Here is a 57671-nt window from a genome sequence, read left to right as displayed (position 1 = left end):
ACAGTCAAGCGTACCCACCGTATTGCATCCATCCGTGTCAACGACAACTTCCTTGGACGTGTAGTCAATCCTTTGGGCCAGCCTATTGACGGTCTTGGAGAGATCGATCTCACCGAGTCGTTTGAGATGCCGCTTGACCGCAAGGCTCCCGGTGTTATCTACCGCCAGCCTGTAAAGGAACCGCTTCAGACCGGACTCAAGGCTGTCGACTCGATGATACCTATCGGCCGTGGCCAGCGTGAGCTTATCATCGGCGACCGTCAGACTGGAAAGACCGCCATCGCTGTCGATACCATTATCAACCAGCGTAGCTTCTACGAGGCTGGCAAACCCGTCTATTGCATCTATGTAGCCATCGGTCAGAAGGCCTCTACAGTAGCCGCATTGGTGCAGAACCTCAAGGAACATGGCGCGTTGCCTTATACCATCATCGTCAGCGCTACCGCCGCCGACCCTGCCGCCATGCAGTACTATGCTCCCTTTGCCGGAGCCGCCATCGGCGAGTACTTCCGCGACCGTGGCCATTCGGCTTTGGTAGTCTATGACGACCTCTCCAAGCAGGCCGTTGCCTATCGTGAGGTATCACTCATCCTCCGCCGTCCTTCCGGCCGCGAGGCTTACCCTGGTGATGTGTTCTATCTGCACTCTCGACTGCTCGAGCGTGCAGCCCGCATCAACAACCAGCAGGAGGTTGCCGAGAAGATGAACGACCTGCCCGAGTGTATGAAGGGCCATGTGCGTGGTGGAGGTTCACTTACCGCCCTGCCTATCATCGAGACCCAGGCCGGCGACGTTTCGGCATATATTCCTACCAACGTGATTTCCATCACCGACGGACAGATATATCTCGAGACCGACCTCTTCAACCAGGGTTTCCGTCCTGCCATCAATGTGGGTATCTCTGTATCCCGTGTGGGTGGTTCGGCACAGATCAAGAGTATGAAGAAGGTAGCCGGTACGCTGAAGATAGATATGGCGCAGTATCGTGAGCTCGAGGCATTCTCCAAGTTCTCGAGCGATATGGACGCTGTGACTGCCATGACCATCGACCGTGGACGCAAGAACAACCAGTTGCTCATCCAGCCCCAGTATTCACCGATGCCCGTGGGCGAGCAGGTGGCTATGCTCTACTGTGGTGTGCATGGTCTGCTCCACGACGTACCCGTAGAGAGTGTCCGCCAGTGTCAGGACCAGTTCCTCGACCAGCTGCGCTCTCAGCATCAGGATATTATCGATACCCTTGCCGAAGGTAAGATTGACGATACCATCACCCACACCATTGAAGAAGTGATGGCAGGCGTCGCCTCGTTGTATAAAGCATAATAGCGTATGGCTTCACTGAAAGAGATAAAGACCCGCATAGCCAGTGTCAATAGCACCCGTAAGATTACGAGTGCCATGAAGATGGTTGCGTCGTCCAAACTTCACCATGCTCAGGTTGCCATCCAGAATATGCTTCCCTACGAAAACCTTCTGGAGCATATCCTCAAGTCGTTCCTCGTTTCCACCCCCGAGGCCACAAGCCTCTTCGAGCAGCGACACAACGAGGTGAAGCGCGTGGCCCTCGTGGTCTATTCGAGCAACAGCTCTCTCTGCGGTGGCTTCAATGCCAACGTGCTCAAGGTGATGGAGCAGATAGTTGCCGAGTATCACGACCAGGGCATCACCGATATCGTGGTCTATCCCATAGGCCGAAAGGTGGCTGAGCGCGTGCAGAAGAGAGGGTGGACCTCGGCAGGCGACTTCGTGGCTCTTGCCGACAAGCCCAACGCCCGCGACTGTGCCCTCATCTCGCAGGAGCTTACCCGCAAGTATGCTGCCCACGAGATTGACAAGGTCGAATTGGTCTATCACCATTTCAAGAGCGCCGGTTCGCAGATTCTTACACGCCGTACGTTCCTGCCCATCGACCTCTCTACCGAGAAGATTGGTGTGATGAACGACCGCGACCTTACCTCCAATGTGGCCACAGCCAAGGCGCAGGAGTATCTGCGTAAGCGCGACAAGCAGCGTCAGCATGTAGTGACCGAGGCAAAGCCCCTCAACGACAACTTCCTGGTCGAGCCCAATCTGGAGTATGTTCTCCAGGCGCTGGTTCCCAAGTTGCTCAATCTGATGGTCTATACCGCCTTGCTCGACAGTATCGCCTCCGAGCATGCCGCCCGCATGGTGGCCATGCAGACGGCTACCGACAATGCCGACGAGCTGCTCCGCCAGTTGCGCCTGCAGTACAACAAGAGCCGACAGGCTGCCATTACCAGCGAACTTCTTGATATCGTAGGTGGGTCGGTCAACAACTAACCATCCACCACCGATATTCTGCAAACAATAAAGCGTGAGACCTTCCACCACCGTGGATAGCGTCTCACGCTTTTGGTTGATATGCCCCGTTGTCAACGCAGAGATGCAGCAACTTGCATCAACCTCAGTTCTCATGCCGCATAAGGTGTGAGAGACCTCTTTCCCCATCATCTTTGCATGCCCCGGCCATCCCGTTAGCCTTTTTTTTCTGCACCAGGTAAAAATATACGGATGGCCGGGGCATTGTGTCTGATTTTTTTGCTAATTTTGTTGAGCCGTCCAGTGTTGCCATGAGGTTCGCAGCGCGCCTCACGCCTCCCGACGGCATCGCCACACCCCGTATGGTCACACCTTATTATATATAGTATGCAACAACTCATCTCCTTATACCGCCAGTGGCGCGGAGCCGAGCCCGCCCATGTAGAGCAGTTGGCTGGCGCCGGCAGCAATCGTGTCTACTATCGTTTTACCGATGCCGACGGGCTCACGGTGATAGGCGTTGTGGGCACCAGCCGCGACGAGAACCATGCCTTCATCAGCCTTACCCGTCATTTCTGCAACCGCCAGCTGCCCGTGCCTGCCATCCTGGCTGTGGCCGACGACGAGCTGCGCTATTTGCAGACCGACCTGGGCTCCACCTCCCTTTTTGACGCCCTTAGGGGCGGTCGCGAGGCTGGCGGACGCTACACCCAGGCCGAGCGCCAGCTCCTTGTGCGCACCATCCGCCAACTCCCCAACATCCAGTTGCGCGGTGCGCGCGGCCTCGATTGGTCGGTGTGCTATCCGCAGCCCGAGTTCAATGAAGAGAGTGTGCTCTTCGATCTCAATTACTTCAAGTACTGCTTCCTCAAAGCCACCGAGCTCGACTTTCATGAGCTCAAACTCGAAGCCTGCTTTCGTATGTTCGCCCGCGACCTTACCTCCGAGCCGTCCGAGAGTTTCCTCTACCGCGACTTTCAGGCACGCAACGTGATGCTCGATGACGATGGCAATCCCCATTTCATCGACTACCAGGGTGGCCGACGTGGTCCCTACTATTATGACCTCGCCTCCTTCCTCTGGCAGGCGTCGGCGCGCTATCCCGCCAAGCTCCGCCGCGAGCTGGTCTATGAGTATTACCAGTCGCTGAGCCAGTATACCGAGGTGCCGTCTGTGCGCCACTTTGCCGAGCGGCTCTCCCTCTTCGTGCTCTTCCGCACCCTCCAGGTGCTGGGAGCCTATGGCTTCCGCGGCTATTTTGAGCGCAAGCGCCACTTCATCGACAGCATCCCCCCAGCCATCGACAATCTGCGCGAGCTGCTGCGTGTGCGCCACCTCTTCCCCTATCCCTACATGATGGATATGCTCGAGCGGCTCACCCTCCTTCCTGCCTTCACGCGGATAGAGCAGGCGGCAGCCAACCGTGCCGACGGCTTCCGCACCGCCGACACCAATGTCTACGCAGCCCACCCGCAGGACGGCCCCGCCACCTTCTCCAAGTACGACGGCAAGGGCCCGCTCGTGGTGCGTGTCTTCAGCTTCTCCTATCGCAAGGGCATACCCGCCGACGATAGTGGCAATGGCGGAGGATATGTCTTCGACTGTCGCAGCACCCACAACCCCGGGCGTTATGAGCCTTACAAGAAACTTACAGGCCTCGACGAGCCCGTCATCCGTTTTCTCGAGGACGACGGCGAGATACTTACCTTCCTCGACAGCGTGTATCGGCTTGCCGATGCCCATGTAGAGCGCTATCTGCAGCGCGGCTTTACCGACCTCATGTTCAGTTTCGGATGCACCGGAGGCCAGCACCGCAGCGTCTACAGCGCCCAGCATCTGGCAGAGCATCTGCACGACAAGTTTGGCATCGAGGTGCGCATCTGCCACCGTGAGCAGGGCATCACCCAGACCCTCGTCCGCAAGTAGGCGACCCTCCCTCCTCCCTTGCCGATTATCCCCATACGCCTCGCTGCCACAGCGGGGCGTTTTTTGATTATGCCCTTTCTGCCCGCCTTCATCTACAACTTGAGTTCGGGGCGTGAATTATCCAGTTCGGGGTTTGCAACCCATAATGCAAGGCGTGAAATACTGAAATCACACCACGCAATATACATGGACGCCACCTCGGCAGACTTTCGCCCGATGCCCGACGGGATAGGGTAGACTGGGGCAGTGCCGACTATAGCCGGCAGCCCTCTCTGCCCTGCTGCGCCCTGCGCCGTGGTGGCGACTGCATGGCAGAAAAAAAACTGCCCCGCCTTTGCTTTATATCCCAATTTTGTATAACTTTGCATTCGGTTGGCAGGAGGCACACGCTTGTGCCTCTTCGCCATTTTAATAGGACTAAAAGTAGTAGAAATGGAATATATGTCACAAGAGGGCTACGACAAACTGGTAGCCGAACTGCGCGAACTCGAACTTGTCAAACTGCCAGAGGTGCGCGAGGCCATCGCCGAGGCGCGCGACAAGGGCGACCTGAGTGAAAACTTTGAGTATCATGCCGCCAAGCGCGAGCAGGGTCGTCTGCTCGGCCGCATCCGTTTCAAGCGTCGCGTCCTCGAGAATGCCCGCGTCATCGACCGGTCTGCCATCCGCCACACGGGTATCGGACTGCTCAGCGTGGTCACGCTTACCAATGTGGCCAACGGTGCCCACATGACCTACGCCATCGTTAGTCCCCACGAAGCCAACATGAGCGAAGGCAAAATTTCGCTCAAGTCGCCTATCGCCCAAGCCCTGCTCAACCACCAGGCCGGCGACACGGTCGATGTGAGCGTGCCTGCCGGCAAGATTACCTTGCGTATCGACGAGGTGACCCTGTAGCCGCCGCTGCTTGGTGCTGATAACCATGCAGCCTTCGGCGCTGCGCCGCTCCTGCCCGGCGGTCGGAAAAATGGTGGTGGCGGGGCAAATAATTCTATCTTTCTTCTTCTTTTCCCAGATTTTGGCGTAACTTTGCACTATGATGCAAGCAATGATTTTTGCCGCCGGACTGGGTACGCGCCTCAAACCATTGACCGACACCATGCCCAAGGCGCTGGTCGAGGTGGGAGGCGAGCCGCTCATCAAGCGTGTCATCCTGAGGCTCAAGGAGGCCGGGTTCACCCGCGTGGTCGTCAATGTGCACCATTTCGCCGACCAGATTGTAGACTATCTCGCCGCCCAGCAGGGCTTCGGTATCGACGTGCGCATCAGCGACGAGCGCAGCCAGCTGCTCGAAACCGGCGGTGGCATCAAGCATGCCGCATCTCTCTTCGACACCACTTCCCCCATTCTTATTCACAACGTAGACATACTGAGCAATGTCGACTTGCGCCGTTTCTACGACAGCGCCCAGGGCGATGCCACGCTGCTGGTAAGCCCCCGGCAGACCAAGCGCTATCTGCTCTTCGACGCTGCCCGCGATTGCCGGCTCATGGGGTGGACCAATATAGACACCCACGAGGTGCGCTCGCCCTATGCCGACCTGCAGGTCGATGCCTGCGAGCCCTACGCCTTCTCGGGCATCCATGTCTTCAGTCCGCATCTCTTCCCCCATTTCGACGAGATGCCCGACAGGTTTGGCATCATCGATTTCTATCTGCGCTATTGTGAGTGTTGCTCCATACACGGATACGTGAAGCGCGACCTCAGGCTGATGGATGTGGGCAAGATGGAAACCATAGCCCAGGCCGAAGAGTTTCTCAAGACACTATAAACCACAATAATATTCAGTATAATGCAACAGAAGATAGTAATTCTCGATTTCGGTTCACAGACCACGCAGCTTATCGGCCGCCGTGTGCGTGAGCTCGACACCTTCTGCGAGATACTGCCTTACAACAAGTTCCCCAAGGACGACCCCTCTGTCATCGGTGTCATCCTGAGCGGTTCGCCCTATTCGGTGCACGACCCCGAGGCTTTCCAGGTAGACCTGAGCCAGTTCATAGGTCGTCTGCCCGTGCTTGGCATCTGCTACGGAGCCCAGTTCATCTCCCATACTCTGGGTGGTAAGGTAGAGAAGGCCGACTCGCGTGAGTATGGCCGCGCCCATCTGCAGACAGTAGATACCCACAATGCCCTCTTCAAGGGCTTTGAGCAGAACTCACAGGTATGGATGAGCCATGGCGACACCATCACTGCCATCCCCGAAGGCTTCGAGGTGATAGCCTCGACCGCCGATGTGAAGTATGCTGCCTATGCCAGCACCAAGCAGCCTGTCTGGGCTGTGCAGTTCCATCCCGAGGTGTTCCACTCGGTACAGGGAACGCAGTTGCTGCGCAACTTCGTGGTAGACATCTGCGGCTCACGTCAGGACTGGAGCGCCGCCTCGTTTGTAGATACCACCGTGGCTGAGCTCAAGCGCCAGCTGGGCGAAGACCGCGTCATCCTGGGTCTCTCCGGCGGTGTCGACTCGTCGGTGGCAGCCATGCTGTTGCACCGCGCCATCGGTTACAACCTCACCTGTATCTTCGTAGACCACGGCATGCTGCGCAAGAACGAGTTCTCCGATGTGATGAATGACTACAAGTGTCTCGGTCTCAACGTGGTGGGCGTCGACGCCAGCGACAAGTTCTTTGCCGACCTTGCCGGCGTGACCGACCCCGAGCAGAAGCGTAAGATTATAGGCCGTGATTTCGTCGAGGTCTTCAATGCCGAGGCCAAGAAGATAGAAGGCGCCAAGTGGCTGGCTCAGGGAACCATCTATCCCGACCGTATCGAGAGTCTCAATATTACCGGCAAGGTCATCAAGAGCCACCACAATGTGGGTGGACTGCCCAAGGAGATGCATCTGCAGCTCTGCGAGCCTCTGCAGTGGCTGTTCAAGGACGAGGTGCGCCGTGTGGGCCGCCAGTTGGGTATGCCCGAGCATCTCATCACCCGTCATCCCTTCCCTGGACCGGGTCTGGCTGTGCGCATCCTTGGTGATATCACCCGCGAGAAGGTGCGCATCCTGCAGGACGCCGATGACATCTACATCCGCGGTCTGCGCGAGTACAAGGTTCGTCTCTCCGGCGAGGAGGCACGCAAGGTGCTGGCTGCCGGAGTGCCCGCCCAGATGACCGACGGTGAAATCGAGGTGTCGCTCTACGACCAGATTTGGCAGGCAGGCACCGTGCTGCTCTCTACCGTGCGCAGCGTGGGCGTGATGGGCGACGAGCGCACCTATGAGCACCCTGTGGCTCTGCGCGCTGTGACCTCTACCGACGCCATGACTGCCGACTGGGCTCATCTGCCTTACGACTTCATGGCTCGTGTGAGCAACGAGATTATCAACAAGGTGAGAGGTGTCAACCGCGTCTGCTATGACATCTCGTCCAAACCACCTTCGACCATCGAGTGGGAGTAAGCTCACCACTCACGTATCGCTATAGGGAAGCCCTACTGCTTATGGGCAGGGCTTCCTTTATCTACAAACCTTCAAAGACCTGTTGACAGACAAATGCAAAAGACCATTATCCTTACAGCGATACTGCTCCTGTTGCCCCTGATGGCGATGCGGGCGCAGAACCGTACGTTCATGCTCATGGAGCAGAACCCTGAGTATGGCCAGCAGTACTGGTTCTCCAGTGGTGTGGGCAATGAGTTGGACTGTGACAAGATTAAGCAGCACTGGAACAATGACCGCTATATCACCGCAGTGGCCTATACCGAGAACGGATGGTCGGTGGCCATGAGCAAGGACTCCAAATTCAGCAATCAGTCTTACAAGTATTCGGGCGATTTCCCCCGTGACTGGATCAAGGAAAAGTGGGACGCTGGCTACTATATTACTGCCATCACTTGTAATCAGAGTAAGTGGTTTGTGGTAATGTCTAAGTACCAGGGTTACACCGATCAGAGCTATAAGCATGCCACGCTGAGCGAACTCAAGACCTGGTATGACCAGAAGCGTAGCGCGGGCTACTTTCTTACCCAGGCCACTTACAGCTCGGGCAAATGGTGGTGGGTAGTAACCCGTGGCACCAATATAGAGACTCAGGGCTATACTTGGGCTACCGACGGCGATGTGGGCAGCGAGGTGAAGAAGATTTGGAACCAGGGTTACCGTCTGCATTTAGTCGAATATGGCGGTGGACAATATCTCCTGGCTTATGGCAAACTGAAAGGGCGTACTCCGCAGCAGGCATATAACATAGATTGTAACGGCGTGACGGCTTGGCTTAGCAAAAACTGGGATAATGGCATGAAGCTACACTATATAGGTGGTGGCAACCCGGAGAGCCAACCGTCTAACAATGTCGCTTCTAACCAGAGTAACAATGGATACTCTACCACCTATCAGCCTGGTAGCAACAGCTGGCGCGAGGAACTGCCTGGCGGTGGCTTTAGGCAGAACACCCGTCAGGCCGATGGCTCTATTATCTCTATTACATCTACTCCCTGTTTGTGGTGTCATGGCACCAAGGTATGTGGTATCTGTCATGGGCTCGGTGGAACTTACGGCCGTGCCTATGGTGGCATGTGGTATCCCTGTAAGAGTTGTGCCGGAAGCAAGGTGTGTCAGAATTGTCATGGTCAGGGGTATAGTACCTTTACCAGTACGGTCTATCCAGATGGCAGTGGGGTAGGGTACGACCAGAACGGGCGTGTCACCGTGACCGACGGGCGTGGTGGGGGCAGCGGAGGCAGTCGTTCGTCATCGCGCGACAACGGGCGCAGCAGCAACCGCCGTGGTACCTGTCCCAAGTGTGGTGGCACGGGCTACGACCCTGTTGCCCATCAGTACGCAGCTGGTTCGAGTATGGCCCCTTATCACAATTCGGGCGGCACTACCTGCTATATCTGCAGCCGAGCTACCGACCATTACCATTATCGCTGCCTGGAGTGTAAGCGACATTAAGGCGCCCTTCGATATTATAAGCGACAAGTGGATGGCGAACAGTCAGTGTCAATAGGCTGACTGTTCGCCATTTGTTTTTTGTGGATAGCTTCAACTGGATGGCGCGAGGGAGTGGGCTGCCCCATCATTTGAGGCGCGTGGTTATCTTTGTAGCGACAGGGGTTGTATCTCCAGATGCTTGTCGGGGCGTATGTAGATGTTGCGCACCAGCCATGTATGCTTCATCTCGGCGTCGTCCATCCATACGTAGGTGGTGGTGAGCGGGGCGGCTACCATCAACCGGTTGGTGGCGGGGTCGGCAAAGCGGTAGGGGATGTCGCTTACGTTCTTCAGCGCCACCTCTATCTTGCCCTTGCGCGTGCGTCCGGTCTTCTCGGCGGTCACCGATGCGCGCAGCAGTGGCTCGACATACTCCTTGCGGCCGGCGAGCGTATTGTCGGAGTAGGCCACTGAGCGGCGGGCGAAGAGTGCTTCGCGGATGGCAGCCACGCTGTTGTCGCGGGCAAAGATGAGCGTCATGGGACGATGGGCGCGCTTCAGGTCGAAACGCCAGGCGATGGGCCAATGGCAGTCGGTGGCGCCGATGGGCGTCAGATTGTAGTCGTAGACATAATCGATGGCGCGCGGGTAGAACTCGAAGTCGTTGAAGATTTCTACGCCATGTATGCGTCCCTTCTTGATTTGTCCGATGAGCCACTGCGAGAACTCGCTGTCCTTGTCGGGCCATCCCGGGTGGTTGGCGGTCACCCACACGCTGTCGGCTTGAGCCACAGCCAGCACACTGTCGGCCTGGTGTGCGGTCACGTCGTCGGTGCGGGGGAAGTAGCGGTTGTTGTCGGTGGTAAACAGGAGGTTGATGTGCCCCACGTCCTTGAAGTTGGCCCTCCACGCCATGCTCGTGAGCTCGGCGCCGCGTATCAGCGTGATGCCTCTGTCCTCGGCGTCCTTCACCGCCTGCAGATGGGAAATGTTGCCGTCTGGGTTCTTATTGTATCGCGGCATGGGCTGATGGTCTGTGAGCGCTATAGCGTCCAATCCCTCCTGATAGGCTTCCCAAACTCGGAAGTAGGGAGCCACTCCACCGTCGCTCTGATGCGTGTGCAGGTGCAGGTCGGCCTTGATGGTGCGGTAACCGAGGATGTCGGGAATGTGGATGGTACCTCGCTCATGCGGATTGAGGTATCCCTGGAACGTGCGGTACTGGATAGTGTCTGTCTGGGCTATGCCCGGCAGTGTGGCAGCCATCGCGGCAGCCAGCAAAATCATTTTTTTCATGAAATGTAAAAGGTTAAATGAATTATAGGTAAATGGCGGCTCCATCAGTACATGAGCCGTCTATGCCTGTTGGTGGATTAGTGTCTATTTTTTATCCTTGAGCAAGTCGCGGATTTCGGTAAGCAGTTTCTCTTCGGCAGAGGGTGCTGGCGGAGTGGCTGGCTTTGCCGGCTCTTCGGCCTTCTTGCGTGCCAGATGGTTGATGCCCTTGACCATCATGAATATACACAGTGCGATGATGACAAAGTCGAAGGTGGTCTGGATGAAGTTGCCATAGTTGATGGTGGCTGGCTCGAGCTGCTCTATGCCCAAGTCCATGGTGGGCAGCGTCACCTTGAGGTCGGAGAAGTTTACGCCGCCTATAAGCCAACCTATTGGAGGCATAATGATATCATCGACGAGCGAAGATACGATTTTGCCGAATGCGCCGCCGATGATAACACCGACAGCCATATCTACGGCATTTCCCTTGACGGCAAACTCCTTGAATTCGTTGATAAATTTACTCATAATGTTGCTCTTATTATTAATAATGTGTATGATAACACTTGAATTTTGCAAAGTCGAGTTGTCAGTATTGCCCTCCACGGTTCCCAGCCTTATGAAAATCTCGGGCAAGATGCTTTTTTTAATTTATTTAATACTCGTTTCGACTGCAAATATAGGAAATAATTTGTACCTTTGCGCCTGTAATAAAGAAAATTTGCATCAGAGCAATAAAATATTTACATAACCCTTTTAATTAAGTAAAAGTAAAATGACTAAAATTGGTATTAACGGATTTGGCCGTATCGGTCGTTTCGTATTCCGCGCAGCTCAGACTCGCGATGACATCCAGGTTGTAGGTATCAATGACCTCTGCCCCGTAGACTACTTGGCTTACATGCTCAAGTATGACACTATGCACGGTGCGTTCAAGGGCACAATCGAGGCTGATGTTGAGAACAGCCTTCTGATTGTAAACGGTCAGAAGATTCGTGTTACCGCTGAGCGCAACCCCGCTGACCTGAAGTGGAACGAGGTTGAGGCTGAGTACGTAGTTGAGTCAACTGGTCTCTTCTTGACTCAGGAGAAGGCTCAGGCTCACATCCAGGCTGGTGCTAAGTACGTTGTTATGTCAGCTCCTTCAAAGGACGCTACTCCAATGTTCGTATGCGGTGTAAACTTCGACAAGTACGTTAAGGGTACTCAGTTCGTATCTAACGCTTCTTGTACAACTAACTGTCTCGCTCCTATCGCTAAGGTTCTGAACGACAAGTTCGGCATCACCGATGGTCTGATGACAACTGTACACTCTACAACTGCTACACAGAAGACTGTTGACGGTCCTTCTATGAAGGATTGGCGCGGTGGTCGTGCTGCTTCTGGCAACATCATCCCCTCTTCTACAGGTGCTGCTAAGGCTGTAGGTAAGGTTATTCCTGAGCTCAACGGCAAGCTGACCGGTATGTCTATGCGTGTTCCTACTCTCGACGTATCAGTAGTTGACCTGACTGTAAACCTCGCTAAGCCCGCTACATACGCAGAGATTTGCGCTGCAATGAAGGAGGCTTCTGAGGGTGAACTGAAGGGTGTTCTGGGTTACACTGAGGACTCTGTAGTATCTTCTGACTTCCTCGGTGATACTCGTACTTCTATCTTCGACGCCAAGGCTGGTATCGCTCTTACCGATACATTCGTAAAGGTTGTATCTTGGTATGACAACGAGATCGGTTACTCTAACAAGGTGCTCGAGCTCATCGCTCACATGAAGAAGGTTAACGGTTAATTGATAATCGTAGACATAAGTACAGGCCGTCCAGCATTGCTGGACGGCTTTTTTTATACCCTTGTGTGAGCCCAGGGGCATCTCGGTGGTAAAAATCAGGGCGATTTATTTTGTATTTTTATTGGTTTGCATTACCTTTGTAGCAGATAGACAGCCCTTTGGCCTTGATGAGAGGTGTAGTGTAAGCAGGGCGAAGCTGTCGCAGAAAGAAGCAAATGCAGAAGATGATTACCATATTGGGTCCTACGGCGTCGGGCAAAACCAGTCTGGCTGCCGCCCTTGCCGCGCGTATCGATGCCGAGATTATCAGTGCCGACTCGCGTCAGGTGTATCGTGGCATGACCATCGGCACGGGCAAAGACCTCGACGACTACCGTCAGGGCGACCGCGTGATACCTTACCACCTGATAGATATTTGTGAACCCGGTACCAAGTATAACCTCTTCCAGTATCAGCAGGACTTCCACCTTATTTATAATAATATAGTGGCGCGCGGGGTGCGTCCTATTCTCTGCGGAGGTACGGGTCTCTATATTGAGAGTGTGCTCAAGGGTTACGCCCTGTCGCCCGTGCCACAAAACCAGGCATTGCGTGATGAGCTGGCAGACAAGTCGCTCGCCGAACTCACCGAAATGCTTGAAGACCTGAAGCATCGCAACCATTCGGTGATGCACAACCGGACTGATGTGGACACCGCGCAGCGCGCCATACGCGCCATAGAGATAGAGACCTATAATCTCGAGCACCCCACAGACAACCGCACGCTGCCACCCATAGACTCGGTCATCATCGGAGTGGACATCAATCGCGAGGAGCGTCGCCGCAAGATAACGCAGCGTCTCAAGCAGCGCCTCGAAGAGGGTATGGTCGACGAGATACGCCAGTTGCTCGACCGTGGAATCGCCCCCGAGAATCTTATCTACTATGGTCTGGAATACAAGTTCGTCACCGAGTATGTCATCGGCAAAACCAGTTACGAGGAGATGTTCCGCCAGCTTGAGATAGCCATCCACCAGTTTGCCAAGCGGCAGATGACATGGTTCAGAGGTATGGAGCGCCGCGGCTTTACCATCCACTGGATAGATGCCCTTGACCCCATGGACAGCAAGGTGGCACAGATTATGGACATAGCACATATACAGCCCTAATATAAATAATGTAGAGAAATGGCAGTCAACGAAAACAAATGGGGAGTCATCTATTGCCCCAAACACACTTTCCGCAACAAGTCGCGATGGGATGTCATCGAGCGAGTGTTGCGTGCCCATCGCATAGACTATGACTATGTGCACAGCGAGAGTGCAGGTAGCGTGGACAGATTGGTCAAGATGATGGTCAACAACGGTTACCGCACTATCATCATCGCCGGTGGCGACTCTGCCCTCAACGATGCCGTCAACAGCCTGATGCAGTTTGACGCCGAGGTGCGCCAGCGCGTCTCTCTCGGTGTTATCCCCAATGGTACGATGAATGACTTTGCCCATTACTGGGGTTTCCGTGAGGGCGAGGTTGAGCAGACTGTCGACTGGCTCTGTCAGCGCCGCGTGCGCCGGATTGACGTTGGCCGCATCAACTATCGCAACCGGCATGGCGAGGCTTGTCACCGCTACTTCCTCAACTGCGTCAACGTGGGACTTATTGCCGCCATCATGAATATGCGCAGTCAGACGCGCCAACTCTTGGGTTCGCGCACCCTGTCATTCATCTTCTCCTTTATCCTCATGATATTCCAGCGTCTGGAGTACAAGATGCGTCTGCGTATCAATGATGACAAGATAGAACGCAAGGTGATGACGGTGTGTGTGGGCAATGCCCTTGGCTACGGACAGACTCCCAACGCCGTGCCCTACAATGGCCTGCTCGATGTGTCGGTGGTCTATCATCCCGAGATTACCCAACTCTTTGAGGGATGGTATCTCTTCCTGCGCGGCAAGTTCCTCAACTCGCGCAGCGTTCATCCCTACCGCACGCGCGAGGTAACTTTCGACGAGATATCCCAGTCGCTGGTTAGCGTCGATGGCCGTCTGATGAACAGTCCCATGGCTCCCCTCAAGGTGAGGGTAGAGCAGGAGGTCATCAACTTTCTCATCCCCGAGTAGGCGATAACTCCCACACTCAGAATAACGCAAAGGCATGCCCTATATATAATAGGTGGCATGCCTTTGTTGGTATATTTCATCGGCGGAAATGACATCAACTCTCGGGCGGTTATCTATAATACTGCCGAATTTATTGTTTTTTTGCAAATAGTTTATGAAAAATTTGCTTATCTGCATGGAATGTAGTATTTTTGAATGAGCATAAGCGAGCGCTCGTCGCTTGCTTCTAAAAACGAACAACTATTAATTAAATCTTGACATAAGTTTATGAGTTATCTTAAGTTTGAGAAAACTCTTATGACTAACCTCGAAGAGTCGTTGCCAAAGGAGTTGCTACGCACCAACCGCTCGGGAGCCTACTCGTGTTCCACCGTGGTAGAGTGTAACACTCGCAAGTATCATGGACTGCTTGTCGTGCCCGTTCCCGAGCTCGACGACGAGAACCATGTACTGCTTTCGTCGCTCGACGTGACAGTGATACAGCATGGAGCCAAGTTCAACCTGGGTCTCCATAAGTATCAGGGCAACAACTTCAGTCCCAAGGGTCATAAGTATATTCGTGAGTTTGATTGTGACAAAGTGCCCACCACGCTGTATCGCGTCGGTGGCGTAATTCTGAAGCGCGAAGTGGTGTTCCAGCATTATGAGGACCGCATCCTTATCCGCTACACGCTGGTAGATGCCCACTCTGCCACCACGCTGCGTTTCCGTCCGTTCCTGGCTTTCCGCAGTGTGCGCCAGTTTACCCATGAGAATTCGGTGGCTTCGCGCGAGTATTTTCAGGTAGACAATGGCATCAAGACCTGTATGTATGCCGGCTACCCCGACCTCTATATGCAGTTCTCCAAGAAGAACGAGTTTCACTTCGTTCCCGACTGGTACCGCGGAGTCGAGTATCCCAAGGAGCAGGAACGTGGCTACGCTTCCAATGAGGACCTCTACGTGCCCGGATATTTCGAGATGAACATCAAGAAGGGCGAGAGCATCGTCTTTGCCGCTTCCACATCGCAGAGTAAAACCTCCGGTCTGAAGCGCTTGTTCGATGCCGAAGTCGAAGAGCGCACCCCGCGCGACAACTTCTTCCACTGTCTCGTCAATGCCGCCCACCAGTTCCATATCCATGAGAAGAACGACGACCGATATATCCTTGCCGGCTATCCTTGGTTCAAGAGCCGCGCCCGCGATACGTTCATCGCACTGCCCGGTCTCACTCTCTCCATCGAGGAAGACGAGTACTTCGATCTGGTGATGAAGACTGCCGAGGTGGCGCTGCGCGAGTTTATGGAAGGCAAGCCCATCACCAAGCATATCTATGAGATAGAGCAACCCGATGTGCCCCTCTGGGCTATCTGGGCCATCCAGCAGTACGCCAAGGAGTGTGGCCGCGAGAAGTGTGCCAAGAAGTATGGCGCCCTTGTCATCGATATTCTCAAGTATATCGAGAGCGACGGCCATCCTAACCTCAAGCTCCACGACAACGGCTTGCTCTATGCGCAGAGTTCGCATGGCGAGGCCATCACCTGGATGAACTCCGTGGCCAACGGTCGTCTCGTTGTTCCCCGTACAGGCTACATTGTCGAGTTCAACGCCCTGTGGTACAATGCGCTGCTCTTTGGAGCCTCTCTTCTTGATGAGGGCAATGCCGTGCGCGAACACCTCCAGGCTGTTGCCGCCAATGCCAAGCAGTCATTCCTCGATACATTCCTCAATGAGTATGGCTATCTCTACGACTATGTCGATGGCTATATGGTCGATTGGAGTGTGCGTCCTAACATGATTTTCCCCGTAGCTTTTGACTATTCGCCCCTCAATCAGGAGCAGAAGAAGAGCGTACTTGATATCTGTACCCGTGAACTGCTCACGCCCAAGGGTCTGCGTACGCTTTCGCCCAAGAGTGGTGGCTACAACCCCATGTATGTAGGTCCTCAGTCACAGCGCGACTATGCTTATCACCAGGGTACGGCATGGCCTTGGCTCGGCGGCTTCTATATGGAGGCTTGTCTGCGCCTCTACAGGCGCACCCGTCTGAGCTTCATCGAGCGCCAGATGGTGGGCTACGAAGACGAAATGTCCAACCATTGCATCGGAACTATCCCCGAGCTCTTCGATGGCAACCCGCCATTCCAGGGCAGAGGCGCTATCTCGTTTGCCATGAACGTGGCAGAGATTCTCAGGGCAATGGAGTTGCTGGAAAAGTATTCATATAAATAATAGGAGGACCGCAAATGAAAGTTTTAATGTTTGGTTGGGAGTATCCTCCTCATGTATATGGTGGACTGGCTACCGCCAACTATGGTATATCTCAAGGTCTGCACGCCCAGGGTGATATAGAGACGATACTCTGTCTGCCCAAACCATGGGGCGATGAAGACCGCAGCGCCGCCAATATCGTGGCGATGAACTGTGTGCCTATCGCCTGGCGCGATGTCGATTACGACTATGTGAAGAACAAGGTGGGTAACATTATGGACCCCGACCTCTACTTCCGCCTGCGCGACCACATCTATTCTGATTTCAATTATATGCACGTCAATGACCTCGGTGCGATGGAGTTTGCCGGTGGATACCCCTCCAATCTCCATCAGGAAATCAATAACTATTCGATTATCGCCGGAGTCGTTGCCCGCACGTTCGATTACGATATCATCCATGCCCACGACTGGCTTACCTATCCCGCCGGCATCCATGCCAAGAAGGTTTCGGGCAAGCCACTGTGCATCCATGTCCATGCCACCGACTTCGACCGTAGCCGTGGCAAGGTCAACCCTACAGTCTTCTCGATAGAGAAAGACGGTATGGACAACGCCGACTGCATCATGTGCGTATCTGAGCTTACCCGCCAGACCGTCATCAACCAGTATCATCAGGACCCCCGCAAGTGCTTCACCGTGCACAACGCTGTGTATCCCCTGCGTCAGGAGCTGGCCGATATTCCTCGTCCCGACCACACCGGAAAGGAGAAGGTAGTGACATTCCTTGGCCGCATCACCATGCAGAAGGGACCTGAGTATTTTGTTGAAGCCGCCAACCTCGTGCTCCACCGCACCCGCAACGTGCGTTTCTGCATGGCCGGTTCGGGCGATATGATGGACCAGATGATTTACCTCGCCGCCGAGCGCGGCATCGCCGACCGTTTCCACTTCCCTGGCTTCATGCGCGGCAAGCAGGTCTATGAGTGTCTCAAGGACTCTGATGTCTACGTGATGCCTTCAGTGAGCGAGCCTTTCGGTATCTCTCCGCTCGAGGCGATGCAGTGTGGCACTCCTTCTATCATCAGTAAGCAGAGCGGTTGTGCCGAGATACTCAACAACTGTATCAAGGTAGACTACTGGGACATCCACGCCATGGCCGACGCCATCTACTCCATCTGCCACAACGAGAGCCTCTTCCATTATCTGCAGACCGAAGGCAAGAACGAGGTCGACCAGATTACTTGGGAGAAGGTAGGCGCATGGATACGAGAACTATATGAGCGCACGCTCAATGGCAATAACTAACAACTAACAAACAACGATTATGAAGACAATTTGTTTATATTTCGAAATACATCAGATTACGCATCTTAAGAGATACCGCTTCTTTGATATCGGTACCGACCATTATTACTATGATGACTACGAGAACGAGCGCGATATCACCGATATCGCCGAGCGTAGCTACATGCCCGCCCTCAATGCCCTTGGCGAAATGATTAAGGAGCATGGCAAGGCCTTCAAGGTAGCCTTCTCGCTCTCGGGCGTAGGTATCGAGCAGCTGGAGATGCACGCGCCCCAGGTGCTTGCCAAGCTGCAGGAGCTCAATGACACCGGCTGCGTGGAGTTCCTCGCCGAGCCTTATTCTCATGGCCTCTCATCACTGGCCAATGAGGAGAGCTTCATCACCGATGTCAAGAAGCAGGTGGAGAAAATCAAGGAGTACTTCAACCAGTCTCCCAAGGTGCTGCGCAATTCCGGCCTCATCTATAGCGATGACATCGGTATGCAGGCAGCCAACATGGGCTTCAAGGGCATGCTCACCGAGGGTGCCAAGCATGTGTTGGGATGGAAATCTCCCCACTACATCTACCACTGTGCCCTCAACCCCAAGCTCAAGTTGCTCTTGCGCGACGTCAACCTTAGCGACGACATCTCTCTGCGTTTCAACAACAGCGACTGGGAGGGCTACCCACTCTTCGCCGACAACTATATCCGCAAGATAGCCGAGTGTCCCGAGGAAGAGCAGTTCTATGGCATCTTCATGAACCTCTCTGCCATCGGCGTGGCCCAGCCTCTGTCGAGCAACATCCTCGAGTTCTTCAAGGCATTGCCCGCCTGCGCCAAGGCACAGGGCATCACCTTCTCCACTCCTTCAGAGGTGTGCGCCAAGATGAAGTCTGTGGGCCAGCTCGATGTTCCTGATACTCTCTCTTGGATGGACGAGGAGCGCGATGTGTCTTGCTGGCTGGGTAACCCCATGCAGCGCGAGGCTTTCAACAAGCTCTACAGCGTAGCCGACCGCGTGCGCATCGCCAACGACCCACGTATCAACCAGGACTGGGACTATCTGCAGGCTACCAATAACTTCTACTTCATCTCCACCAAACCTTCGGGAGTGGCAGTGGATAGAGGTATCTATGCCAGCGCCTTCGATGCGTTCACCAACTATATGAACATCCTCGGCGACTTCATCAACCGTGTCAACAACCTTTATCCTGAGGACATCGACAATGAGGAACTCGAGTCGCTGCTTACCACTATTCGCAACCAGGGCGACGAGATAGAGCTCAAGGATAAGGAGATAGTACGTCTGCAGGCAAAGATTGAAAAGATTGAGGCTGCCAGCGAGAAGCTGCGTGAGCAGGTTGAGGCCAAGACCGCCAAGAAGGCTGCTCCCAAGGCCAAAGCTGCTGCCAAACCTAAGGCTGCCGCCAAGCCCAAGGCTGTGAAGGCCAAGGAAGAGAAGCCTAAGGCAGAAAAGTAAACCAAGCCAAGACCCTCGACCGCAGATAGCGGCAATAGAGGACCAACGGGTACCCTCATAAGTTAAGTGTGACGCACCTTGTGCGTCTGCCACAGAGCGCGAACCATCGTTCCCTCTATGCCAGACACATCAGGGTGCGTTTTTTGTATATCCCTTGCCACGCCTTGTTTCTTCGCTAATGCCGCGGGAGACTTGGTGGTGAAACTTGCCAGTAAAAAGGTAGGAACAGTCATCAATAGGGTAGAGGCAATGTAAAGCAGAATGGTAAAGGGTTGGAGTACTGTGAAGCCAACCAGTAAGCGGACGATATTGATGTAAAGCAAACCAGTAAAAGCCAAGTCTTGCCATTTTCATGTTATCGGCAGAGATTGTGATAATTACGTTTGTCCTTGATTTATACCATCTTTAGTCATGCCCTGATACACTCTGCTGGTTCGTATCGTATGTTACGAGCGTACGTACCTTATGTTACGAGCGCTCGTAACAATTGATACGAGTGTTCGTGCCTTTTGATACGTGCCGGCAGAGTTGCTGGCGGGTGTACTACAGATAGTCGCGCAAGTCGTATAGATGGTTTGCGACTAAATAACAAATAATTTGAAAGATTTCTGTTAAAACATTTGGGGAAGTCAAATATATATCCTATTTTTGCCATTATTATTTTGATTTCAACCATTTATTTTGAAATCACCCCGAGGTTGGTCGCATCCTGCACCAACCTCTTTTGCAATATCAGGGAAGCAAATCAGCACTTTTCTTACTTAAAATTTGTCATTTATAAAGAAAAATACTATCTTTGCAGCAATTATTAACAGTATTTACACAATAAATCGCAAGCCTATCGCCTACATTTACTCCAATAGTAAAGAAAGAAATAATGGATGTATATAGCAAGATGACCGATGAAGAGTTGGCCATAGCATACATAAAAGGTGATAATAATGCCTTCGATTTATTGCTCTCACGCAATCAGCAGAGGCTTTATTCCTACATATTGTTCGTTGTCCACGACAGCGAGATGGCAGAAGATGTGTTTCAAGACACGTTTGTCAAAGTCATTATGCGTCTCCAGTCGGGCCAGTATACCTCCTGCGGCAAGTTCTCCGCATGGATTATGCGCATAGCCCACAATGTCATCATGGACTATTATCGCGACCAGCGCATAGAGAGTGTGGTGAGCACGGTCGACAATGAGGACCTTTCTCAGATTGACGGGCGCCATGTGATAGTGCCCAATGTGGAGAGCCGCTATGTCAACGAGCAGGTTTATAGCGACGTTCGGCGCATGATGAACCTCCTGCCGCCATCGCAGCGAGAGGTTATCTTCATGCGGTTCTTTCAGGAAATGTCTTTCAAGGAAATCGCCGAGGCCACCAGCGTAAGCATCAATACCGCTCTTGGTCGTATGCGTTACGCCGTGCTCAACCTGCGGCGCATGGCCAAGTCCAACGGCATCACTCTACAGTTGGACTGACCGTCCAGCGGGCATTCAGTCTCTTGACTTCAGACTCAGTATGGTAGCCTCAGGGTCTTCTGCACCGAAGACATAGCTGCCACTTACCAATACATCGGCACCGGCTGCGACGAGCATCGGTGCCGTTTTTCCGTTTACGCCACCGTCTACCTCTATCAGCGGTCTGTGCTCCAGCCAGTCTATCATCTGTCTCAGTCTCCTTACCTTGTCGGTCGAGCTGGTGATAAACGACTGGCCCGAGAAGCCCGGGTTGACGCTCATAATCAGCACCAGGTCTACATCGGAGAGCACCTCCTCGACCATAGCCAGCGGCGTGGCGGGGTTGAGAGCCACTCCGGCTTTCATGCCGGCGCTGTGTATCTCCTGGATGGTGCGGTGCAGATGGGTGCAGGCCTCGGCGTGTACGGTCATCAGCGCTCCGCCGGCATCGGCGACCTGGCGTATATAGTTCTCGGGATGCACGGTCATCATGTGTACATCCAGCGGCTTCTGGCATACCGTGTGTACTGCCTTGATAACGGGCAGTCCAAATGAGATGTTGGGCACAAACACGCCGTCCATCACATCCATGTGCAGCCAGTCGGCTGCGCTGCGGTTTATCATCTCCGAATCTTCGCCCAGCTGTGTAAAGTCGGCCGACAGCAATGAGGGTGATATCAGTATCTCTTTGTTCATCTTATTCTATCATCAAGGTTTAATCAGTTCATACACACATTATATTTCCCATCTTTCATGTGGGCGCGCTGGCAGAGCCGGGCTATCTGTCTGATAAGTTGCAAAGTTTTTTCCGAGGGCTTCACCTCGTTAGGAGTAAAATAGTTCATAGGCATTTCTAATAGTCTTTATATTTGTATAACGCATCTTTTCGGTCTTTATTACATCCGCGTGACATTTTCTTTTGCTCAAAACTGTCACCTGTAGGGTCACGGTCGGTCTGGAGATGACCGCCACCGATACAGTCACGCGCGCGTATATTATAATAGGTATAAGAAATCGGCTGAGGGTCTCAGTAATAAAATTGCGGTAAATCACAAATTTTTCTTTCAAAAAGTTTGCAGGCTCGTAGATTATCGTTATATTTGCAGCGTAAACAGTAAAGACAATGAAGAATATGGTATCTATAGCATGGTGGTGGCGTAACTCAAGATTGATAAAGTCGTGAGTCGCTCAGCCGTATAGATATCCCGTAGATATAAGATAAAGGCCTGCCGTAACTTACGACAGGCCTTTTTTCGTAACCCCGACATTTTGAACCAACACTATAAAAGACAAGACTATGGAGATGAAAGATTATTTGACGCGTGTGCTCCGCCAGGAACGGCTCAGCCGCGAAGAGACCAAGGACATCCTGACAGGCATCACCCGCGACGCCTATCCCGCCGAGCAGATTACGGCCCTCCTTACCGCCATTCAGATGCGCGGAGTGACCGTCGACGAGCTGCTGGGTTTCCGCGACGGCATATTGGAGACCGGCGTGCAGGCCCCGTTGGACTGCGACCGCTATATCGACGTGGTGGGCACTGGCGGCGACCGCAAGAATACGTTCAACATCTCTACCACGGCATGCTTCGTTATCGCCGGCGCCGGCTACAAGGTCGCCAAGCATGGCAATTATGCCGCCACCAGTGTGAGCGGAGCCTCCAACGTGATAGCCCTTCACGGTGTGCGCTTTACCAGCGACCTCGACACCCTCAACCGTTCGCTCCACGAGGCAGGCATCGTCTATCTCCATGCCCAGCTCTTCGCCAAGGCCATGAAGCACGTGGCCCCAATCCGCAAGGCGCTCCAGTTTCCTACCGTCTTCAACCTGTTGGGGCCGCTGGTCAACCCCTCTCACCCCAAGGCCCAACTGCTGGGCGTAGCCAACCTCGACCAGATGCGCCTCTACGCCCAGGTCTATCAGCGCTTGGGCATCGACTATGGCATCATCAATAGCATCGACGGCTACGACGAAATCTCGCTCACCGGCGACTTCAAGGTGTCGACCAACCAGTATGAGCGTGTCTTCTCGCCTGCCGACCTGGGCATGCAGGTGGCTCTGCCCGAAGAGCTTCAGGCCGGAGCCACCGAGGAAGAGGCTGCCGCCATCTTCGACAGCGTGCTCAACAATACCTGTCTGCCCGCCCAGAAGAACATCGTGGTCGCCAACGCCGCCTTTGGCATCCAGGTCATGGAGCGCGGGCTGAAGTCTATCGACGAGTGTATCGAGATTGCCCGTGAGAGTATCGACAGCGGTGCTGCCCTCAATGCCTTCCGTCGTTTTGTAACCATCAATTCATAGTCGACATGAGAGATATACTGGAAGAGATAGTCGCCAACAAGCGCGAGGAGATAGCGCAGTTCCACCAGTTGTTGCCCATCACCACGCTGGCCACGCTGACCGAGAAGATGCTCCACATCACCGTGCCCTCGATGCGTCGGGCGCTCATGGAGTCGACTACCGGCATCATCGCCGAGTTCAAGCGCCGTTCGCCCTCGCGTGGCTGGATACACCGCGACGCCCGCGTGAGCGAGGTGGTGCCTGCCTATGAGCAGAGTGGTGCTTCGGCTGTCAGCATCCTTACCGACCGCAGCTACTTTGGCGGCTACGACGAGCATATCCAGCAGGCGCGCTTCATGGGCGTCAGCCTCCCCATACTCTACAAGAACTTCGTGGTCGACGAGTACCAACTCTTCCAGGCCCGCTACTGTGGCGCGTCGGCTGTGCTGCTCATAGCCTCGGTGCTGACCATCGACGAGTGCCGCCGCCTGATGTCGCTTGCCCACCAGCTGGGTCTGGAGGTGCTGCTCGAGATGCACGCCGAGAGCGAACTCGACTATGCTGCCCTCGAGCCCGACATGTATGGCATCAACAACCGCCACCTCGGCACCTTCACCACCGATGTCGACACCAGCTTCCATCTGGCAGAGCGTCTGCCCCATGATGCCTGCAAGGTGAGTGAGAGCGGCATCTCTTCGCCCGATGTCATTGCGCGTCTGCGCGAGTCGGGCTACCGCGGCTTCCTCATCGGCGAGACCTTTATGCGCGAGCCCAGTCCTGGCGACGCCCTCGCCCGTATGGTCGGCCAATTGAACAACCTCAGCAACAACAACCATTAAAACTATACAGACTATGATTATCAAAGTATGCGGCATGACCGATGCCGAGAATATCACAGCCGTCGAGCACTTGGGTGCCGACATGATAGGCATGGTGTTCTATCCCCAGTCTCCACGCTACGTGCAGATGGTGCGCTCTCGCGCCGGAAGCATGCCCGACTACAGCCGTGAGCGGCTCGACCAGCTGCAACGCCACCTCGACGATGGCGCGGCTCCCATGCAGAAGCCTGCCCACGTGCCCCGTGTGGGTGTATTCGTCGACGATATGCCCCAGAACATCGTGACCCGTGTCTACAACTACGGCCTCGACTATGTGCAGTTGCATGGCGACGAGTCGCGCATCACCTGTGACAATCTGAGGCGCACCATCGACCCCGACATCCGTCCGGGACTGCGCATCATCAAGGCCATCCCCGTGGCCGACGCCCGTGACATAGACCGCTGGCGCGAGTATGACGGCGCGGTTGACATGCTGCTCTTCGACACGCGCAGCGACAGCGTAGGAGGCAGCGGCAACCGCTTCGACTGGACGCTGCTCGACCGCTACGACGGCGACATCCCCTTCCTGCTCGGTGGCGGCATCGGGCCCGACGATGTAGACAGGGTACGCGCCTTCCACCATCCCCAGTTTGTCGGCATCGACCTCAACAGCAGGTTTGAAACCCAGCCCGGCATCAAGGACATCCACTTGCTCCGCAACTTTATCAACGCTATACGAAATGAATAAGATAAACAGATTGTTTCAGGATAACACAGACCGTAAACTCCACTCGCTCTACTTCTGCGCGGGTGCCCCTATGGTCGACATGGTGCCCCAGGTGCTGCTCACGCTGCAGCGCCGTGGCATCGATATGGTCGAGGTGGGCATCCCCTTCAGCGACCCGCTTGCCGACGGTCCCGTCATTCAGGTGGCAGGCACCGTGGCTCTGCGCAATGGCATTACGCTCGACAAGATATTCAGCCAGATAGACAGCATCAAGGACCAGGTTCGCATCCCTTTGGTACTGATGGGCTATCTCAACGTGGTGATGCACTATGGATATGAAGCCTTCTTCCAGCGCTGCGTGGCTACGGGCGTGTCGGGGTGCATAATTCCCGACCTGCCGTTTGATGATTATCTCAATGTGGTCAAACCCATCGCCGACCGTTACGATGTGCGCGTCATCATGATGATTACGCCCGAGACATCGGCCGAGCGCATACGCCTCATCGACCGCCACACCGACGGGTTCATCTATATGGTGTCGAGCGCAGGCATCACCGGCGCCCAACAGAGTTTTGGCGACGCCAAGGTCGACTACTTCCGCCGCATAGATGCCATGCAACTGCACAATCCGCGCATGATAGGATTTGGAATATCCAACCGGCAGACGCTGGAGAGTGCCCAAGCCTACGCCGCCGGAACCATTATCGGCAGCAAGTTTGTCACTCTGCTCAACGAGACACGCGATGCCGACAAGGCCATAGACAAACTTAATGAAGCATTAGCCCAATGAAATACACAGTAGACAAAAACGGATTTTTCGGTCGTTACGGCGGAGCCTATGTTCCCGAAATATTATACAAGTGTGTGCACGACCTGCAGGATGCTTATCTCGACATCCTCGGCAGCGATGAATTCAAGCGCGAGTACCATCAACTGCTGCGCGACTATGTGGGGCGTCCTTCTCCCCTCTATTATGCCGACCGTATGAGTCGCCGCTACGGTTGCCGCCTTTATCTCAAGCGCGAAGACCTCAACCATACCGGAGCCCACAAAATCAACAACACCATCGGCCAGATACTCCTTGCCCGCCACATGGGCAAGACGCGCATCATCGCCGAAACCGGTGCCGGCCAGCATGGCGTCGCCACAGCCACGGTGTGTGCGCTGATGGGTATGCAGTGTGAAATCTTCATGGGCAAGACCGATGTGGAGCGCCAGTATACCAACGTGGAGCGTATGCGTATGCTCGGTGCCACGGTGCATCCCGTCACCACCGGCAACATGACCCTCAGTGACGCCTGCAGCGAGGCCATCCGCGACTGGTGCAGCCATCCGCGCGACACCTATTACCTCGTCGGGTCGACAATGGGACCTCATCCTTATCCCGATATCGTCGCCAAGATGCAGAGCGTCATCTCCGAAGAAATCAAGTGGCAGCTCCAGGAGAAGACGGGGCGTGACTATCCCGACTTCCTCATTGCCTGTGTGGGTGGAGGCAGCAACGCCGCCGGCACCATCTATCACTACATCGACGACGAGCGTGTGAGCATTGTCCTCGCCGAAGCCGGTGGTCATGGGGTAGACACCGATTACACCGCCGCCACCATCCAGGCTGGTACCGAGGGTATTATCCACGGTGCCCGTACGCTCGTGATGCAGACCGACGACGGCCAGATTAAGGAGGCGTTCACCATCAGCGCCGGACTCGACTATCCTGGCATCGGACCCATGCACGCCGACCTTGCCGAGCGTGGCCGCGAGCAGGTGATAGCCATCAACGACGACGAAGCTATCCGCGCCGGCTACGAACTTACCCGTACCGAGGGCATCATCCCTGCCATCGAGAGCGCCCATGCCGTGGCTGCGCTCAGTCATCTCCGCTTTCGTCCCGAGGATGTGGTCGTTCTCACCGTCTCGGGTCGTGGCGACAAAGATGTAGAAACATATCTCGCCCATAAGGATATGGCAGGCGAGTACGGAGATTTCTAACCCATTATCCGAACAGTCATTATGAGTCATACTTATAATTACCAGACCGTGTCGAGCACCATTCTTGCCGACCTCTATACTCCCGTGGGTGTTTACCTGAGTCTGCGCGGACTCTATCCACAGTCTGCACTCATGGAGAGCAGCGATTACCACAGCCACGATACAGCCCGCTCGTTTATAGCTATCCATCCTATGGCATCGTTTGCAGTGTCCCATGGCGTCGCCATCACCTCCTTGCCCGACGGTACCGTTCTCCGCCAGCCCCTCGACCTCGACCGCAAGGGCGTAGCCAAAGAGCAGGTGGCCCAGGCGCTGGGTGATTTCCTCGCAGCCTTCCATGTCGAAGGCGAGGGTAGGGAGTATTGCGGCGTCTATGGCTTCACCTCTTTCAATGCCGTGCGCTACTTTGAGAATATCGATGTGGTCGACGACACACAGCCCGCCAACGACGCCCCCGATATGCTCTATGTCATGTATCGCGACCTGATAGTCTTTGACCATTATTCCAACCGCATCCGACTGGTTACCCTCGTTCACGAAGGCGACTCTGTGGCTGCTGGCGGTAAGGTGCTCACCGACATAGAGCAGCAGTTGCGCCGCCCTGGCCAGTGCTACGATTTCCACACCGAAGGACCCGTCTTCAGTACTCTCTCCGACGAAGCCCATCGTGCCAATATCCGTCGCTGTGTAGCCCACTGTCTGCGTGGCGATGTCTTCCAGATTGTGGTCTCTCGTCGTTTCTGCCAGCGTTATAGCGGCGACGACTTCCGCCTTTACCGTGCACTGCGCAGCATCAATCCCTCGCCCTATCTCTTCTATTTCGACTTCGGCGGTTACCGCATTTTCGGTTCCAGTCCTGAGACCCACTGCCGCATTGATGGCGATCACGCCTATATCGACCCCATTGCCGGCACCACCCGTCGTACCGGCGACCCTGCAGAGGACCGTCGGCATGCCGAGTTCTTGCGTAACGATGCCAAGGAGAATGCCGAGCACGTGATGCTGGTCGACCTGGCGCGCAACGACCTAAGCCGCAACTGTCAGGATGTCAAGGTCGATTTCTTCAAGGATATGCAGTTCTACAGCCATGTCATCCACCTGGTGAGCCGGGTTAGCGGCAGACTTCTGCAGCCCCACTCCCCGAGCGCCAAGATACGTGCCTTCTTCGACACCTTCCCTGCCGGTACGCTGTCGGGGGCTCCCAAGGTGAGAGCGATGCAGATTATCAGCGAGCTCGAGCCCCACAATCGTGGCGCCTATGGTGGCTGCATCGGCTTCATCGGTCTCGACGGCGACCTCAATCAAGCCATCGTCATCCGCACCTTCGTCAGTCGCAATGGAGAGCTCTGGTTCCAGGCTGGCAGTGGCGTCGTGGCAAAGAGCAATGATGAATACGAGCTCCAGGAATGTAATAACAAACTCGGTGCGCTCACGCGTGCCATCAAAGAGGCTGAATCATGATGAAACAGACAGACAATAGCCACACCCCGCAGGTGTCGGTGGCTGTGATAGACAATTACGACTCCTTCACCTATAATCTCGTTCACCTCGTGCGTAGTCTTGGCGCACAGGTCACCGTCTTCCGCAACGACCAGTTTGACTTGCCCGACCTTGCCGACTATGACAAGCTCTTGCTTTCGCCCGGTCCAGGCATCCCGTCAGAGGCTGGGCTGCTGCTCGATGTCATCCGCACCTACGCCGCCACCAAACCTATCCTCGGCGTGTGCCTTGGCCATCAGGCCATCGGCGAGGTCTTTGGCGCCCGGCTTACCAATCTTGCCGAGGTCTTTCACGGCGTGGCGACCGAGGGTACCAATCTGCAGCGCGACTACATCTTCCGCGACCTTCCTCCGCGCATTACCATGGGCCGTTACCACTCTTGGGTGGTCGAGAGGTCGTCTCTGCCTGCCTGTCTGGAGGTCACTGCCGAGAGCGATGAGGGCTTTGTCATGGCACTACGCCATCGCGACTACGACGTCCATGGCATCCAGTTCCATCCAGAGAGTGTGCTCACGCCCCAAGGCGCCACTATCGTCAGCAACTGGCTGAAAGGCTAAGCCCGTGACAGTCATCCGACCGATGGCGACCCCTTCGGCATAACAAAAAATCCGCATAGACTCACTATGCGGATTTTCTGTTATCTTGGGGATGCTGTTTACAACTTCACCTTGCGCTTGGCGCCCTTGCTTTCATTGCCTACGCGGTCGAGGGCAGTCACCACATATTTATATTTCTTTGTACCGCCGTCGTAGGGCAGCCGGTAGTAGGTGTCATAGGTTATCTCTACGATTTTGGAAGCGTCTGCCAGGTTTACTTTCTCGCCCTTGGCGAAGCGGTAAATGACATAGCGGCGCGCCTCGTCGCCCCATTTCTTCGCTTTGGGAGCCGACCAGTAGAGCATCAGTCCGTCTTCTGTCCACGCGTCACCCACCTTGGCAGGCTTCTTGGGTGCCTTGCTGTCCAGGAAAGGCATGTATGGAGGCAGAGCCTTTGACTTCCAGTATACGTTGCGTAGCATGGTGCCGTAGCTGCCCATGTCTTCGGCAGCCACCTTGGCATACCAGAGCACGGTGCCACTCACGTTGCGCAGCTGGCGGTGCAGCCTGAACTTGGCAGCCATCTGATGGGTGTTGGGGTTGGCAGGGTCGCTGTTCTGCACGGTGTTCTCGATGCTCTCGCCGATGTAGAGCGGACGGTTGGCCATGTGTTTAGCCCACCATTTGATGAGCTTTTCATAGTCTGCCAATGGATGACCGATGTGCCAATAGAGCTGTGGCACGCAGTAGTCTATCCATCCGTTGTTGACCCACAGCAGCACGTCGGCATAGAGTTGGTCGTAGTTCTGCAGACCGTTGGTGTCGCTACCTATGGGCGAACTTTTCTTGTTTCGGTAGATACCAAAGGGCGACACGCCAAACTTGACCCAAGGCTTGAGCTTGTGCACGTGCTCGCCCATCTCCTTGACAAAGAGATTGACATTGTAGCGGCGCCAGTCGCCACGGTCGGCTATACCATTATTATATAAGGCGTATTCACGGTCATCGGGGATGGGGCGTCCGCCTTCGGGGTAGGGGTAGAAGTAGTCGTCGATGTGTATGCCGTCGATGTCATAGCGGCTCACGATGTCGTCGACCACCGAGAGGATATAGTCGCGGTTCTCCTTGAGTCCGGGGTTGAGTACATAGAGACCGCCATACTCGAACGCACGCTCAGGGTGAGTCTTGAGGATGTGGTTGTCGGCCAGACGGGTAGGGCTCTTCATGCGGGCGCGATAGGGGTTTATCCACGCATGAAACTCCATTCCGCGGCGGTGACACTGCTGTATCATCCATGCCATTGGGTCCCAGTAGGGAGATGGTGCCTTGCCCTGCACTCCGGTGAGGTAACGGCTCCACGGCTCAATCTTGCTCTCATAGAGGGCATCACATTCGCCGCGCACCTGGAAGATGATGGCGTTGGCGCCATCCTTTTCCAGCTCATCGAGCTGATGGGTGAGCATCTGCTGTATTTCTGCTGTCGATTTACCCAGATACATGCCGTTGACAAACTGCATCCAAGCGCCTCTGAACTCACGTTTGCCCCCGTCGGCATACATGCTGGTAGGAGCGAGCAGCCATAGGGCTGCCACCATTACAATCAGTAGTTTTTTCATTATTTGGTTTTGTTCCTCTGTTTTCTACTACAAAAATACGATGATTGTCGAGGATATCAAAATAATCAAGGAACAAATTGTAAAAAAGCCTTTATCTTCCTTCACTTTTCCCTCTTCAGCACCATACTGTGGCGCTATGGGCGTGTCGATTGCGTCTCTGTCGGGCACAAACGACAAATCCGCCATGACAGAGACAGATGCCCTTGTCGTGGCGGATTGGCTGGTTATCGTGACCTACAGCTTAGAAGCGGTAGCTCAGCGTTGCCATCACCTGGTTGCGGTCGTGGCTCACCTTGGTGGCTCTTACGATGCAGTTGTTGTCGGGGTTGGTGTCACCGTAGTAGCTCATGAAGGGGTAGAAGTCGCCATTGGTATGGCTGTATTGGTAAGCCAGGTCGAGGTTGATGTTCTTGCTGGCTTGGAATCCCAGACCCAGAGTGAAGCGGTTGGTGGCTTTCCAGTTGGTGTAGTCGGTAGAGGTAGCGTAGCCCGAACCGGGAGACTCGAGCGAACCGTCGCGGAAGCCGTTCTCGTCGAAGACGGCAGAAACCCAGTTGTAGCCTGCGCGCAGAGCCAGTGTAGGCAGTGGCTTGAACTCGGCACCCAACTTGAGGGTATGCACACCCTTGAGCGTGCGCTCGGTATGGGCGTTCATCACGTCGTCGCTGCTGCTGGTGTCATAGGCGTCGCCGTACCATGGGTCGTAGTATGTGCCGTCTATCACGCGGTTGTCTATGCTGCCATAGTCAGAATACTCATAGGTGGCGCCCAAGGCGAGGTAGCTGCCCACGGTGTGGCCCAGACTCACGCCAAACTTCCACGGAGTATATATCTTGTACTCGTAGTTGCAGTAGTTGCGGATGTAAGCGCTGCTGTTGTTATCCGACAGGTTTCCACTGTACTGTACAAAGCCGCTGCCGGCGTCGGCCCTCAGTTTCAGGTCATAGAAGACAGGGCTGTTGATGTACAGACCCACGCGGAAAGGCGAGCCGTCAACGGGCAGGAAGATGGCACCCACCTTGACATCGACACCAGTACCATCTATCTTCAGCCGTTCGGCAGAGGCACCGTTGGTGTTCTGCTCCAACTGCTCAAAGTAGCTGCTGCTGGAGCGATAGTTCACATCGTGTAAGCCCGCGGTGACTCCGAGGTAGAAGCTGTTGCTCACAGCGCCACTGATGTTGAAGTCGTAGACGCCGATGTAACCATGCTGGTACTGGCCGAAGTCAAAAGCCTGGCCGTTGTAGTAGTCCATGTATTTATTGCCCTGGTCGTCGGTCTTCTCGAGTATCTTCTTGTAGTTGGCATCGATGGCGTTCCAGCCCCATTCGCCCACCTTGTCGTACTTGATGGCCGAGAGCTTGTTCTGTGAAGCCATGGAGAGCGCACCGCTGGCAGTAAGTATCTGGTCGAAGTTGCGGCTCTTGTGGTAGTTGAAGCCCACATTGATGCAGGGCTTGCCGTTAATCTTGAGCGGCGCCACGATACCTATCTGGTCAAAGCTGGCATTGGTCTTGTGACCGCCGCTCACGCTGTGGCTCTCCACGCCGTTCTGCCATACCAGTCCGCCGGTGACACTCACCTGGGTACGGCTGAAGAAGCCCGTACCGGCAGGGTTGCTGGTCATCGTCGAGATGTCGGCACCCAGCGCCTCCATAGCGCCACCCATACCTACGTAGCGGGCGGTACCGTTGAGGTCGTTGCCGATGAGCTTGGTATCTTGATATGTCTCCTGGGCGGTGGCTGTCAGGGCAGTCATCGAAGCCAACAGGGCAAAAAACAAATTTTTGGTATTCATAATCTTATCTGTTTGTTATAGTTTTCAACTGTGTGTTGGGGTTTGTGTTATCGGTGTCCGCCACCAAAGCGTCCGCCACCACCACCACCGGTGTGTCCGCCGCCGAATCCGCCACCGCGTGAACCTCCAAATCCGCCGCCAAACGAGCCAGAGGGCATCGAGGGCGTGCTGGGACGCCCGCCGAAATTATAGTTGTCCTGGCGGGTAGGGTTGTTGCGGTTGCCGAAGGTGCGGTTGTCGTAGGTACGACTGTTGCGACCGCCAAACGAGCGCGTGCCGTTCTGTCCGTAAGCCATGCTGCGGCCCGAACCCTGACGCTGCGTCCCCCCCCAAGAGCGGTAGCCGGCATAACCGCCACGGCTGCCACTGTGGGTGACATAGACGCCGCCCCAGTAGCCCGGCCATCCCCAGCCATGGTAGTAGCCTGGCCATCCCCAACCTGCATAGTAGTAGGGATTGTACCAGCCATAGTAGCCATAATATCTGGGATACCAGGGGTCGTAGAACGGGTCGCCATACCATGGGTCATACCACGCCCAACGCCAATAGTAGGGCGAATATCCATAACTATAGCGGTAGCTGTAGAGCCATGGGTCGTAGTAGCCGTCCCATCGGCTCATGCGGCGGCTGTAGGCAAAGTCGTCGTCGACAGCGTTGTTGCGGTATTTGGCCACAAAGGTAGTGTCTACATACGCCGAGTCGGGATAGACACCATTGCCCTGCTGAAACTGGATGATGTCGTTGCCCAGACTGTCATTGCCCAACTTCTGATAATGGCTCCAGTATTTGCCACGACGGTTATATTCATCCACATCACGGTTGCTGCCCACATAGTATGCGGGCTCGGTGTCGGCCGAAGCCTGCGCCTTCTTCTTCGGGGTGAAATAGAGGTCATCCTGTGCCATCGCCGAGAGCGGTAGAGCACAGAGAAGCACTGCAAGAATATACAATTGTTTCATATCTCTTATTACTTTTAATAGCTATTCAGTATCTTACACTGCAAAATTAGTACCATTGTCACTGCAAAATTAAGGAAAAACCCTAAAGGATGGTAGGTTTTTCCCTATTAATTTATAAATTTGTAACGCAATTATAAAAGTTTAATCAATAGGAGTATATATATGAAGTATTTGGCAGCCCATTTCGAGATTGCTTGCATGGACGACATGATGCAGATTGCCCGCGACCTGCTTATGGATGTGGCCGGCGAAGCGGGTTTTGAATCCTTTGAAGACACCGAGCGTGGCGTTGACGGTTATGTGCAGGAACAGCTCTTCGACCGCCAGTTGCTTGACGATGGCATAGCTTCCTTTCCGCTCGACGGAGTAAGCATTGTATATAATATTAATAAGGTGGAGGACCAGGACTGGAACGCTGTGTGGGAAGAGCAGGGCTTTGAGCCTATCGACATCGACCATCGCGTGGTGGTCTATGACGCCAAGGGCGAGGTGCCCCAGCACGATGCTGGCGCCGTGATGATAGGCATCGATGCGCGTCAGGCTTTTGGCACAGGTACCCACGAGACCACGCAGATGATAATCGCCTCGCTGCTCGATATGCAGCTCGAGGGCAAGAGTGTGCTCGACTGCGGCTGTGGCACCGGCATCCTCTCGATAGCCGCCGCCAAGTGTGGCGCCACGCACTGCGTGGGCTACGACATCGACGAATGGAGTGTGGACAACAGCCGCCACAATGCGCAGCTCAATGGTGTGGATATGCAGGTGCAGCTGGGCGACGCGTCGGTCACAGCCACGCTCAACGAGAAGTTCGATGTGGTTCTGGCCAACATCAATCGCAACATACTCCTGGCAGACATGCCCGCCTTTGTCGGCGTGATGAAGGAGGGTGGGGCGCTCATATTGAGCGGATTTTATCCCTCCGATGCCGCCATGCTCTGCGACAAGGCTGCCACCTTGGGTCTCACGCTCACCGCGCAGAAGAGCAATGGCGACTGGGCGTGCCTCATGTTCAGCAAGTAGACTAAGATGCTCCGCACCGGATGTTCCGGCAGCAGAGTGACCGATAATACGACCGCCGCACGGATGACCACTGGTCTCTGTGCGGCGGTCGTCGGTATATGTGCCACCACTGTCAGCCCGTGGCAGCATCGCCAAAAGTCTGCCGTGATGCTTTCTAAACACAATGCGTGGTGGGAAACGTGTAATTTAAGTCTTGCAACCATCATTTCATACTTGGAATTTCTAAATTCCAACTTTGAAATCATCGTGAAGATGGTCGCGGCAGAGTTGGCTTTATCCTCCTATGTGCTGAAGGTGCCCTCTACGCTGATGGGGATACCCTCGACGCCGCTGGTGATGGTCACGGCGCCGACATAGTGGCATGCGGCCATGACGGTCACGGACGACAGAGATGTAGATGATAAAGATGTGGGGATGGCGCTGCGGTGTGGTGTGCCGGAAGCGGATAGGGGATGGCGCCCATCAATAGGTATCTTCGTGACTGCCTATTGTGAGTTTCTTGAGGTCATAGTAAGAACCATTGTAGACATTGAAGTCTACGGGACCCTTGATGCCAGGCAGACGGCCTGCATCGGTGTGTTGCCAGAATTTCCATGCACCCTTGTATTCTATCTTGGGCACATAGTAGTGGGCTATCCAGTAAGGATAGTCGTCAAAGACAGGAGCGCTGAGATACTTCTCCTTGAACTTGTAATAGGTGTAGAGGATGGGCTTGACATGATAACGGTCTTCCACGATATGCAGCCACGTGAGTATGTCGCGCTGGAACTCCTCTATCGACTTGTCCTTGGGCGCGTGCTCTATATCCAGCACGGGTGGAAGGTCTCCCTCTTCGAGCTTAACCTTCTCAAGAAAGTAATAAGCCTGCTGGCGGGCCGACGATTTGTTGCTCCAGAAGTGGTAGGCACCACGAATAAAACCATATTCGAGTGCATTGTGAAAGTTACTCTTGAAGTTTTCGTCCATGCGGCTGGCTCCCTCGGTCGACTTGATGATGACAAATCTCAGCGGGCAGCCTGAAATCATGCCTCCTTGCAGTTTGTCCCAATCTATGTTGCCCTGGTAGTGGGATATGTCGATGCCGTGTATCTCGAAACCCTTAGGATATCTGGACTCGCCATAGAGGGCACGCCATCTGAAGCCAGTAGGACCGACGAAGAAGTAGTAGAAAGCCCAACAATAGAGAACGGTTACCACGAGACCACCAACCCAGAATGTCCAACGCGGCATGCGGTGATGCCATCGATGGGCACCACGCCGAGTTGCACCACGCTTGGTCTTGCTGTGATGTGACTTGGGGGGAGTGATGTTGCGGGTAGTCTTTCTCTTATCCATGTAAAAAATGCACCGGATATCCCTGGTTCAGCGCAGTGGCTGCTTCAGGACAATCCGGTGCATGAATATCATTCTAATTATTTACCAAGCTGTTCGAGCGACAGTGTGCGTGTGGTGCGGTCGCAAACTGAAGCGGGACCCCAGTACTGGATAGGACCGGGATAGACATAGCAGGTCTCCTTGGCCCACTCGTCGCGCTTCTCGGCGAACTTCTTGAAGGGCGCACCGTCGAGCTCTACGAGAGCCTTGCGGATTACGGGCTTCATCTCGCCGTTGCGGCGCTCCATGTTCATCATCATGGTGATTGGCACACCTCCTGCCTTCCACTCATCGGTGGGAGCGGTAGTGTTCTTGACGATGGCCATATAGCCAGTCTTGCCGTTGGCAATGAGCTGAACGGCGCTTACGCCGAGTGCATAGCAATAGTCTGCGTCGAAGTTTGATGGAGCAGCGCAGCGTCCTTCATAACCAAAGAAGTGGTGGATAGCTGCAAACTTGCCAACAAACTTACCCTCGTTCTTCCACTCAGCCAACTTGTCGGCTACCATGTCAGAGATGAGCTTCTCGGTCTCGATGAGCGATACCTGTACGTTTCCGTGGGGGTCGCGGTCGAGTGAGAGCTGGCGTGCTACGTCGCCGGGCAGTGTCTTGAAGGTCTCGGCATTCTCGGCAGAGAGATGGGCGAGGATATACTTCTTCTGCTCATCGGCCTCGAGGTTCTTGTACTCTTCACCGTGGGCAGCGAGCAGGTCGTTGAGCTCGTCGATGAGACGGCCGATAGAGGGGATAAACTCGATGAGGCCCTCGGGGATGAGGACAACACCGAAGTTGTTGCCGGCAGCGGCACGGTCGGCTACAGACTGGGCGATGCCTTCTACAATCTGGTTGAGGGTCATGTCCTTCTGCTCTATTTCCTCTGAGATGAGGCAGATATTGGGCTGTGTCTGCAGTGCGCACTCGAGTGCGATGTGTGAAGCCGAGCGTCCCATCAGCTTGATGAAGTGCCAGTACTTACGGGCAGAGTTGGCATCACGCTCAATGTTGCCGATAACCTCTGAGTAAGTCTTGGTAGCGGTATCGAAACCGAAAGAAGTCTCAATCTGGTCGTTCTTCAAGTCGCCGTCGATGGTCTTGGGCGCACCGATAACCTGTACACCGTAGTTCTTGGCGGCATAGTATTCGGCCAGAACGCAGGCGTTGGTGTTGGAGTCGTCACCACCGATGATTACGATGGCGTTGATGCCGAGCTCGCGGATGATCTCGAGACCCTTCTCAAACTGGTCTACCTTCTCCAGCTTGGTACGGCCCGAACCGATCATGTCGAAGCCACCGGTATTGCGGTAGTCGTCGATGATTTCGGCTGTCAGCTCCTTGTAGTTGTGGTCAACGAGACCGCCGGGACCCATGAGGAAGCCGTAGAGCTTGTTCTCGGGGTTGAGCTTCTTGACAGCGTCGAAGATACCGCTGATGACATTGTGGCCGCCAGGAGCCTGGCCGCCTGAAAGGATTACACCTACATTGATTTTCTGGCTCATTGCCTCATCGCCGGGAACAAACTCCACGAGGGGCATGCCATAAGTGTTGGGGAACAGTTTCTTGATTTCTTCCTGATCGCCTACGCTCTGGGTAGGCTCGCCTTCCTGTACCTTAACGGCACCCTGAAGACCTTTTGGCAGTTTAGGCTGGTAAGCAGCGCGTTCTCTCTGCAAAAGACTTTTTTTCATTTTACGTTTATTTGTTAGAATAGTTACCTTATTCAATTTCTGTGAGGCGCCCGGTTGTCCTTATGATAATGCCAAAAAGAATGGCGTCCTCAAAAATCGTTGCAAAGTTACTCATTTTCCATTAGATATTAAAGCAAAAGAGCAAGAAAATGACCTCGGGCTGTCTTTTTCTTAATCTGGCTCAACGACGGCAATGGTGGCGATAAAGACAGAAAAATGAAAAAAAGTGACCGAATATTTTGTTTTCTTTGCGATTTGCATTATCTTTGGCTCAAATATTACAACAACAATGAGTAGCAAACGAGACTTAAAGCGTGCGATACACAATGTATGCACAGCTCTTTTCGCCGAAGGAGTAGCAGCTTCTCTTTACGGCCCTGAGAAAAACAAGGAAGTGATTGACCCTATCTTCGCGTCTATTCTGGAGATACATTCTGACTTCACTCGTCGTGTGTCTTTCCCTGAACCGGGCATCAAACCGAAGAAGTACTACAAGTTTATCATTGATGAGTTCAACAAGCAAGTGGCTGAGATAGTCGACCAGCTCAACGCGCTACAATAAGGAGACAATGTTACAGCAATTAGCACGCTGGATACTGTATAAAAGGATGGGATGGAAGACAATAATTACTGTCGAACATCCCTCCAAATATATTATATGTCTGGCTCCCCACACCAGTAACTGGGATTTTGTCATCGGTCAGCTCTTCGGTCTGGCAGAGCGTCGTACGACCAACTTTCTGATGAAGAAAGAGTGGTTCTTCTGGCCTCTGGGTCCGCTGTTCAGACGCTTGGGCGGCATACCCGTATATCGCGACCGCAATACGAGCATGACCGATACGCTGGCGCAGGCTGCGAAGGGGCGCAAAGACTTCTGCCTCTGCATCACTCCCGAAGGTACGCGCTCGCTCAACCCCGACTGGAAGAAGGGCTTCTACTATATTGCCCTCAAGGCAGGTATTCCCATACTGCTATATGCGCTCGATTTCGAGCATAAAGAGATACGCTGTACGCGCAGCATCATGCCCTCGGGAGATATAGACGCTGATATGCGTGAGATAAAGCTATATTTCAAGGATGTAAAAGGCAAGAAACCAGAACAGTTTAGTATAGGAGAGATAGATTGACAGTTAACTTTCACAGATGGTTGGTCATGGTGGCGCTGGCGTTATGCTGCGCCGTCAGTGTATATGCACAGGACAATTTGCTGGACGCTGCCACCGAGCGTCGGTTGAAGGACTATTTCCTCAACTATAAGTTCGATGCTGCCACAGGATATGCCCAGGCGCGCATGAAGAGCTACAGGATAGACAACCGCCAGCGCATAGTGACCATCACCGCCAACGATGCCTTTGCGGCACAGGATTTTACGGCCAAGATGGTCTCCAAAATCTATCGTAAGGTGAGCCGTATTCTTCCCTCACCTTACGATACATATAAGATACGTATAGCCGTCAATGGCGTTACCATCGACCTGATGGTGGATGGTGATATGGCAGACCCCAACTCTATTGTCAGAGCGTGGGGCAATATCGATTATAAGGGCAATGCCTGGGTGCGCAATGTGTCGCGTCCCTTTGACATCAGCCGCGGTCTGGGCAACCGTCATCTCACGGTCTATGCCAGCCATGGCCGTTTCTACGACCAGAAGATGGGGCGGTGGCGCTGGCAGAGACCCAGTCTCTTTGCTACGACCGAAGACCTGTTTACTCCCACCATCGTGGTGCCCTATCTCATACCAATGCTTGAGAATGCGGGCGCCAACGTGTTTACTCCCCGAGAGCGCGACTGGCAGCCCAATGAGGTAATCGTCGACAACAACCGCTCGTCGCTGGGAGCCAAATATGAAGAGGTGGGCACGGGCAGCCGTCAGTGGAAGGACACGGAGAAACCGGGGTTCAGTTTCCATGACGGCCTCTACTCCGACCACGAAAATCCCTTCATCCAGGGTACAGCCCGACAGGTGAAAACCACGAAGAGCAAGTCTAAGATAAGCATCATATCCTATACGCCCGACATCCCCGAGGCGGGAAGATATGCAGTCTATGTGAGCTACCAGACGGTAGAGAAGAGCGTGGACGATGCCGAGTATATCGTCTGTCATAAGGGGCAGGAGACACGTTTCCGCGTCAACCAGCAGATGGGTGGCGGCACATGGGTCTATCTGGGTACCTTCGATTTTGACAAAGGCTGTAACGAGTACAACCGTGTGGTCGTGACCAACCATGCTTTGCGCAAGGGTGTGGTCACTGCCGATGCCGTGCGCTTTGGCGGCGGTATGGGTAACATCGAACGCAACGGCACCACGAGCGGCATGCCTCGCGCTATGGAGGCTGCCCGCTATTGTGCCCAGTGGTCGGGAGTGCCCTATGCCATCTATAGCACCAAGGACGGTGCCGACGACTATGCCGACGACATCAACGTGCGTCCGCTTACCACCAACTGGCTGGCTGGAGGCTCGGTGTATATGCCCTACAAGGTGGGCAAGAATGTGCCGATAGAACTGTCGCTCGCCGTGCACAGTGATGCCGGCTACAGCTACAACGGCAAAGACCTCGTGGGGTCGCTGGCTATCTGCACCACAGGCAACAACGAGGGAGTGCTCAATGCCGGTATACCCCGCAGTGTGTCGAATACCTTTGCCAAAAATCTGCTTGACGGTATCTCTGCCGACCTCAAAGCCAAATACGGACGCTGGGTGGTGCGCTATCTCTGGGACCGCAACTACTCTGAAACCCGCAATCCCGAGATACCCTCGGCCATACTCGAGACGCTCTCCCACCAGAACTTCCCTGATATGGCTTACGCCCAGGACCCCAATTTCAAGTTTACCCTTGCCCGCTCGATATACAAGGCCATACTGAAATATACTGCCGCCCAGCACGGCACACGCTATACCGTACAGCCTCTGGCGCCAAGGAGCCTGCGCACATCGATAGACCGGCAGGGAAAAATCACGCTGACATGGGAGGCGCAGACAGACCCACGGGAGAGCACGGCGATGCCCTCTGCCTATGTGGTATATACCCGCAGCGGTGGGGGAGGGTTTGACAATGGCACGGTGGTAAGCAGCACCACCTACACCATGACGCCCCAACCTGGTACCCAATACGACTTCAAGGTGACAGCTATCAACGACGGCGGTGAGAGCTTTGCTTCGCCCATCGTGTCGGCCCTCTACAAGTCGGCAGAAGCCAAGACAGTGCTCGTAGTCAACGGCTTTGACCGCCTGTCGGCACCCCAGGTCGTCGACGACGGCCGCAGACAGGGCTTTGATCTCGATGCCGACCCTGGTGTCTCTTATGGACTCACGGCGTGGAACGGACGGCAGACCTGCTTCAACGTGAACCGTATGGGTGTCGAGAGTCCCACCGGACTGGGATATGGCGGCGAAGAGATGGCTGGCCTCTTCGTGGCAGGCAATGATTTCTCCTATGTCGCTACCCATACCTCGGCGATAGCCTCGGGGCATAAATATAATGTGGTGAGTTGTGACCGTGCTTCCATCGACGGCCGCAAGGTGGCGCTCGCCGACTACTCCTGTGTAGACCTTATCCTCGGCATGCAGCGCTATACCCCCTATGCTGTGCAGTACTACAAGACATTCACCCCGGCATGGCAAGAGATGTTCAGAGCCTATGCCCAACAGGGAGGGCGGCTGCTTGTGAGCGGCTCGTACATAGGCTCGGATATGCAGAACGATGGTGAACAGCAGTTCTTGTCATCGGTACTGCAGTTGGAGTATCATCCCGCCGACAGCGTCACAGCCCAGCCTGCCATCAACGGACTGGGTATGACGTTTGACATCGGTCGCCGTCTCAACCGTCATCACTACGCTGCCACCCATGTCGAAATACTCCACCCCCAAGGTCAGGCCTACTGCGCTATGCAGTATGCCGACGGCACCTCGGCTGCTGTGGCTTACGATGGGGCGGCCTACAAGTCGTTTGTCATGGGCTTCCCCTTCGAGTGCATACAGTTGCCAGCCACGCGAAACCTGCTGATGCAGGGGATAATGCAATTCCTACAGAAACAATAATCAACCCTATAAGACTCCTTATTATGATGTATAAAATTCAAGCAAACCCCACGGGAACAAGAAGTATAGAAGTGAGCGAAGAGCATCTGCAGACCATCCGTAAATATGCGCTGCTCAAGAACCTCATCGACAGTACGGGTATCATCGACGAAACCGTGCTCGACAAACTCAAGTTCACCTTGCGTGCCCTGCTCGAATCTGAGGCCGGCAAGGACAAGGCGCTGCTCGACCTGTGTCTTGATGTGATATACCATAACAATATGAAGGCTTTCGGTCTGCACCAGCTCACTCTGCTCTATATCGACTGGGTCAGCAAGCAAGACCAGCAAACAGAAACTGAATCCTAAAACAAGCCGCATTGAAAGAATACCGACTTACTGATTTTCTCCCAACTACCAAGAAGGAATGTGAGCTGCGTGGTTGGGATGAGTTGGACGTAATCCTTTTCTCGGGTGATGCCTACGTCGACCACCCCTCGTTTGGCGCTGCTGTCATCGGTCGTGTGCTCGAGTCGCAGGGCTATCGCGTGGCCCTCGTTCCCCAGCCCGACTGGCATGGTGATTACCGTGATTTCAAGAAGCTGGGTCGTCCGCGTCTCTTCTTCGCCATCTCGCCCGGTGCCATGGACTCTATGGTCAACCGCTATACGGCAAACCGTCGCCTGCGTAGCGACGATGCCTATACTCCCGGCGGGCGTCATGGTATGCGCCCCGACTATCCCTCGATAGTGTATACCAAGATACTCAAACAGCTCTATCCCGATGTACCCGTGGTGCTGGGTGGCATTGAGGCTTCGCTGCGACGCCTCACCCACTATGACTACTGGCAAGACAGTCTGCGCCGATGCATCCTCTGCGACTCGGGCGCCGACCTTATCGTCTATGGCATGGGCGAGCGTCCTATTGTGGAGATATGCCGCCAGCTCGAAGGTGGTACCCCGTTTGACCAGTTGCGCTCCATCCCCCAGACCGTCTATCTCTGTCGTGAGGGCGATATCCCCGGTGGGGTAGGCGACGACGATATCGTGCTCCACAGTCATGAAGAGTGTCTGCAGAACAAGAAGGCTCAGGCTGAGAACTTCCGCCATATCGAGGAAGAGTCAAACAAGATGCACGCCCAGCGGCTTATACAGGCGGTAGGCAATACCTGCGCTGTCGTCAATCCGCCTTCCCCGCCGATGACGACCGAAGAACTCGACGCTTCGTTTGACTTGCCCTACACCCGACTGCCTCATCCCAAGTATAAGGATAAGGTTATTCCTGCCTACGAGATGATTAAGTTTTCTGTCAACATCCACCGTGGTTGTTTCGGTGGTTGCGCCTTCTGTACCATCTCTGCCCATCAGGGCAAGTTTATCACCTGTCGTAGCAAGGAGAGCATTCTGCGTGAGGTAAAGCAGGTCATGGAGATGCCAGGGTTCAAGGGCTATCTCTCAGACCTCGGCGGCCCGTCGGCCAACATGTATGGCATGCATGGCAAAAACCAAAACGCCTGTGCCAAGTGCAAGCGTCCGTCGTGCATCCATCCTCGTATCTGCCCCAATCTGAATACCGACCATTCCAAGTTGCTCGACATCTACCATGCGGTCGATGCACTGCCCGGTATCAAGAAGAGCTTCATCGGCAGCGGTGTGCGCTACGACCTGCTGCTGCACCGCTCGGGCGACGAGAAGTCTGACAAGGCTGCCCGCGATTATACCCGTGAGCTCATCTGTCGCCATGTGAGCGGTAGACTCAAGGTCGCGCCCGAGCACACTTCCGACAAGGTGCTCTATCAGATGCGCAAGCCGTCGTTCCAGCTCTTCTATGAGTTCAAACGTATCTTTGACCGCATCAACAAGGAAGAAAATCTGAAGCAACAGATAATCCCTTACTTCATAAGCAGTCATCCAGGTTGCCAGGAAGAAGATATGGCTGAGCTTGCCGTCATCACCAAAGACCTCGACTTCCACTTAGAGCAGGTGCAGGACTTCACGCCAACTCCCATGACAGTCAGCACCGAAGCATGGTATACTGGCTACGATCCATATACGCTTGAGCCAGTCTTCTGCGCCCGTACCCAGCGTGAGAAACTTGCCCAGCGCCAGTTCTTCTTTTGGTATAAAAAAGACGAACGTGCCAATATTGAGCGCGAACTGCGTCGCATTGGGCGTGCAGACCTCATCGGCAAGTTGTACAGCGGTACGGGTTTCGCCAACCGTCATGCCGTCTATGACGACAAGGCCATCGGAAGTCGCCCGGATTATCCCCAGAAGTCCAGGAAGAAGAAACCGAACGAGAAAGCATCGTTCAATCCCAACTTCAACCATTCCGGCCAGCGTCCTAACGGCAGCAGGAAGAACAGACCTGCCGACGGGCGTAGGAACCATCGTCGCGACTCCTGATGGTGTGGTCGCGGCTCATACGTTTACCATAATAAATATGTTGCAAATAAGACCTGCCACTCCTGCAGATACCGATGCCATCATGCTCATCATCCACGGGGCATGTGCCATCATGCAGGAGAGTGGCAATACCCATCAGTGGGTCAACGGTTATCCCTCCCGTGACGTTATCTGTCAAGACATTGCCCGTGGCGATGCCTGGCTCGTCACTGGAGATAATGGCGACGCCGTGGGCTACTTTGTCTTCCGTCCTGGCCCTGACCCCACCTATCGCCACATCTATCACGGCGCGTGGCTCAATGACGCCCCTTATCACGTCATTCATCGCATCGCCGGCAGACCTCATGTCCATGGCATCTTCGATGCCGTGATGCGTCACTGCCAGGCAGCGCAGACCGACCTCCGCATTGATACCCACCGCGATAACCATATCATGCGCCATCTCATAGCCAAATACGCCTTCATCTACTGTGGTATCATCCATACCGAGATGGGCGATGAGCGGCTGGCGTATCAGTTGGCGGCCACCCCGTAAACCCATACGCTGCCCGAGATGACCCCTGGCGGGCTGCGCATTATCGTTGTAAAAATAACAAGTAAAATGAAAATACTACGTCGCATTTTGACCTTCATCGCCTGTATGGCGGTGATAGCCGTGGTGTCCGTACGACGCGACCATCGGCTCTTGGGGTATGAGTTAGAAAACAAGGCAACCACAGCCCCTACTGATACGCTCACTATGGCGGGCGACACGCTGGTGGTGCATACCGCCATGCTCGCCCAGGATGTGCAGGGCTATGCCGGAACCACGCCGCTCGACATCTATGTCCTGGACAATGTGGTGGTGAAGATTGTCGCCTTGCCCAATGTCGAGAGCCCCGACTTCTTTGGCGAGGCAGTCGGTCTGCTCGATGCCTATAAGGGCAAGACCGTCAATGAGGCGCTGTCAGCCAAAGTCGATGGCGTGAGCGGAGCCACCTTCTCGTCTCAGTCGCTTATCTCCAATGTGCGCAGAGGTGTGGCCTATGCCTCCGCCCACAATGCTTCCGCAGCCGACGGCGCCCTGTCGTGGTCGCTCAAGACCATTGTGGCGCTCCTGGTTATCGTCCTCGGAATGACGGTGCCCCTCGTGGTACGCAACAAGAAGATGAGGCTCGTCCAGATGGTGCTCGACATCGTAGTGTTGGGACTCTGGACAGGAACATTTGTAAGCTACACGATGCTGGTCAACCTCATGTCCAACGGACTCACCTCCTGGTCGCTCGTCGTTCCGATGCTCCTTGTGGTGGCAGCCTTTGTCTATCCCCTCTTCGGACGCCGAGCCTATTACTGCACCCACCTGTGTCCTCTCGGTGCCGCGCAGGAACTGGCATTCAAGGTCCCAGCCCGCAAGCTCACCCTCAGCAAGAAGGCAGCCCATCGCCTGACCCTCTTCAAGGTCGTCCTGTGGAGCGTGCTTATGCTCCTTATGCTCCTGGGCGTAGGCTTCGAGTGGATGGACTATGAGCCATTCACCGCCTTTGTCCTCAGTTCGGCCGGAGTCGTGGTGATAGTCTTTGCAGTAGTCATCCTGCTCACCTCCGTCTTCGTGCCCCGTCCCTATTGCCGCTTCATGTGCCCCACGGGTACACTACTCAAGCAGAAGTAGGCCGCTCCACACCCAGCTTGTACCGTCACGACGCGTCGAGCTGGGTGTGGATTTTTTTTGTCCAGCCCCACGCGTTTCCCCACCCATTCTACAATCATTATTGTTAGCATTATAGTTGTTGTCTATGACAATATAGATAAATTCATTTGTTTGCCTATAATTATATATCTATCTTTGCACCATCTGACAATAACGAATAACAATAAAGATATGGAGAACTTAACAGACATTATCAAGGGCAGCCAGCTCACGCTGGTTGACTTCTACGCTACCTGGTGCGGACCATGCAAGATGATGCACCCAGTGTTGGAACAACTCAAGAAGGAACTCGGCGACAGCATCCGCGTCATCAAGGTCGACATCGACAAGAACGAGTCTACCGCCATGCAGATGCGCATCCAGTCGGTACCCACGCTGATGCTCTTCCAGAGCGGAGAGATGAAGTGGAGACAGAGCGGAGCCATGTCGCTCGCCGACCTCAAAGCCACCATCGCCAAGTATCAATAGACTATTCACCCGCCAACCCTTACCGCTATGACGACCCAAACCCCGAGATATATTATAATAGGTGGTGTGGCCGGAGGAGCCACCGCCGCCGCGCGTATACGTCGCCTGACCGAGAAAGCAGAGATTATCCTCATCGAGAAAGGAGCCTATATCTCTTATGCCAACTGTGGACTGCCTTATTACATAGGCGGTGTCATCGCCGACCGTGACCGTCTGTTTGTGCAGACGCCCGAGTCGTTCGGCCGCAGGTTCAATATAGATGTGCGCACACTGAGCGAAGTCATCGCCATCGACCCCTCCAGCCGCCAGGTGACCGTGCGCACCGCCGACGGCAGCCAGTATGTCGAGTCTTACGACAAGCTCCTGCTTTCTCCCGGTGCCTCGCCAGTGGTGCCGCCGCTGCCGGGCATCGATAGCGAGGGCATCTTCACGCTGCGCAATGTGGCCGACACCGACCGCATCAAGTCCTATATGACCGACCACGATGTGAAGCGTGCCGTCATCGTGGGTGGAGGGTTCATAGGACTCGAGATGGCCGAAAACCTCATGCACGCCGGAGCCCAGGTGGCGGTGGTCGAGATGGCCAACCAGGTGATGGCGCCCATCGACTATTCGATGGCGTCGCTCGTCCACGAGCATCTGCAGCAGCAGGGCGTGCAACTCTATCTGGAGCAGGCTGTCGACGCCTTTTCGCGCCACGACGGCTCGCTCACCGTACACTTCAAGTCGGGCGTCAGCCTCCAGGCCGACATGGTGCTGCTCAGCATCGGCGTGAGAGCCGAGACCCGACTGGCCCAGGCTGCCGGCATACGCCTGGGCGAGATGCGTGGCATCTGGGTCGATGACTATCTGCAGACCTCGGTCCCCGATGTCTATGCCGTGGGCGACGCCATCGAGTTTCCCCATCCCCTCACGGGCAAGCCCTGGCTCAACTTCCTCGCCGGACCCGCCAACCGACAGGCGCGCATCGTGGCCGACAATATGGTGATGGGCAACAAGGTGAAGTATGAAGGCTCCATAGGCACCTCGATAGCCAAGGTGTTTGACCTGACCGTAGCATCGACCGGACTGCCTGCAAAGCGGCTCAAGATGATGGACATCCCTTACCTCTCTGCCACCATCCACATCGGTGCCCATGCCGGCTACTATCCCGGCAGTCTGCAGATGGACATCAAGATTACCTTCTCGCCCACCGACGGCAAGCTCTATGGCGCGCAGATAGTGGGCTACGACGGCGTCGACAAGCGCATAGACCAGTATGCCCTCGCCATCAAGCAGGGAGCCATCGTCGCCGACCTTACCCGTCTGGAACACGCCTACGCGCCGCCCTTCTCGTCGGCCAAAGACCCCGTGGCCATCACGGGCTATGTGGCTGGCAATATACTCAGTGGCAAGATGTCGCCACTCTACTGGCGCGAGTTGCGCGATGCCGACCTCACGGGCGTGACCCTCGTCGATGTGCGTACGCCCGACGAGTATGCGCTGGGCACCATCGACGGCGCCGTCAATATACCGCTCGACGACCTCAGAGAGCGTATGGACGAAATCCCAACCGGCCGTCCGGTGTGGCTCTTCTGCGGCATAGGGCTGCGCGGGTATCTCGCGTCCAACATACTCAAGGACAATGGCTACGCCGAGGTGCGCAATCTGATAGGCGGACTCAAGACCTATCGTGCCGCCACCGCCCGTATAGTCCCTCCCGTGGGTTTCGCTGCCGCCGGAGATAGCGCATCGTCCACCGAGACAGCCTCTGCCGAGAAGGCGGTGGTGCGCATCGACGCCTGCGGCATCCAGTGCCCCGGCCCCATCCTCCGCCTCAAGCAGGCTATCGACACCCTCGCCCCCGGCGACAGACTCGAGGTGACGGCCACCGATGCGGCGTTCCCACGCGATGCCGAGGCATGGTGCCACACCACGGGCCACCGCTTCCTGGGCCGACGTGCCGAGGGCGGAGTCTATACCGCGCTGATAGAGAAGTCTACCGCCTGCGCCGTAGAGTCAGCCCGCTCTCTGCCCACCGGTCAGGGCAAGACCCTCATCCTCTTCAGCGACGACCTCGACAAGACGCTGGCCACCTTTGTCCTCGCCAATGGAGCTGCAGCCACGGGCCAGAAGGTGAGCATCTTCTTCACCTTCTGGGGGCTCAACGCCATCAAGAAGGCGCACAAACCCAAGGTCAGCAAAGACCTCTTCGGGCGTATGTTCAGTTGGATGCTGCCTTCCGACTCCACCCGTCTCGCCCTCTCCAAGATGAACATGATGGGCATCGGCGCCAGAATGATGCGCCACATCATGACCCGCAAGGGCGTAGACTCGCTCGAGTCGCTGCGGCAGCAGGCCATCGACAACGGCGTGGAGTTCATAGCCTGCCAGATGACGATGGATGTGATGGGCGTGAAGCGCGAAGAGCTGCTCGACCATGTCACCGTGGGCGGAGTGGCCACCTATATGGAGCGCGCCGACCGTGCCAATGTCAATCTGTTTATCTGAGCCTATGAACTTGCAACAGTTAAGATACATTATCGCCGTCAACCGCTTTCGCAACTTTGCGAAGGCGGCTGAGTCGTGCCATGTCTCTCAGCCCACGCTCAGCGCCATGCTGCAGAAGTTGGAGGAAGAGCTTGACACGCGCATCTTTGAGCGCACCAATCGCAGCGTGGTGCCCACGGCGGCAGGAGAGAAGATCGTGCGCCAGGCAGAGAACGCTCTGGCAGAGATAGACCGCATTGCCGAGATAGTGGCTGAGGACAAGGGACGCATAGGCGGAGAGTTTGCCCTCGCCGTGGGCCCCACCATAGCGCCCTACATCCTGCCCCGGTTTATCCGCCATTATCGCGAGATGTTTCCCTCGGTCCAGCTGTCTATCCAGGAACTCAAGGCCGACCACATGGTCGACGCCCTGCTGCACGGTCAGCTCGACGCCGGCATCGCCATCTCGGGCAACGTGCGCGATGAAGTGCTCGAGATACCCCTCTACACCGAGCGGTTCTATGTCTATCTGGCAGAGAGCTGCTGGCGCAAGCTGCCCGTTTTCAAGCCGTCCAATCTGGAGCACGAGAACATGTGGGTGATGCGCGATGCGCAGTGTCTCCGCGACAGTGCGTTCTCGTTCTGTAAAGCCCGCACCAAGGGCAACCACATCTACGAGGCTGGCAGCATAGACACGCTGGTGCATATCGTCGACGAGAACGGCGGGTTCACCATCGTGCCCGAGATGCACTTGCCCATGCTCAGCGACAAGCAGCGCCAGAACGTGCGGCCCATCGATGGCGACCATCTCTCGCAGCGCCGCGTGTCACTCTACATCAGGGCCGACTACATCAGGCAGCGCATGCTCAACACCGTGACCGATGCTCTCAAGCAGTTTATGCCCCCAGGCATGCTCGGCGAGGGTATCGTCAAGTATGGCATCAAGTTGTAGGCTCTCCGCCACCATCCATCCCGTCTTTCAGCGCGCCGCAAGGGAGGCTCTGACCGACACCAATCGGCAGACCACCCTTGCGGCGTTCCCGTTTATGGGCGTCGCGTACAGGGGCGGGGTGATGGCTGGCGAGTGTTGGGCGGATGTGGACGAGGGTAGGGCAGATACGGACGAGGGGAGGACTGATGTAGATGTGGGGCGGGTTGAGGTAGACGAGGGCGGGACGAATGTTGTAGTGGGCAAGGCGAATGATGTAGTGGGTAGGACGAGTGTTGTAGTGGGCAAGGCGGATGTTGTAGTGTGCAAGGCGGATGATGTAGTGGGTAGGGCGGCTGTTGTAGACGGCTGAACTGCTGTTGAAGAGGACGTGGCAGTGGTGTCTGCCGTCATTTCCTCCATCTTCTCCGAGTGTCTCTACAAGTAGACTTCAAACTCTGAAATAGAAAATTAAAACCGCGAAATAACCATATCACGCCGCGAAACGATTAAATCAACCCCCGATTTCCCCTTTATTGTCATCTTCGCGATATTCCCCGTCATTCCCTCCACTTTGTCCCTCAGTCTCGAGCGGCACACGATGGTCGCCTAATGGTCGAAATGACATTTTGCAGTCATAGGTATAATGCACCAAACTACATTTTTCATCCCACTTCTTCGTTTTTTATCAAAAAAGGCTATAACTTTGAAGCACAATACCCCAAGGTGCGCCACCAAGCTACAAAGGCTAATGACGCACGATACATATCACGCCACTATCATCTTTATCATACAACTATGCCACACACGAATATCCCGACTGGAGTCTATGACCAGATTATCAATCGCCTCTTTCAGCAGAAACTGAACGAGGTAGATTCCCACCGTTTCTATATTGGCAAGAAGCCGATAGGCAAAGATGATGCTGTCAATATACTCAGCAAGTATTTGCAGCACCTTATTGAAATCGCGTTTATAGGATGCCCCGAAGACCTTGGGACGGACAGATATACCGACTTCGTCAATTCGGTTATCAAAACCTTGGGTAGAGAGTTCAATGTAGATGACTCCGAACTTGACCTGATTGATGCTCAGAAGAATATACTTACAGCCGTCGTAGACCGGACTAACTGCGAATATCCTGATATCGAGAAGCATCTCAAGGCCATTACGCCTATTACTTCTATAAGCCGTAGCGCCCTCTTCTTCGGTGGTGGCAGAGGTCGTGTAGATATGGAGAGTGAGTTGAATCGCGAAATTCTCTGTGCCGATGAGATATGTTGGGTGGTTTCCTTTATCAAGACAAGTGGTCTAAACCTGCTTTGGAACAGTCTGAGGAAGTTCACCAGTGCAGGGAAACGGCTGCGTATCATCACGACGACATATACGGGCGCTACAGATTACGATGCCATAGCCCGTTTGGCCACTCTGCGTAACACCGAGATAAAGATTTCGTATGATGGAACGCAGGACCGCCTTCATGCCAAGTCTTATATATTCCTCCGGAATTCTGGCTTTCATACTGCCTATATAGGTTCGAGCAATCTCTCTCATTACGCCTTGAAAGACGGTAAAGAATGGAACTTCAAAGCCACCCAGTTTGAGTTGCCTCAGGTAGTAGAAGAGGTGCGCAGTTCATTTGAAAGTTATTGGCGTGATGATACATTTGAAGATTTCGTACCTGGTGTAAGCGACGAAAGACTGAAAAGAGCCTTAGGGGCTGACTGGGATGCTCCTTTGCTCGACTTCTCGGCTCTTGACCTGATGCGCGCGAAGGACTATCAGCAGGAAATTCTGGAGAAACTGGATGTCGAACGCCATGTACATGGGCATTACCGCAATCTCGTGGTGGCTGCTACGGGTACAGGAAAGACGGTGATAGCAGCCTTCGACTTCAAACGCTATCGTGCGGAGCATCCCGATTGTCATTTCCTTTTCCTCGCTCATCGGCAGGAGATACTGCGACAGGCTATGCAGACTTTCCGCGTTGTGCTCGAAGATCCCAACTTCGGCAGTGTGTGGGATGGCAACAACGAACCGTCCAGCTACCAGCATGTCTTTGCGAGCAAGGACACCTTGCGTAATCGTTTGGACAGTCTGCAACTCACAAAAGACTATTATGACTATATGGTCGTCGACGAGGTGCACCATATTATAGCACCGACATACGTCAAATTGATGACCAACTTCACTCCCAAGATATTACTTGGCTTGACTGCGACCCCCGAACGAACCAACGACCAGGAAGATATCACCATATACTTTGATGGTCACATCTCGGCGGAAATTCGTCTGCCTGCCGCTCTCAATGCAGGTCTGCTCGCACCTTTCTATTATTATGGAATTCCTGACAATGTAGACCTCTCGGAGGTGAAATGGAGTGGACATGGTTATGATGTTGCCGAACTTTCACGCATTTATACGCAGAACGATTATCGCACCGGTCTTATCTTGAAGAAAATGCAGCAGTATATCGGGAACAGCCGCTTGAACAAGGTGCGGGCGCTATGTTTCTGTGTGGATAAGAACCATGCCAAGTTCATGAATGCCAAGTTTACGTTGGCAGGATTGAAAACGAATGTGCTTACAAGTGATGACAATGACTATCATCGCAAACTTGTGAGGAAGCAACTTCAACAAGGTCGCATCAATTACCTCTTTGTGGTTGACCTCTTCAATGAGGGCGTCGATATACCTGAGATTGACACCATCCTCTTTCTGCGTCCTACCGAGAGTGCTACCGTATTTATCCAGCAGTTTGGTCGCGGGCTTCGTCTGCATAGTGGCAAGGACCATCTTACGGTCCTTGACTTTGTGGGTCATTCGCGTGCCGAGTTCAGTTATAAAGAGCGCTTTGAGGCCCTGATCGGCCGGCGCTCGCGGAATATAAAGGATGAGATTGAAGGTGGATTCTCCAATGCTCCTATAGGTTGCAAGATTATTCTGGAAGAAAAGGCCAAAGAGGAAATCATCGCTAATATTGATGGCTACTTGCGCAGTCTGAACCGCAGTCGTGTCGTCAAGGAAATATTGGCCTACCACAAGACCTGCAAGGGTAACTTCTCGCTCAAGGGCTTTCTGGCTTATAGCCATGTGCCATTTCATAAGGTGTATGGAGCCCTGACGTGGGGCGAATTGTGCCAATTGGCGGGTGTGCAGGAATCGGTGTCTGTGCACGCAGGACAGATTAAGTATGCCGTGACCAAGAAATGGCTTGCTACAGATTCGTTCTCATACTTCACTCAGCTGTTGCGCTTTGCCGATTGTGGATTCAAATGTAATACAGAGCAATTCTCTGAACAGGAAAAGCGTTGCGCCGTGATGCTCTACTATGACTTGTATGACAAGGCGGGTAATTATGACGGTATCTGTACAATGTTTGACGACCTGGCTTCCGATAAACTGTTTGTTCAGGAATTCAAGGAGGTCGTCTCTTATCTGCGTGACAGATGCTCTGCACCGGAAAAAGTTGACAATTCAGTGTATAACGAATGGAATCCACTGCATCTGCATGGGGTATACACTAAAGCGCAGATACAGGCGGCACTCGGACTATCAACGATAGACCGCAAGTCGCCTTCGCGGGAAGGCATGGAGCGCCTGAAAGATATAAAACTCGAGGCGATGTATGTGGATATTATCAAAAAGCGCGAAGAGGGTTCTCTGACTGCATATAAAGATTATGCCCAAAACCGTGAGTTTTTCCATTGGGAAACCCAGAATCGTGTGCGTGAGGGGAGTCGCGAGGCAGAGGCATACCGTAATGGCGAGAATAACATGCTCCTGTTTGTAAGGCAACAGGTGGAACATCCGGATTATGGTTGCAGAATGGGATTTACCTATCTTGGTCAGGTCACAATGGAGAGCATCGAGGGTTCTAAACCCATGCAGATAGTGTGGCATCTCGCCACGCCTATGTCTGAATCGACTTACGCCTTTGCGAGTCAATATAAAGCTATAGGATAATGCAGCGTATGGATAAGAGAAAATATATTGAGGTGGTGGCAGCCATTATCTGTGATGGCGACAGGATCTTTGCCACGCAGCGTGGTTATGGTGAATGGAAAGACTGGTGGGAGTTTCCCGGCGGGAAGATGGAGCCGGGCGAGACGCCTGAAGTGGCTCTGTGTAGAGAAATTAGGGAGGAACTGGCAACGAGGATAAGCGTCGGCGAACGGCTCACAACGGTCGAATATGATTACCCGAAGTTTCATCTGACCATGCACAGCTATCTCTGCACAGTGATGAGTGGTGAGTTGACGCTGCTGGAGCACGAGGGGGCAAAGTGGCTCGGGCTGGGTGAACTCGACTCGATGAGGTGGTTGCCCGCCGACGAACTGGTGATAGAACGGCTGAAAGCGAGGGCTGTGGAGGGCGAGACAAGATGAGATACTCAGAAAGCGAACTTGGCGGCAAGAGCATGTAAAAGAGTGGGAAAGTGAATCAGGGGCAATGGCAGACAAACTGACAAAGGAGCAGCGCCATCACTGTATGGCACAGATACGAGGAAAGGGCACCAAACCAGAAATGGTGGTGCGGAAATTCCTCTTGGGCCGTGGCTTCCGCTACAGGCTCAATCATCCGTGGCTGCCCGGACACCCCGACATCGTGCTGCGCAAGTATCGCTCGGTCATCTTTGTCAACGGCTGCTTCTGGCATGGTCATGAGGGCTGTCGCTATTATGTGGTACCCAAGAGCAATACCGAATTCTGGAAGGCGAAGATAGCGCGCAACCGCACCCGCGACATAGAAGAGCAGCGCCGTCTCGCCTCGATGGGATGGCATTGTATCACCGTGTGGGAGTGTCAGTTGAAGCCAGCGGTGAGAGAACAGACACTGGAGTCGCTGGCGTTTACTCTCAACAGGATATGGCTCAACGACCACAGCGTAAGGAAGTATGAATTGGATGAGGAGGCTCCGGGCATGGTGGCCGAAGATGGCGAGCCTGAATAGGAAGATAGTGGCGCAGGCGATATTGGCCCCGAACGGCGGCGCGGCGATAAGCTCCGTGCGCATAAACGAAAAAACCGAGAAGCCCATGGCGTGGACTTCTCGGTCGAAGTGGGTTTGTGTTCCCTGTCTTGAGCCTCTTGTCGGATTCGAACCAACGACCCCGAGATTACAAATCACGTGCTCTGGCCAACTGAGCTAAAGAGGCGGGTGGGCAAGCGATTCTTATCGCGCCGCTACAACCTATTACCCTTGCTATGTTCCCATCCTGGGGGATTCACAGGGAGCTGGCCGTAAGAGACTTGCCCATTTTGCGGATGCAAAGGTACTACTTTTCGTGCTAAATCAAGCATGAAATGGTACATTTTTTTCTATTTTAACTAAAAAGCCATGCTTTATGGGGCTCGGAGGTACGCTCTTGGCAGCCAAATGTCGGTCAGAAATCGACTACGGTGATGCCGGCTCCGCCAAACTGCACATGCTCGTCGGCATAGTGGGTGACATTGGGGATGGCTCCGAGGTACTGACGGATGAGCTGGCGCAGGATGCCGTTGCCCTTGCCATGGAGGATGCGCACGCGCTGCATACCCATGAGGATGGCATCGTCGATGAAATGCTGCACGGCATTGAGCGCTTCGTCGCCACGCATACCCCGCACATCGAGGTCCTGGTGGAAGTTCTGGCGGTGACTGTCGATGGTCTGCTGGGTGAGGTGGGAGATGTTGTAGCTGCGCAGGTTCTCCATACGTTCGTCGGCATGGGTCTTGGGAGCTTCGGTGGTGGCGGCGCTCTGTGTGGCGTTGGCACGCTGCAGTCTGTCAACCCGCATACGAGTGCGCATGTCGCCAAAGATGACGCTGGCCATCTTGCCGTCGATGCGCTCGATGGTGCCCACCGACGATGCACCCTTGATGCACACGCTGTCGCCGGCTGCCAGTGGCTGCTGGCTGGCTTGGGCCTGCTGCCGGGCTTGCTCCTGGCGCTTCTGCTGTTGCTGCTGTTCGTTGGCGCGCTGCTCCTTGTGCTGCTGGCGTCGCTCCTTGCGCTGTTGAATCTGTGCCATCTTGCGGGCTATCATCTCGTCGTTGGCTTGGGTGTCGAGGTCGCTTACCTCCTGCTTGAACTGCTCCAGTTCCTCGCGGATGCGCTTGGTGTTTTCGCGTTCAGCCTGGCTCTCACGTATCTCGCGTATGGTGTTTTCGATACGTCGGTTGCTCTCGCTCAATATTTCTTCAGCCTCCTGCTTGGCTCGGCGCAGTATCTCCTTGCGCTGTACACCAATCTGCTCGATATCATGTTCATAGCGTTCTATCTGGCGCTCCAGTTCCTTCTCGCGCTGATGGATATTGGTGCGCTTGTTTTCCCAGTAACGCTTGTCGCGAACGATGTCCTGCAGATATTTGTCGCTCTGGATGTAGTCGGAGCCCACGATGTCGCTGGCTTGGCGTATCACCTCTTCGGGGAGTCCTATCTTGCGCGCAATCTCGATGGCAAACGAGCTGCCGGGGCGACCTATGGAGAGTTGGAACAGAGGCTTCATCTCGTGGCGGTCGTAGAGCATGGCGCCGTTGGCCACGCCCTCGTGCTCGTCGGCGAAGTGCTTGAGGTTCTGGTAGTGCGTGGTGATTACGCCCCAGGCTCCGTGGGCAAGAAATTGCCCCAGTACACTCTCGGCTATGGCTCCGCCGATGTTGGGCTCGGTTCCGGTGCCAAACTCGTCGATGAGTATCAGTGTGGATGGATTGGCCTGCTTCAGCATGTTCTTCATATTGAGCAGGTGGGAGGAGTAGGTGGACAGGTCGTTCTCGAGACTCTGCTCATCGCCGATGTCTATCATGATGTCCTTGAACATACCCACGCGCGAGCGTTCGTCTACGGGGATGCCCAGACCACACTGCACCATATACTGCAAGAGCCCGGTGGTCTTGAGGCAGACGGACTTTCCGCCGGCATTGGGACCCGATATGATGAGTATGCGGTTGTCGGTGGTGAGCTCTATATTAAGAGGTACGAGCGCGGAGGGAGTGGCAGAGTTCTGCTTGAGGCGCTGCTCGAGCAAGGGGTGGCGGGCTCGGGTCCAGTCGATGATAGGGGTGGCAGTCACCTGAGGTTCGGCGCACTGCATACTCTCGGAGAGAGAAGCCTTGGCGTGTACGAAGTCGATGTCGGCCAGAAAGTCCTGGGAGAACAGTATCTCCTCGGTATGGGGGCGTATGTCGTCGGCCATCTGCTTGAGTATGCGGATAATCTCATGTCGCTCGTCGCTCTCGAGCTCGCGTATATGGTTGTTGGCCTCTACCACCTCGGCAGGCTCCACATACACGGTGCGTCCGCTTGCCGACTCGTCGTGTACGATACCACCTATCTTGCGCTTCAGTCCTGGCGCCACGGGCAATACCAGTCGGCCGTCGCGTAGGGTGGGGGCCACGTCCTTGTCTACAAGTCCTTCGCTCTGTGCCGAGCGGAGTATTCCTCCCAGTATGCGCGAGATGGAACCCTTGGTTCGGGCCAGTTCGTGACGGATTTCAGCTAATTTGGGAGAGGCGTTGTCCTTGATATGTCCGAATTTGTCTAATATGCGGTCGATGTCCTTCACTATCTGGGGCATGGGTATCACGCCCTCGGTGAGTGCCGCAAGGGCGGGGAAGATGAAGGCGGTATGTTCGTCGTCGGTATAGCGCTTGAGAAAAGCCACGACGTCATTCATCGTGGCAAGGGTGCGCATCAGCTCAAAGAGCTCAGTCTCTTCGAGGAATGTGCCCGTCATGCGGAGCCGCTTCATGCTTTCGCGAATATCGAAAAATGCATTTAGAGGGAAATCCTCTTCGCCCGAACGTATACGTTTCATCTCTCTAATCTGCTCCATAGAAGCATTGATGGCGTCTGCATCGGTCATAAACGCCATGTTGTCGATGCGCACGATGCCCAATGGTGAGAGACAACGCGAACGAAGCATGTCGCGAATCTCATGAAAACCTATCTTAAATTCGAAATTATCAGGGTAAATCATACCGCAAAGTTACCACTTTTCCTGCATAAGGATAAGGAAAACGGAAATAATTTGAAAAAAAACCTGCAAAAGTTTGGCGGAACCAAAAAAACTTAATACCTTTGCACTCGCTTTTAAGGCACATCGACCTGCCAGCAATGATGAAAGCATTGGAGAGATGGTAGAGTGGTCGATTACAGCGGTCTTGAAAACCGCCGTACCGAGAGGTACCGGGGGTTCGAATCCCTCTCTCTCCGCCAAAGTCAGCGTAACTTGTTGTTTTACAACTCGTTATGCTGATTTTTCTTTATATACATCGGACGAATTACGGACGATTTTAGAAAACATGTCGGACGAACATCTTTAGGCGTGATGCTGGAAAAATCTTAAAAATTCGATAAGGGTCAAAAGTATGAATATATTTAATGAATTAAAGAAGTATATACTTCCATATTACCCCATTTTTGAATATAAAGGCCAAGAGATATATAACGCCATTTTTGAAAATTGGGGGGCCACAGCTGCACCTAACTATTACATGTTTTCTGATAGGTTGAGAAATATTTCATCGATTGTTAGGGCAAAGGCTTTCAAGACAAGATATGAAAAACATGGAGAGCACAAACCTGACTTTAGAGAAATAATTGAAGACTTGTGTGATAATAATGTGGAATTAGCAGATGAAATATTTGAAATATTGAATACTGCTGTTTCTATAGATACTTCTATTCGAAATTTTAGAAGCAGAAATAAATTTTATGACGGAAAGGTCGGTATTAGCGTAGAAAATATAAACAA

Annotated in this window: 47 protein-coding genes, 2 tRNA genes and 1 other RNA gene (1 of these 50 running past the window's edge); 38 read left to right on the top strand and 12 right to left on the bottom strand. The window is 54.3% G+C overall.

The annotated features are described in order from the left end of the window. The 7 genes from atpA to CIK94_RS09555 form a co-directional block, all read left to right on the top strand. Positions 1-1323, top strand: partial view of a F0F1 ATP synthase subunit alpha gene (gene atpA, locus CIK94_RS09590; protein ID WP_094385098.1) — the 3' portion only. 264 nt of this gene lie to the left of the window's left edge; 1323 of the gene's 1587 nt are visible here — the last part of the coding sequence; the start codon falls outside the window, past its left edge; the stop codon is at positions 1321-1323. A 6-nt stretch (positions 1324-1329) separates the two neighbouring features. Next, positions 1330-2301: a F0F1 ATP synthase subunit gamma gene (locus CIK94_RS09585; RefSeq protein WP_022311573.1), complete on the top strand. Its 972-nt coding sequence runs from the start codon at positions 1330-1332 to the stop codon at positions 2299-2301. Positions 2302-2667: 366 nt separating this feature from the next. Next, a complete protein-coding gene (locus CIK94_RS09580; protein ID WP_094422855.1) occupies positions 2668-4206 on the top strand; it encodes a phosphotransferase in 1539 nt (512 codons plus the stop codon). A 432-nt stretch (positions 4207-4638) separates the two neighbouring features. Then, entirely contained in the window at positions 4639-5103 is a 465-nt protein-coding gene (gene greA, locus CIK94_RS09570; RefSeq protein WP_094422851.1) for a transcription elongation factor GreA, read from the top strand. Positions 5104-5242: 139 nt separating this feature from the next. Continuing rightward, the gene (locus CIK94_RS09565) at positions 5243-5977 is read left to right on the top strand and encodes a nucleotidyltransferase family protein (RefSeq protein WP_094422849.1); all 735 of its coding nucleotides are present in this window, start codon (positions 5243-5245) and stop codon (positions 5975-5977) included. A 21-nt stretch (positions 5978-5998) separates the two neighbouring features. Continuing rightward, positions 5999-7609 carry a glutamine-hydrolyzing GMP synthase gene (guaA, locus tag CIK94_RS09560; protein WP_094422847.1) on the top strand — a complete coding sequence of 537 codons (1611 nt, stop codon included), beginning with the start codon at positions 5999-6001 and terminating at the stop codon, positions 7607-7609. Between the two features lie 93 nt (positions 7610-7702). After that, positions 7703-9103: a hypothetical protein gene (locus CIK94_RS09555; RefSeq protein ID WP_094422845.1), complete on the top strand. Its 1401-nt coding sequence runs from the start codon at positions 7703-7705 to the stop codon at positions 9101-9103. Positions 9104-9244: 141 nt separating this feature from the next. On the opposite strand, the gene CIK94_RS09550 is transcribed toward CIK94_RS09555, so the two are convergent. Then, complete coding sequence (locus tag CIK94_RS09550; RefSeq protein ID WP_158215110.1) at positions 9245-10378, bottom strand: Sb-PDE family phosphodiesterase; 1134 nt, start codon at positions 10376-10378, stop codon at positions 9245-9247. A gap of 84 nt (positions 10379-10462) precedes the next feature. After that, on the bottom strand, positions 10463-10888 hold the full coding sequence (mscL, locus tag CIK94_RS09545) for a large-conductance mechanosensitive channel protein MscL (RefSeq protein WP_094422841.1): 426 nt from the start codon (positions 10886-10888) through the stop codon (positions 10463-10465). 247 nt (positions 10889-11135) lie between these two features. On the opposite strand from mscL, the gene gap reads away from it, so the two are divergent. The 7 genes from gap (at position 11136) to CIK94_RS09505 (ending at position 20678) form a co-directional block, all read left to right on the top strand. After that, entirely contained in the window at positions 11136-12146 is a 1011-nt protein-coding gene (gene gap, locus CIK94_RS09540; RefSeq protein ID WP_022311563.1) for a type I glyceraldehyde-3-phosphate dehydrogenase, read from the top strand. Positions 12147-12370: 224 nt separating this feature from the next. Then, entirely contained in the window at positions 12371-13294 is a 924-nt protein-coding gene (gene miaA, locus CIK94_RS09535; RefSeq protein WP_094385182.1) for a tRNA (adenosine(37)-N6)-dimethylallyltransferase MiaA, read from the top strand. Positions 13295-13312: 18 nt separating this feature from the next. Continuing rightward, complete coding sequence (locus CIK94_RS09530) at positions 13313-14245, top strand: diacylglycerol kinase family protein (RefSeq protein ID WP_022311561.1); 933 nt, start codon at positions 13313-13315, stop codon at positions 14243-14245. A gap of 267 nt (positions 14246-14512) precedes the next feature. Then, positions 14513-16456: a glycogen debranching enzyme N-terminal domain-containing protein gene (locus CIK94_RS09525; protein ID WP_022311560.1), complete on the top strand. Its 1944-nt coding sequence runs from the start codon at positions 14513-14515 to the stop codon at positions 16454-16456. 14 nt (positions 16457-16470) lie between these two features. Beyond that, on the top strand, positions 16471-17742 hold the full coding sequence (locus tag CIK94_RS09520) for a glycosyltransferase family 4 protein (RefSeq protein ID WP_022311559.1): 1272 nt from the start codon (positions 16471-16473) through the stop codon (positions 17740-17742). 19 nt (positions 17743-17761) lie between these two features. Further along, positions 17762-19204 (top strand): glycoside hydrolase family 57 protein, encoded by a 1443-nt coding sequence (locus CIK94_RS09515; protein WP_022311558.1) that lies wholly within the window; start codon positions 17762-17764, stop codon positions 19202-19204. 877 nt (positions 19205-20081) lie between these two features. Next, entirely contained in the window at positions 20082-20678 is a 597-nt protein-coding gene (locus CIK94_RS09505; protein ID WP_022311557.1) for an RNA polymerase sigma factor, read from the top strand. A 15-nt stretch (positions 20679-20693) separates the two neighbouring features. Here the strand turns inward: CIK94_RS09505 and rpe are convergent, their stop codons facing one another. Both rpe and CIK94_RS14880 read right to left on the bottom strand, forming a co-directional pair. Continuing rightward, complete coding sequence (gene rpe / locus CIK94_RS09500) at positions 20694-21353, bottom strand: ribulose-phosphate 3-epimerase (RefSeq protein ID WP_094422839.1); 660 nt, start codon at positions 21351-21353, stop codon at positions 20694-20696. Between the two features lie 23 nt (positions 21354-21376). After that, complete coding sequence (locus CIK94_RS14880; protein WP_256387326.1) at positions 21377-21502, bottom strand: hypothetical protein; 126 nt, start codon at positions 21500-21502, stop codon at positions 21377-21379. 452 nt (positions 21503-21954) lie between these two features. On the opposite strand from CIK94_RS14880, the gene trpD reads away from it, so the two are divergent. The 7 genes from trpD to CIK94_RS09465 are packed head-to-tail and all read left to right on the top strand — an operon-like array spanning position 21955 to position 28529. After that, the gene (gene trpD / locus CIK94_RS09495) at positions 21955-22959 is read left to right on the top strand and encodes an anthranilate phosphoribosyltransferase (RefSeq protein WP_173845700.1); all 1005 of its coding nucleotides are present in this window, start codon (positions 21955-21957) and stop codon (positions 22957-22959) included. Between the two features lie 5 nt (positions 22960-22964). Then, a complete protein-coding gene (gene trpC, locus CIK94_RS09490; protein ID WP_094422837.1) occupies positions 22965-23777 on the top strand; it encodes an indole-3-glycerol phosphate synthase TrpC in 813 nt (270 codons plus the stop codon). Between the two features lie 13 nt (positions 23778-23790). After that, the gene (locus tag CIK94_RS09485) at positions 23791-24504 is read left to right on the top strand and encodes a phosphoribosylanthranilate isomerase (RefSeq protein WP_094385130.1); all 714 of its coding nucleotides are present in this window, start codon (positions 23791-23793) and stop codon (positions 24502-24504) included. Continuing rightward, positions 24497-25273 carry a tryptophan synthase subunit alpha gene (gene trpA, locus CIK94_RS09480; RefSeq protein WP_094422835.1) on the top strand — a complete coding sequence of 259 codons (777 nt, stop codon included), beginning with the start codon at positions 24497-24499 and terminating at the stop codon, positions 25271-25273. Before CIK94_RS09485 ends, trpA begins: the two co-directional genes overlap by 8 nt. Next, entirely contained in the window at positions 25270-26472 is a 1203-nt protein-coding gene (gene trpB, locus CIK94_RS09475; RefSeq protein ID WP_094422833.1) for a tryptophan synthase subunit beta, read from the top strand. The genes trpA and trpB overlap by 4 nt, the downstream gene beginning before the upstream one ends. Positions 26473-26493: 21 nt before the next feature. Continuing rightward, positions 26494-27933, top strand: a complete 1440-nt coding sequence (locus tag CIK94_RS09470; RefSeq protein WP_094422831.1) for an anthranilate synthase component I family protein — start codon at positions 26494-26496, stop codon at positions 27931-27933. After that, positions 27930-28529 (top strand): aminodeoxychorismate/anthranilate synthase component II, encoded by a 600-nt coding sequence (locus CIK94_RS09465; protein WP_022311548.1) that lies wholly within the window; start codon positions 27930-27932, stop codon positions 28527-28529. The genes CIK94_RS09470 and CIK94_RS09465 overlap by 4 nt, the downstream gene beginning before the upstream one ends. Before the next feature lie 98 nt (positions 28530-28627). On the opposite strand, the gene CIK94_RS09460 is transcribed toward CIK94_RS09465, so the two are convergent. The 3 genes from CIK94_RS09460 to CIK94_RS09450 form a co-directional block, all read right to left on the bottom strand. Further along, positions 28628-30124, bottom strand: a complete 1497-nt coding sequence (locus CIK94_RS09460) for a glycoside hydrolase family 10 protein (protein ID WP_094422829.1) — start codon at positions 30122-30124, stop codon at positions 28628-28630. A gap of 241 nt (positions 30125-30365) precedes the next feature. After that, positions 30366-31922 (bottom strand): OmpP1/FadL family transporter, encoded by a 1557-nt coding sequence (locus tag CIK94_RS09455; RefSeq protein ID WP_094422827.1) that lies wholly within the window; start codon positions 31920-31922, stop codon positions 30366-30368. A 47-nt stretch (positions 31923-31969) separates the two neighbouring features. After that, the gene (locus tag CIK94_RS09450; RefSeq protein WP_094385140.1) at positions 31970-32881 is read right to left on the bottom strand and encodes a hypothetical protein; all 912 of its coding nucleotides are present in this window, start codon (positions 32879-32881) and stop codon (positions 31970-31972) included. Between the two features lie 162 nt (positions 32882-33043). On the opposite strand from CIK94_RS09450, the gene prmA reads away from it, so the two are divergent. Beyond that, a complete protein-coding gene (prmA, locus tag CIK94_RS09445; RefSeq protein ID WP_094422825.1) occupies positions 33044-33901 on the top strand; it encodes a 50S ribosomal protein L11 methyltransferase in 858 nt (285 codons plus the stop codon). 462 nt (positions 33902-34363) lie between these two features. On the opposite strand, the gene CIK94_RS09440 is transcribed toward prmA, so the two are convergent. Together CIK94_RS09440 and CIK94_RS09435 are read right to left on the bottom strand one after the other, a co-directional pair. Next, a complete protein-coding gene (locus CIK94_RS09440) occupies positions 34364-35236 on the bottom strand; it encodes a glycoside hydrolase family 25 protein (protein WP_094422823.1) in 873 nt (290 codons plus the stop codon). A 77-nt stretch (positions 35237-35313) separates the two neighbouring features. After that, positions 35314-36960, bottom strand: coding sequence for a diphosphate--fructose-6-phosphate 1-phosphotransferase (locus CIK94_RS09435; protein WP_094422821.1), 1647 nt, complete (start codon positions 36958-36960; stop codon positions 35314-35316). A gap of 289 nt (positions 36961-37249) precedes the next feature. On the opposite strand from CIK94_RS09435, the gene CIK94_RS09430 reads away from it, so the two are divergent. From CIK94_RS09430 to CIK94_RS09365, 14 genes are all read left to right on the top strand, one after another. Then, on the top strand, positions 37250-37522 hold the full coding sequence (locus CIK94_RS09430) for a hypothetical protein (RefSeq protein WP_022311540.1): 273 nt from the start codon (positions 37250-37252) through the stop codon (positions 37520-37522). 7 nt (positions 37523-37529) lie between these two features. Continuing rightward, a complete protein-coding gene (locus CIK94_RS09425) occupies positions 37530-38087 on the top strand; it encodes a 1-acyl-sn-glycerol-3-phosphate acyltransferase (protein WP_022311539.1) in 558 nt (185 codons plus the stop codon). A 26-nt stretch (positions 38088-38113) separates the two neighbouring features. Beyond that, the gene (locus tag CIK94_RS09420; protein ID WP_094388016.1) at positions 38114-40999 is read left to right on the top strand and encodes a fibronectin type III domain-containing protein; all 2886 of its coding nucleotides are present in this window, start codon (positions 38114-38116) and stop codon (positions 40997-40999) included. A gap of 26 nt (positions 41000-41025) precedes the next feature. Further along, complete coding sequence (locus CIK94_RS09415) at positions 41026-41346, top strand: hypothetical protein (RefSeq protein WP_094385148.1); 321 nt, start codon at positions 41026-41028, stop codon at positions 41344-41346. An 11-nt stretch (positions 41347-41357) separates the two neighbouring features. After that, on the top strand, positions 41358-43382 hold the full coding sequence (locus CIK94_RS09410) for a YgiQ family radical SAM protein (RefSeq protein WP_094422819.1): 2025 nt from the start codon (positions 41358-41360) through the stop codon (positions 43380-43382). Between the two features lie 37 nt (positions 43383-43419). After that, positions 43420-43917: a hypothetical protein gene (locus CIK94_RS09405; RefSeq protein ID WP_094422817.1), complete on the top strand. Its 498-nt coding sequence runs from the start codon at positions 43420-43422 to the stop codon at positions 43915-43917. Positions 43918-43983: 66 nt separating this feature from the next. Next, complete coding sequence (locus CIK94_RS09400) at positions 43984-45030, top strand: 4Fe-4S binding protein (protein WP_094422815.1); 1047 nt, start codon at positions 43984-43986, stop codon at positions 45028-45030. A 210-nt stretch (positions 45031-45240) separates the two neighbouring features. Further along, a complete protein-coding gene (trxA, locus tag CIK94_RS09395; RefSeq protein WP_022311533.1) occupies positions 45241-45537 on the top strand; it encodes a thioredoxin in 297 nt (98 codons plus the stop codon). 27 nt (positions 45538-45564) lie between these two features. Further along, positions 45565-48027 carry an FAD-dependent oxidoreductase gene (locus CIK94_RS09390; RefSeq protein WP_094422813.1) on the top strand — a complete coding sequence of 821 codons (2463 nt, stop codon included), beginning with the start codon at positions 45565-45567 and terminating at the stop codon, positions 48025-48027. A 4-nt stretch (positions 48028-48031) separates the two neighbouring features. Beyond that, a complete protein-coding gene (locus CIK94_RS09385; RefSeq protein WP_094422811.1) occupies positions 48032-48958 on the top strand; it encodes a LysR substrate-binding domain-containing protein in 927 nt (308 codons plus the stop codon). Then, positions 48942-49307: a hypothetical protein gene (locus tag CIK94_RS09380; RefSeq protein WP_094422809.1), complete on the top strand. Its 366-nt coding sequence runs from the start codon at positions 48942-48944 to the stop codon at positions 49305-49307. Before CIK94_RS09385 ends, CIK94_RS09380 begins: the two co-directional genes overlap by 17 nt. Before the next feature lie 425 nt (positions 49308-49732). Beyond that, positions 49733-52900, top strand: a complete 3168-nt coding sequence (locus CIK94_RS09375) for a DUF3427 domain-containing protein (protein ID WP_158216555.1) — start codon at positions 49733-49735, stop codon at positions 52898-52900. Positions 52901-52908: 8 nt separating this feature from the next. Continuing rightward, complete coding sequence (locus tag CIK94_RS09370; protein WP_094422963.1) at positions 52909-53322, top strand: (deoxy)nucleoside triphosphate pyrophosphohydrolase; 414 nt, start codon at positions 52909-52911, stop codon at positions 53320-53322. Positions 53323-53386: 64 nt separating this feature from the next. Further along, positions 53387-53887: a very short patch repair endonuclease gene (locus CIK94_RS09365; protein ID WP_094422805.1), complete on the top strand. Its 501-nt coding sequence runs from the start codon at positions 53387-53389 to the stop codon at positions 53885-53887. A 131-nt stretch (positions 53888-54018) separates the two neighbouring features. Here CIK94_RS09365 and CIK94_RS09360 read toward each other — a convergent pair. From CIK94_RS09360 to CIK94_RS09350, 3 genes are all read right to left on the bottom strand, one after another. Beyond that, positions 54019-54092 (bottom strand) — tRNA-Thr (locus CIK94_RS09360). A gap of 1 nt (position 54093) precedes the next feature. Further along, positions 54094-54192, bottom strand: an RNA gene (ffs, locus tag CIK94_RS09355) — signal recognition particle sRNA small type. Positions 54193-54320: 128 nt separating this feature from the next. Next, positions 54321-56894, bottom strand: coding sequence for an endonuclease MutS2 (locus tag CIK94_RS09350; RefSeq protein WP_094422803.1), 2574 nt, complete (start codon positions 56892-56894; stop codon positions 54321-54323). A 151-nt stretch (positions 56895-57045) separates the two neighbouring features. Here CIK94_RS09350 and CIK94_RS09345 point away from each other — a divergent pair. Both CIK94_RS09345 and CIK94_RS09340 read left to right on the top strand, forming a co-directional pair. Then, positions 57046-57133: transfer RNA gene (locus CIK94_RS09345), tRNA-Ser, on the top strand. A gap of 152 nt (positions 57134-57285) precedes the next feature. Continuing rightward, a partial coding sequence (locus CIK94_RS09340) for a hypothetical protein (RefSeq protein WP_144008366.1) occupies positions 57286-57671 on the top strand: 386 nt, incomplete at its 3' end.

Source organism: Prevotella sp. P4-51, assembly GCF_002251455.1.
Classification (GTDB): domain Bacteria; phylum Bacteroidota; class Bacteroidia; order Bacteroidales; family Bacteroidaceae; genus Prevotella.
The sequence above is the reverse complement of the archived record's forward strand: the minus strand, read 5'-3'. Positions and strand labels throughout refer to the sequence as shown.

What these genes read in the sequence shown, in the direction of transcription:
- CIK94_RS09525 (WP_022311560.1), top strand. Translation starts at nt 14,513, where the DNA reads ATGAGTTATCTTAAGTTTGAGAAAACTCTTATGACTAACCTCGAAGAG.
- rpe (WP_094422839.1), bottom strand. Translation starts at nt 21,353, where the DNA reads ATGAACAAAGAGATACTGATATCACCCTCATTGCTGTCGGCCGACTTT.
- CIK94_RS09555 (WP_094422845.1), top strand. Translation starts at nt 7,703, where the DNA reads ATGCAAAAGACCATTATCCTTACAGCGATACTGCTCCTGTTGCCCCTG.
- CIK94_RS09485 (WP_094385130.1), top strand. Translation starts at nt 23,791, where the DNA reads ATGATTATCAAAGTATGCGGCATGACCGATGCCGAGAATATCACAGCC.
- CIK94_RS09350 (WP_094422803.1), bottom strand. Translation starts at nt 56,894, where the DNA reads ATGATTTACCCTGATAATTTCGAATTTAAGATAGGTTTTCATGAGATT.
- CIK94_RS09425 (WP_022311539.1), top strand. Translation starts at nt 37,530, where the DNA reads ATGTTACAGCAATTAGCACGCTGGATACTGTATAAAAGGATGGGATGG.
- trxA (WP_022311533.1), top strand. Translation starts at nt 45,241, where the DNA reads ATGGAGAACTTAACAGACATTATCAAGGGCAGCCAGCTCACGCTGGTT.
- CIK94_RS09370 (WP_094422963.1), top strand. Translation starts at nt 52,909, where the DNA reads ATGGATAAGAGAAAATATATTGAGGTGGTGGCAGCCATTATCTGTGAT.
- CIK94_RS09420 (WP_094388016.1), top strand. Translation starts at nt 38,114, where the DNA reads ATGGTGGCGCTGGCGTTATGCTGCGCCGTCAGTGTATATGCACAGGAC.
- CIK94_RS09530 (WP_022311561.1), top strand. Translation starts at nt 13,313, where the DNA reads ATGGCAGTCAACGAAAACAAATGGGGAGTCATCTATTGCCCCAAACAC.
- CIK94_RS09415 (WP_094385148.1), top strand. Translation starts at nt 41,026, where the DNA reads ATGTATAAAATTCAAGCAAACCCCACGGGAACAAGAAGTATAGAAGTG.
- greA (WP_094422851.1), top strand. Translation starts at nt 4,639, where the DNA reads ATGGAATATATGTCACAAGAGGGCTACGACAAACTGGTAGCCGAACTG.
- CIK94_RS09435 (WP_094422821.1), bottom strand. Translation starts at nt 36,960, where the DNA reads ATGAAAAAAAGTCTTTTGCAGAGAGAACGCGCTGCTTACCAGCCTAAA.
- CIK94_RS09365 (WP_094422805.1), top strand. Translation starts at nt 53,387, where the DNA reads ATGGCAGACAAACTGACAAAGGAGCAGCGCCATCACTGTATGGCACAG.
- trpD (WP_173845700.1), top strand. Translation starts at nt 21,955, where the DNA reads ATGGAGATGAAAGATTATTTGACGCGTGTGCTCCGCCAGGAACGGCTC.
- trpA (WP_094422835.1), top strand. Translation starts at nt 24,497, where the DNA reads ATGAATAAGATAAACAGATTGTTTCAGGATAACACAGACCGTAAACTC.
- CIK94_RS09385 (WP_094422811.1), top strand. Translation starts at nt 48,032, where the DNA reads ATGAACTTGCAACAGTTAAGATACATTATCGCCGTCAACCGCTTTCGC.
- CIK94_RS09515 (WP_022311558.1), top strand. Translation starts at nt 17,762, where the DNA reads ATGAAGACAATTTGTTTATATTTCGAAATACATCAGATTACGCATCTT.
- CIK94_RS09455 (WP_094422827.1), bottom strand. Translation starts at nt 31,922, where the DNA reads ATGAATACCAAAAATTTGTTTTTTGCCCTGTTGGCTTCGATGACTGCC.
- CIK94_RS09565 (WP_094422849.1), top strand. Translation starts at nt 5,243, where the DNA reads ATGATGCAAGCAATGATTTTTGCCGCCGGACTGGGTACGCGCCTCAAA.
- CIK94_RS09470 (WP_094422831.1), top strand. Translation starts at nt 26,494, where the DNA reads ATGAGTCATACTTATAATTACCAGACCGTGTCGAGCACCATTCTTGCC.
- CIK94_RS09400 (WP_094422815.1), top strand. Translation starts at nt 43,984, where the DNA reads ATGAAAATACTACGTCGCATTTTGACCTTCATCGCCTGTATGGCGGTG.
- CIK94_RS09465 (WP_022311548.1), top strand. Translation starts at nt 27,930, where the DNA reads ATGATGAAACAGACAGACAATAGCCACACCCCGCAGGTGTCGGTGGCT.
- CIK94_RS09440 (WP_094422823.1), bottom strand. Translation starts at nt 35,236, where the DNA reads ATGGATAAGAGAAAGACTACCCGCAACATCACTCCCCCCAAGTCACAT.
- CIK94_RS09390 (WP_094422813.1), top strand. Translation starts at nt 45,565, where the DNA reads ATGACGACCCAAACCCCGAGATATATTATAATAGGTGGTGTGGCCGGA.
- CIK94_RS09585 (WP_022311573.1), top strand. Translation starts at nt 1,330, where the DNA reads ATGGCTTCACTGAAAGAGATAAAGACCCGCATAGCCAGTGTCAATAGC.
- CIK94_RS14880 (WP_256387326.1), bottom strand. Translation starts at nt 21,502, where the DNA reads ATGAACTATTTTACTCCTAACGAGGTGAAGCCCTCGGAAAAAACTTTG.
- prmA (WP_094422825.1), top strand. Translation starts at nt 33,044, where the DNA reads ATGAAGTATTTGGCAGCCCATTTCGAGATTGCTTGCATGGACGACATG.
- trpB (WP_094422833.1), top strand. Translation starts at nt 25,270, where the DNA reads ATGAAATACACAGTAGACAAAAACGGATTTTTCGGTCGTTACGGCGGA.
- CIK94_RS09450 (WP_094385140.1), bottom strand. Translation starts at nt 32,881, where the DNA reads ATGAAACAATTGTATATTCTTGCAGTGCTTCTCTGTGCTCTACCGCTC.
- CIK94_RS09550 (WP_158215110.1), bottom strand. Translation starts at nt 10,378, where the DNA reads ATGAAAAAAATGATTTTGCTGGCTGCCGCGATGGCTGCCACACTGCCG.
- mscL (WP_094422841.1), bottom strand. Translation starts at nt 10,888, where the DNA reads ATGAGTAAATTTATCAACGAATTCAAGGAGTTTGCCGTCAAGGGAAAT.
- CIK94_RS09430 (WP_022311540.1), top strand. Translation starts at nt 37,250, where the DNA reads ATGAGTAGCAAACGAGACTTAAAGCGTGCGATACACAATGTATGCACA.
- CIK94_RS09460 (WP_094422829.1), bottom strand. Translation starts at nt 30,124, where the DNA reads ATGAAAAAACTACTGATTGTAATGGTGGCAGCCCTATGGCTGCTCGCT.
- CIK94_RS09505 (WP_022311557.1), top strand. Translation starts at nt 20,082, where the DNA reads ATGGATGTATATAGCAAGATGACCGATGAAGAGTTGGCCATAGCATAC.
- CIK94_RS09405 (WP_094422817.1), top strand. Translation starts at nt 43,420, where the DNA reads ATGTTGCAAATAAGACCTGCCACTCCTGCAGATACCGATGCCATCATG.
- gap (WP_022311563.1), top strand. Translation starts at nt 11,136, where the DNA reads ATGACTAAAATTGGTATTAACGGATTTGGCCGTATCGGTCGTTTCGTA.
- CIK94_RS09380 (WP_094422809.1), top strand. Translation starts at nt 48,942, where the DNA reads ATGGCATCAAGTTGTAGGCTCTCCGCCACCATCCATCCCGTCTTTCAG.
- trpC (WP_094422837.1), top strand. Translation starts at nt 22,965, where the DNA reads ATGAGAGATATACTGGAAGAGATAGTCGCCAACAAGCGCGAGGAGATA.
- guaA (WP_094422847.1), top strand. Translation starts at nt 5,999, where the DNA reads ATGCAACAGAAGATAGTAATTCTCGATTTCGGTTCACAGACCACGCAG.
- CIK94_RS09375 (WP_158216555.1), top strand. Translation starts at nt 49,733, where the DNA reads ATGCCACACACGAATATCCCGACTGGAGTCTATGACCAGATTATCAAT.
- CIK94_RS09520 (WP_022311559.1), top strand. Translation starts at nt 16,471, where the DNA reads ATGAAAGTTTTAATGTTTGGTTGGGAGTATCCTCCTCATGTATATGGT.
- CIK94_RS09580 (WP_094422855.1), top strand. Translation starts at nt 2,668, where the DNA reads ATGCAACAACTCATCTCCTTATACCGCCAGTGGCGCGGAGCCGAGCCC.
- miaA (WP_094385182.1), top strand. Translation starts at nt 12,371, where the DNA reads ATGATTACCATATTGGGTCCTACGGCGTCGGGCAAAACCAGTCTGGCT.